This window comes from Chryseobacterium sp. S0630 (genome assembly GCF_024158915.1).
Classification (GTDB): domain Bacteria; phylum Bacteroidota; class Bacteroidia; order Flavobacteriales; family Weeksellaceae; genus Chryseobacterium.
The window spans coordinates 1-57,671 of the sequence record NZ_JAMZGF010000007.1 but is presented as its reverse complement, the minus strand read 5'-3'; the positions used below and the strand labels follow the sequence as shown (position 1 = coordinate 57,671).

General features: G+C 36.3%; 53 protein-coding genes (1 of these 53 running past the window's edge). 33 read left to right on the top strand and 20 right to left on the bottom strand.

Going from position 1 to position 57,671, the window contains the following annotated elements; genetic code table 11:
• The 9 genes from NK356_RS05045 to NK356_RS05005 form a co-directional block, all read left to right on the top strand.
• Nucleotides 1-2,166 carry the 3' portion of a T9SS type B sorting domain-containing protein gene (locus NK356_RS05045; RefSeq protein WP_051934161.1) on the top strand. The gene continues 93 nt to the left of window position 1, outside the view, so 2,166 of the gene's 2,259 nt are visible here — the last part of the coding sequence; the start codon falls outside the window, past its left edge; the stop codon is at nucleotides 2,164-2,166.
• Nucleotides 2,167-2,326: 160 nt separating this feature from the next.
• The gene (locus NK356_RS05040) at nucleotides 2,327-4,585 is read left to right on the top strand and encodes a T9SS type B sorting domain-containing protein (RefSeq protein ID WP_253316367.1); all 2,259 of its coding nucleotides are present in this window, start codon (nucleotides 2,327-2,329) and stop codon (nucleotides 4,583-4,585) included.
• A gap of 122 nt (nucleotides 4,586-4,707) precedes the next feature.
• On the top strand, nucleotides 4,708-5,334 hold the full coding sequence (locus NK356_RS05035) for an NAD(P)H-dependent oxidoreductase (protein WP_034691525.1): 627 nt from the start codon (nucleotides 4,708-4,710) through the stop codon (nucleotides 5,332-5,334).
• 29 nt (nucleotides 5,335-5,363) lie between these two features.
• On the top strand, nucleotides 5,364-6,935 hold the full coding sequence (nadB, locus tag NK356_RS05030; protein WP_034691526.1) for an L-aspartate oxidase: 1,572 nt from the start codon (nucleotides 5,364-5,366) through the stop codon (nucleotides 6,933-6,935).
• Nucleotides 6,936-6,947: 12 nt separating this feature from the next.
• Nucleotides 6,948-7,808 (top strand): carboxylating nicotinate-nucleotide diphosphorylase, encoded by an 861-nt coding sequence (nadC, locus tag NK356_RS05025; protein WP_034691528.1) that lies wholly within the window; start codon nucleotides 6,948-6,950, stop codon nucleotides 7,806-7,808.
• A gap of 208 nt (nucleotides 7,809-8,016) precedes the next feature.
• Nucleotides 8,017-10,602, top strand: coding sequence for a TonB-dependent receptor (locus NK356_RS05020; protein WP_034691530.1), 2,586 nt, complete (start codon nucleotides 8,017-8,019; stop codon nucleotides 10,600-10,602).
• Between the two features lie 86 nt (nucleotides 10,603-10,688).
• On the top strand, nucleotides 10,689-11,120 hold the full coding sequence (locus NK356_RS05015; RefSeq protein ID WP_034691532.1) for a hypothetical protein: 432 nt from the start codon (nucleotides 10,689-10,691) through the stop codon (nucleotides 11,118-11,120).
• Between the two features lie 67 nt (nucleotides 11,121-11,187).
• Nucleotides 11,188-12,180, top strand: coding sequence for an aspartate-semialdehyde dehydrogenase (locus NK356_RS05010; RefSeq protein ID WP_034691533.1), 993 nt, complete (start codon nucleotides 11,188-11,190; stop codon nucleotides 12,178-12,180).
• Nucleotides 12,181-12,237: 57 nt separating this feature from the next.
• A complete protein-coding gene (locus tag NK356_RS05005) occupies nucleotides 12,238-13,245 on the top strand; it encodes a cation diffusion facilitator family transporter (protein ID WP_034691536.1) in 1,008 nt (335 codons plus the stop codon).
• A 21-nt stretch (nucleotides 13,246-13,266) separates the two neighbouring features.
• On the opposite strand, the gene NK356_RS05000 is transcribed toward NK356_RS05005, so the two are convergent.
• Nucleotides 13,267-13,704: an exosortase F system-associated protein gene (locus NK356_RS05000; protein ID WP_034691537.1), complete on the bottom strand. Its 438-nt coding sequence runs from the start codon at nucleotides 13,702-13,704 to the stop codon at nucleotides 13,267-13,269.
• Nucleotides 13,691-14,221, bottom strand: a complete 531-nt coding sequence (gene xrtF, locus NK356_RS04995) for an exosortase family protein XrtF (protein WP_034691538.1) — start codon at nucleotides 14,219-14,221, stop codon at nucleotides 13,691-13,693. The genes NK356_RS05000 and xrtF overlap by 14 nt, the downstream gene beginning before the upstream one ends.
• A 229-nt stretch (nucleotides 14,222-14,450) precedes the next feature.
• Here xrtF and NK356_RS04990 point away from each other — a divergent pair, with 229 nt between their 5' ends.
• From NK356_RS04990 to NK356_RS04960, 7 genes are all read left to right on the top strand, one after another.
• A complete protein-coding gene (locus tag NK356_RS04990) occupies nucleotides 14,451-15,476 on the top strand; it encodes an aminoglycoside phosphotransferase family protein (RefSeq protein WP_253316366.1) in 1,026 nt (341 codons plus the stop codon).
• Nucleotides 15,477-15,508: 32 nt separating this feature from the next.
• On the top strand, nucleotides 15,509-15,913 hold the full coding sequence (locus tag NK356_RS04985) for a GxxExxY protein (protein ID WP_034691541.1): 405 nt from the start codon (nucleotides 15,509-15,511) through the stop codon (nucleotides 15,911-15,913).
• A 77-nt stretch (nucleotides 15,914-15,990) separates the two neighbouring features.
• Nucleotides 15,991-16,407 (top strand): RNase adapter RapZ, encoded by a 417-nt coding sequence (locus NK356_RS04980; protein WP_081906357.1) that lies wholly within the window; start codon nucleotides 15,991-15,993, stop codon nucleotides 16,405-16,407.
• Between the two features lie 70 nt (nucleotides 16,408-16,477).
• The gene (locus NK356_RS04975) at nucleotides 16,478-17,191 is read left to right on the top strand and encodes a nucleotidyltransferase family protein (protein ID WP_034691545.1); all 714 of its coding nucleotides are present in this window, start codon (nucleotides 16,478-16,480) and stop codon (nucleotides 17,189-17,191) included.
• Nucleotides 17,192-17,200: 9 nt separating this feature from the next.
• Complete coding sequence (locus tag NK356_RS04970; protein ID WP_051934163.1) at nucleotides 17,201-17,953, top strand: TIGR00730 family Rossman fold protein; 753 nt, start codon at nucleotides 17,201-17,203, stop codon at nucleotides 17,951-17,953.
• 58 nt (nucleotides 17,954-18,011) lie between these two features.
• Nucleotides 18,012-18,482 (top strand): DUF6702 family protein, encoded by a 471-nt coding sequence (locus NK356_RS04965; protein ID WP_226798727.1) that lies wholly within the window; start codon nucleotides 18,012-18,014, stop codon nucleotides 18,480-18,482.
• Nucleotides 18,483-18,757: 275 nt separating this feature from the next.
• Nucleotides 18,758-19,309, top strand: coding sequence for an inclusion body family protein (locus NK356_RS04960; RefSeq protein ID WP_034691547.1), 552 nt, complete (start codon nucleotides 18,758-18,760; stop codon nucleotides 19,307-19,309).
• A 76-nt stretch (nucleotides 19,310-19,385) separates the two neighbouring features.
• On the opposite strand, the gene NK356_RS04955 is transcribed toward NK356_RS04960, so the two are convergent.
• Together NK356_RS04955 and NK356_RS04950 are read right to left on the bottom strand one after the other, a co-directional pair.
• Nucleotides 19,386-20,810 (bottom strand): DUF5689 domain-containing protein, encoded by a 1,425-nt coding sequence (locus NK356_RS04955; RefSeq protein ID WP_034691549.1) that lies wholly within the window; start codon nucleotides 20,808-20,810, stop codon nucleotides 19,386-19,388.
• 26 nt (nucleotides 20,811-20,836) lie between these two features.
• Nucleotides 20,837-23,716, bottom strand: coding sequence for a carboxypeptidase-like regulatory domain-containing protein (locus tag NK356_RS04950; RefSeq protein WP_253316365.1), 2,880 nt, complete (start codon nucleotides 23,714-23,716; stop codon nucleotides 20,837-20,839).
• Nucleotides 23,717-23,962: 246 nt separating this feature from the next.
• Here NK356_RS04950 and NK356_RS04945 point away from each other — a divergent pair, with 246 nt between their 5' ends.
• Complete coding sequence (locus tag NK356_RS04945; protein WP_034691553.1) at nucleotides 23,963-25,153, top strand: endonuclease; 1,191 nt, start codon at nucleotides 23,963-23,965, stop codon at nucleotides 25,151-25,153.
• A 51-nt stretch (nucleotides 25,154-25,204) separates the two neighbouring features.
• On the top strand, nucleotides 25,205-25,624 hold the full coding sequence (locus tag NK356_RS04940) for a DUF6146 family protein (protein ID WP_034691555.1): 420 nt from the start codon (nucleotides 25,205-25,207) through the stop codon (nucleotides 25,622-25,624).
• 69 nt (nucleotides 25,625-25,693) lie between these two features.
• Here the strand turns inward: NK356_RS04940 and NK356_RS04935 are convergent, their stop codons facing one another.
• Both NK356_RS04935 and rho read right to left on the bottom strand, forming a co-directional pair.
• The gene (locus NK356_RS04935; RefSeq protein ID WP_034691558.1) at nucleotides 25,694-26,290 is read right to left on the bottom strand and encodes a superoxide dismutase; all 597 of its coding nucleotides are present in this window, start codon (nucleotides 26,288-26,290) and stop codon (nucleotides 25,694-25,696) included.
• Nucleotides 26,291-26,484: 194 nt separating this feature from the next.
• Entirely contained in the window at nucleotides 26,485-28,320 is a 1,836-nt protein-coding gene (gene rho, locus NK356_RS04930; RefSeq protein WP_034691561.1) for a transcription termination factor Rho, read from the bottom strand.
• A gap of 144 nt (nucleotides 28,321-28,464) precedes the next feature.
• On the opposite strand from rho, the gene NK356_RS04925 reads away from it, so the two are divergent.
• The 4 genes from NK356_RS04925 (at nucleotide 28,465) to NK356_RS04910 (ending at nucleotide 32,357) form a co-directional block, all read left to right on the top strand.
• A complete protein-coding gene (locus tag NK356_RS04925; RefSeq protein WP_034691563.1) occupies nucleotides 28,465-28,854 on the top strand; it encodes a DUF4293 family protein in 390 nt (129 codons plus the stop codon).
• A gap of 144 nt (nucleotides 28,855-28,998) precedes the next feature.
• Entirely contained in the window at nucleotides 28,999-29,919 is a 921-nt protein-coding gene (locus tag NK356_RS04920) for a M28 family peptidase (RefSeq protein ID WP_034691565.1), read from the top strand.
• A gap of 233 nt (nucleotides 29,920-30,152) precedes the next feature.
• A complete protein-coding gene (locus NK356_RS04915; protein WP_034691567.1) occupies nucleotides 30,153-31,991 on the top strand; it encodes an ABC transporter ATP-binding protein in 1,839 nt (612 codons plus the stop codon).
• An 18-nt stretch (nucleotides 31,992-32,009) separates the two neighbouring features.
• Complete coding sequence (locus NK356_RS04910) at nucleotides 32,010-32,357, top strand: DUF1801 domain-containing protein (protein ID WP_034691569.1); 348 nt, start codon at nucleotides 32,010-32,012, stop codon at nucleotides 32,355-32,357.
• 49 nt (nucleotides 32,358-32,406) lie between these two features.
• On the opposite strand, the gene NK356_RS04905 is transcribed toward NK356_RS04910, so the two are convergent.
• From NK356_RS04905 to rsfS, 9 genes are all read right to left on the bottom strand, one after another.
• On the bottom strand, nucleotides 32,407-34,218 hold the full coding sequence (locus NK356_RS04905; RefSeq protein ID WP_156106352.1) for a hypothetical protein: 1,812 nt from the start codon (nucleotides 34,216-34,218) through the stop codon (nucleotides 32,407-32,409).
• Between the two features lie 295 nt (nucleotides 34,219-34,513).
• Entirely contained in the window at nucleotides 34,514-34,834 is a 321-nt protein-coding gene (locus tag NK356_RS04900) for a hypothetical protein (protein ID WP_034691574.1), read from the bottom strand.
• 1 nt (nucleotide 34,835) lies between these two features.
• Nucleotides 34,836-35,249 (bottom strand): transposase, encoded by a 414-nt coding sequence (locus NK356_RS04895; protein ID WP_034691577.1) that lies wholly within the window; start codon nucleotides 35,247-35,249, stop codon nucleotides 34,836-34,838.
• A gap of 97 nt (nucleotides 35,250-35,346) precedes the next feature.
• A complete protein-coding gene (locus NK356_RS04890) occupies nucleotides 35,347-36,339 on the bottom strand; it encodes a hypothetical protein (protein ID WP_051934164.1) in 993 nt (330 codons plus the stop codon).
• A 423-nt stretch (nucleotides 36,340-36,762) separates the two neighbouring features.
• Complete coding sequence (locus NK356_RS04885) at nucleotides 36,763-37,419, bottom strand: phosphatidylserine decarboxylase family protein (protein ID WP_034691579.1); 657 nt, start codon at nucleotides 37,417-37,419, stop codon at nucleotides 36,763-36,765.
• Nucleotides 37,420-37,423: 4 nt separating this feature from the next.
• The gene (locus tag NK356_RS04880; RefSeq protein ID WP_034691581.1) at nucleotides 37,424-38,296 is read right to left on the bottom strand and encodes a phosphatidate cytidylyltransferase; all 873 of its coding nucleotides are present in this window, start codon (nucleotides 38,294-38,296) and stop codon (nucleotides 37,424-37,426) included.
• A 24-nt stretch (nucleotides 38,297-38,320) separates the two neighbouring features.
• On the bottom strand, nucleotides 38,321-38,902 hold the full coding sequence (locus NK356_RS04875; RefSeq protein WP_034691583.1) for an LUD domain-containing protein: 582 nt from the start codon (nucleotides 38,900-38,902) through the stop codon (nucleotides 38,321-38,323).
• Nucleotides 38,903-39,038: 136 nt separating this feature from the next.
• Nucleotides 39,039-41,060: an ATP-dependent zinc metalloprotease FtsH gene (gene ftsH, locus NK356_RS04870; protein ID WP_034691584.1), complete on the bottom strand. Its 2,022-nt coding sequence runs from the start codon at nucleotides 41,058-41,060 to the stop codon at nucleotides 39,039-39,041.
• 22 nt (nucleotides 41,061-41,082) lie between these two features.
• Nucleotides 41,083-41,448, bottom strand: coding sequence for a ribosome silencing factor (gene rsfS / locus NK356_RS04865; RefSeq protein ID WP_047376360.1), 366 nt, complete (start codon nucleotides 41,446-41,448; stop codon nucleotides 41,083-41,085).
• An 87-nt stretch (nucleotides 41,449-41,535) separates the two neighbouring features.
• Here rsfS and NK356_RS04860 point away from each other — a divergent pair, with 87 nt between their 5' ends.
• Complete coding sequence (locus NK356_RS04860) at nucleotides 41,536-42,249, top strand: biotin--[acetyl-CoA-carboxylase] ligase (RefSeq protein WP_034691586.1); 714 nt, start codon at nucleotides 41,536-41,538, stop codon at nucleotides 42,247-42,249.
• Here NK356_RS04860 and NK356_RS04855 read toward each other — a convergent pair.
• The 4 genes from NK356_RS04855 to NK356_RS04840 all read right to left on the bottom strand — a co-directional run bounded on the left by NK356_RS04855 (nucleotide 42,243) and on the right by NK356_RS04840 (nucleotide 45,649).
• On the bottom strand, nucleotides 42,243-43,355 hold the full coding sequence (locus NK356_RS04855) for an LptF/LptG family permease (protein ID WP_034691587.1): 1,113 nt from the start codon (nucleotides 43,353-43,355) through the stop codon (nucleotides 42,243-42,245). The genes NK356_RS04860 and NK356_RS04855 overlap by 7 nt on opposite strands.
• A 5-nt stretch (nucleotides 43,356-43,360) precedes the next feature.
• On the bottom strand, nucleotides 43,361-44,491 hold the full coding sequence (gene tgt / locus NK356_RS04850; protein WP_253316364.1) for a tRNA guanosine(34) transglycosylase Tgt: 1,131 nt from the start codon (nucleotides 44,489-44,491) through the stop codon (nucleotides 43,361-43,363).
• A 67-nt stretch (nucleotides 44,492-44,558) separates the two neighbouring features.
• Nucleotides 44,559-44,927 carry a DUF4296 domain-containing protein gene (locus NK356_RS04845; RefSeq protein ID WP_253316363.1) on the bottom strand — a complete coding sequence of 123 codons (369 nt, stop codon included), beginning with the start codon at nucleotides 44,925-44,927 and terminating at the stop codon, nucleotides 44,559-44,561.
• 5 nt (nucleotides 44,928-44,932) lie between these two features.
• Nucleotides 44,933-45,649 (bottom strand): polyprenol monophosphomannose synthase, encoded by a 717-nt coding sequence (locus tag NK356_RS04840; RefSeq protein ID WP_034691591.1) that lies wholly within the window; start codon nucleotides 45,647-45,649, stop codon nucleotides 44,933-44,935.
• A 242-nt stretch (nucleotides 45,650-45,891) separates the two neighbouring features.
• Here NK356_RS04840 and NK356_RS04835 point away from each other — a divergent pair, with 242 nt between their 5' ends.
• From NK356_RS04835 to NK356_RS04815, 5 genes are all read left to right on the top strand, one after another.
• Nucleotides 45,892-46,560, top strand: coding sequence for a DUF4271 domain-containing protein (locus tag NK356_RS04835; protein ID WP_051934165.1), 669 nt, complete (start codon nucleotides 45,892-45,894; stop codon nucleotides 46,558-46,560).
• A gap of 12 nt (nucleotides 46,561-46,572) precedes the next feature.
• Nucleotides 46,573-47,313, top strand: coding sequence for a uroporphyrinogen-III synthase (locus tag NK356_RS04830; RefSeq protein ID WP_034691594.1), 741 nt, complete (start codon nucleotides 46,573-46,575; stop codon nucleotides 47,311-47,313).
• Nucleotides 47,314-47,483: 170 nt separating this feature from the next.
• Complete coding sequence (locus NK356_RS04825) at nucleotides 47,484-49,529, top strand: S9 family peptidase (protein WP_253316362.1); 2,046 nt, start codon at nucleotides 47,484-47,486, stop codon at nucleotides 49,527-49,529.
• 10 nt (nucleotides 49,530-49,539) lie between these two features.
• A complete protein-coding gene (locus NK356_RS04820; RefSeq protein ID WP_156106353.1) occupies nucleotides 49,540-49,899 on the top strand; it encodes a four helix bundle protein in 360 nt (119 codons plus the stop codon).
• A gap of 41 nt (nucleotides 49,900-49,940) precedes the next feature.
• Entirely contained in the window at nucleotides 49,941-50,279 is a 339-nt protein-coding gene (locus NK356_RS04815) for a hypothetical protein (RefSeq protein WP_034691598.1), read from the top strand.
• A 113-nt stretch (nucleotides 50,280-50,392) separates the two neighbouring features.
• Here NK356_RS04815 and NK356_RS04810 read toward each other — a convergent pair whose 3' ends face one another.
• Nucleotides 50,393-50,884: an SRPBCC domain-containing protein gene (locus tag NK356_RS04810; protein WP_253316361.1), complete on the bottom strand. Its 492-nt coding sequence runs from the start codon at nucleotides 50,882-50,884 to the stop codon at nucleotides 50,393-50,395.
• Between the two features lie 201 nt (nucleotides 50,885-51,085).
• Here NK356_RS04810 and NK356_RS04805 point away from each other — a divergent pair, with 201 nt between their 5' ends.
• From NK356_RS04805 to NK356_RS04785, 5 genes are all read left to right on the top strand, one after another.
• Complete coding sequence (locus NK356_RS04805) at nucleotides 51,086-52,630, top strand: sensor histidine kinase KdpD (RefSeq protein WP_253316360.1); 1,545 nt, start codon at nucleotides 51,086-51,088, stop codon at nucleotides 52,628-52,630.
• Between the two features lie 160 nt (nucleotides 52,631-52,790).
• Nucleotides 52,791-53,477: a response regulator transcription factor gene (locus tag NK356_RS04800; RefSeq protein ID WP_002982671.1), complete on the top strand. Its 687-nt coding sequence runs from the start codon at nucleotides 52,791-52,793 to the stop codon at nucleotides 53,475-53,477.
• A gap of 78 nt (nucleotides 53,478-53,555) precedes the next feature.
• Nucleotides 53,556-54,200 (top strand): hypothetical protein, encoded by a 645-nt coding sequence (locus NK356_RS04795; protein WP_253316359.1) that lies wholly within the window; start codon nucleotides 53,556-53,558, stop codon nucleotides 54,198-54,200.
• A 19-nt stretch (nucleotides 54,201-54,219) separates the two neighbouring features.
• On the top strand, nucleotides 54,220-54,582 hold the full coding sequence (locus tag NK356_RS04790) for a hypothetical protein (RefSeq protein WP_051934167.1): 363 nt from the start codon (nucleotides 54,220-54,222) through the stop codon (nucleotides 54,580-54,582).
• Nucleotides 54,583-54,651: 69 nt separating this feature from the next.
• Nucleotides 54,652-57,357 (top strand): TonB-dependent receptor, encoded by a 2,706-nt coding sequence (locus NK356_RS04785; protein WP_253316358.1) that lies wholly within the window; start codon nucleotides 54,652-54,654, stop codon nucleotides 57,355-57,357.
• Nucleotides 57,358-57,671: the final 314 nt, after the last annotated feature.

The window sequence follows — 57,671 nt, the reverse complement described above, 5'->3', positions numbered from 1 at the left end:
GTGAACACTACCGGATGGACCATGGTTTCTCCTACTCAGGTAAACACAGATTTTATTCAGCTGACCCCGGATACCAATAACCAATCCGGTTCCATCAGGCTGAATGATCCTATTAATTTAAAATATTGTGATAAATGGAGAGTGGAATTTGATTTCAGAATGGATTCCAACCAAACCTCCAATGGAGATGGAATTGCCTTCTGGTATCTTGCCAATCCTCCGGTAGCCAGCGTATTAGGCTCAGGACTTGGAGTATCTCAAAATGCTGTAGGACTTGTTGTAGGACTTGACACATACAACAACACCACAACTGCTACCATGAGTAAGGTGCATGTTGGTTATGGACTGGTTCAAAACACCACTGACAGCAATAATGTCGAATTTTTTAATGTTCCCGGAAGTTCTTTCCACTCCCCGGATCTGAATACTACACAGCCTTTTCAGGGAACAACTTTTAAACACGTAGAAGTAACGGCGCAGGTAGATCCTGCAGCTCCTACCAGCTGGATTATAAAAATAACAATAGACGGTAATGTAATTTGCAATCAGTCTTTTGCACCTTCAGGTGCTGCTGCTTCAATGACTGTAGGATATTTTGGTTTTTCAGCTTCTACAGGAGGTGCAAGATCAAGACATTCCATTAAAAATGTAAAAATTTATACGGACAAAGTTCCTATTTTACAGAATTCAGCCACACAGTCATTCTGTCCTAATCCTACAACCGGATACGGATCTGTAAACCTGACTACTTTCAATTCACAATTTGTAAGCAACCCTTCCAATTATACATTTACCTATTATCCATTTGGAAGCTCTACACCTATTGCGAATCCTACCAATTATCAGTTCAATGCTAACTCAACAGTAACAGTTGTTATTAAAGATAATGCAGGATTACTGTGTGATAACCCGGATGGTAAAATTTTATTGGTTCTTGCTCCTTTCAAAGCGGAAGACAAAACCATTACGGTATGTAATAATAACAAAGCAGGAACAGCAGCTTTCAATCTGAATACAGCAGCGGTGACCAATGTTCCTGGAGTTATAAAAAAATATTATAAAACGCTGACAGATCTCAACGCCGATACGAATGAGATTCAAAATCCTGACAATTACCTATCTGCTCCCGGAGTTGTTTATGTAAAAGTAACAACCCCTCAGGGATGTACAGGTTCAGCAAAAATTACCCTTGCATTCTATCCGGACACTCCTGTGAAAGAAGCTACTCTAAGATCATGTTTCATTGAAAATAATATTACGAGCGCCATCTTTAATTTGACAACCGCAGATGTTACTACTTTAGGAGCAGGCGCTGCCAAAAAATACTACACATCCATCGCTAATGCTTTAGACGGAATCAACGAAATCATGAATCCACTTCAGTATTTATCTACAAGTACTGCGGTATATGCAAAAGTAACGGATGCCAACGGATGCTTTAATATTGCTAAAATCAATCTTATTGTATTACCGCCAGTAACCTCTTCTGTTCTGAAAGACAAAATCATTTGTATTGGTGAAAAAACAGATCTGGATGCAGGACCAGGATTTGACGGATATGAATGGAGCACCGGAGCAACTACCTCATCTATTAAAGATGTAGGCGTAGGTCCTTATTGGGTAAAATTGAAAACCGGTAACTGTATCACTACACAGACTGTCAATGTAAAAGCATCTGCAAATCCAGTGATTTCCAGCATTGATATTGACAACAACACCATCACAGTAAATGTAGCAGGGGGAACTCCTCCGTATCAGTTTTCTCTGGATGGAATGAACTGGCAGCCTAGTAATATATTCACAGGTTTAGCAAGAGGCGAAGTAAGAGTGTATGTAAAAGATTTTTACAATTGTACACCTGTTGAAGTTCAGATTACCGTTCCTAACCTGATTAATGCTATCACTCCAAACGGCGACAACGTAAATGATTTCATTGATTATTCAGCACTTGCTTACAAGAAAAACCTGATATTCATCGTCTACGACAGATATGGTAACAAACTGTACGAAGCCGGAAAAATGAGAAACTTCACATGGGACGGAACAGCTTCCGGTAAAAAAGTTCTTACAGGAACTTACTGGTACACCATTTCATGGAACGAAAACAACAAAGACAATACTGAAACCAAATACTCAGGCTGGGTATTGGTTAAAAACAGAGAATAAATTTTACTATCAGAAACTACCTCATTTGGGGTAGTTTCGGTATTAAAAGCAGAATCTGCTCCATCAGAGATTGGAACCAGGTATTGCTTTTTATCACCAATTTAAACATAAAAAACAATTTTATTTCTAAGATTAAGTATAACATCACAATCCATCCACTATGAAAAAAGATATACTCATTTTTTTACTGACTATCTTATTATGCTTGCCGGGAAGATTATTTTCACAAACGTATCAACTTACCGGAAACCCTGTTAATACAACGGGCTGGGATCTTGTCTCTGATGCTATAGTAAGCGGAGACTTTGTAAGGCTTACCACAGACCAGACCAGCAGATACGGGGCTGTAAAATTATCAACACCTATTACTTTGAGCTACTGTGATAAATGGAAAGTGGAATTCGATTTCAGAATTGACGGAAACGGAACCACACAATTTGGAAAGGGAGACGGCTTTACCTTCTGGTATCTTGCCAATCCGCCAACAGGATTTGTATCAGGAGGAGGTTTAGGTATTCCAGCTAATGCTTCGGGGCTAATGGTTGGTTTTGATATTTTCAACAATACCACTGAAGGCCAGATGAGTAAAGTACATATTCTTTATGGTACCAATAATACAGCAGGTAATAATATCGAATTCAACACCACTCCGGGAAGTACATTTCACTCTCCGGACCTTATTGCTACCCAACCGTTTGTAGGAGATACCTACAGACATGTTGAAGTAAACGGAGAAACAGACCTTACCAACCCTACAAACTGGATTATCAAAGTAAGAATAAATGGTGTTCTTATCGTAGATCAGCCTTTTGCTCCTTCCGGAGGTGCAGTAGGAATGTCACAGGGATATTTTGGCTTCTCTGCAGCAACCGGAGGTGCCAGTGCAAGACATTCTATTAAAGACGTTAAAGTATATGTAGATAAAGTTCCTATTTTAAGTAATACCATAACTCCATTTGTTTGTACAAATCCAGCTACCGGAAATGGTACAGTAGATCTTACTTCTTATAATTCTCAATTCGTAAATAATCCTGGAAATTATATTTTCACTTATTATGTATTGGGAAGTTCTACTCCTATCGCCAATCCTACAAGTTTCCAGTATTCCGGAAATACAACTATTAAGGTGGTGGTAAAAGATCCTACTTCTACTCTTTGTGATAATGGTGATGGTGTTATTCAGCTTAATCCTACTCCATTTGCAGCAACAGATGCTACTCTTAGCGGATGTAATAACAACAATGCCGGAACAGCAACCTTTGATCTCAATACTGCTGCTGTAACAACTGTTGCCGGAGTTACCAAAGAATTCTATCCTACTTTATATGATCTGAATAACGGTACGAATCAGATCACAAATCCTTCCGCATATGCCTCTGCAGCAGCAACAATATATGTAAAAGTAACCACACCTCAGGGATGTGTAAGTACTTCTAAAATCACACTGAATATTTACCCTGTGGTAGTTGTTAATGATGTGGAACTCAAATCATGTTTCATTGAAACCAATCCATCTATGGCTTCTTTTAACCTTACAGGAGCTGTTGTTTCCCAGGGTGGACTTACAAAAGAATATTACCCTTCATTGACAGATGCAATCAGTGGAACTAATGCCATCTCAACTCCGGCAGCATACATTGCTCCTAATGGAGTTGTTTATATTAAAGTTTTTAATGGAAATGGATGCTACTCTATTGCAAAAGTTACATTAACTGTAATACCTGCTGTTTACTCAAGGACTTTACTTGACAAGACAATTTGTATTGAAAACACCACAACATTAGATGCGGGAGCCGGATTCAAAAGCTATGAATGGAGCACAGGAGCAACCACACAATCCATCAAGAATGTAGGAGTAGGTACTTACTGGGTAAAACTGAAAACCGGAGATTGTATTGCAACACAAAAAGTAACAGTATATCCTTCTGACAATCCTGTTATTACCACGGTTGACATTTCAGGAAGCACAGTAACAGTATATGCTAACGGTGGAACTCCTCCTTATCAATACTCTATGGATAATATCAACTGGCAGGACTCCAATGTGTTCACCAATATTACAAGAGGAGAAGCTAAAGTATATGTAAGAGATGGTTATAATTGCGTTCCTGTTGAAGTCAATATTACAGTACCTAACCTGATTAATATAATCACTCCTAATGATGATGGTATTAATGATTTCGTTGATTACTCTGCATTAGCCAATAAACAAAATCTGGAAATTGCCATCTTCGACAGATATGGTTATAAAATGTTCCAGGCTGATAAGACCAATGGTTACAAATGGGCAGGAACTACCAATGGACATAAAAAAGTCCCTACAGGAAACTATTGGTATTCTGTTTCATGGAATGAAAATAATAAAAACAGTACTCCGATAAAATTCTCAGGCTGGATTGTTGTAAAAAACAGAGAATAATTACACTTTCCACCACATCAAAAGAATCACCCCGCCGGTCGGGGTGATTTTTTTGTATTAACAGGCAGGAGATATTTCATTTTAAAGACTCTTTATTCATATTCAATTCTTAAATTTGTCGTATGAATTATTTGGAAGCTTTAAGCAGAAGATATTCTGTAAAAAAATTCAATCATCAGATTATTCCTCAGGAAACTCTTCACAACATTCTTGAGTCAGGAAAGCTGTCTGCCAGTTCGCTGGGGCTTCAGCCTTATAAAATTGTGGTTGTTGAAAGTGAGGAGATGAAGCAGAAATTAATTCCTGCTTTTTATAATCCATCTCAGATTTCCACCTGTTCTCATCTTATTGTTATTATTTCAAAAAAAGTGATAGAAGAGAACTATATCCGAGGGTATTTTAATCATATTTCTGAAGTAAGAAATACTCCTATGGAAACACTGGATCCTTTCAGAAACAGTATTAATCAGCATATCAACCAGAAAACACATGATGAAATTTTCAACTGGGCAGAAAAACAGTCTTATATAGTATTGGCCAATCTTATGTATGCCGCCGCTATTGAAAATATAGATTCCTGCCCGATGGAAGGCTTCCGTCAGGATCTTATAGAAGAAATTCTGAATACCGATCCTGAAACAGAAAAAGTAACTGTTACCCTCGCTTTAGGTTACCGTTCTGAAGAAGATCACTTCCAGCACATGAAAAAAGTAAGAAAACCAAACGAAAAATTGTTTAAATTTATTTAATCTTAAACGATTGTACCTAAAGCCAGCATATGATAAAAGCGGATGTATTAGTAATTGGTTCCGGCATTTCCGGACTTTCCTATGCCATTAAAGTTTCTGAACAGCACCCTGATGCCAAAATCATTATTGTAACCAAGTCTGATGAAGACGAAAGCAATACCAAATATGCACAAGGCGGTCTCGCTGTCGTTACAGATTTTCAGAATGACAATTTTCAAAAACATATTGACGACACGATGCGTGCCGGTGACGGAGAAAATAAACGTGATGTCGTAGAGATGGTGGTAAGAGAAGCTCCTGCAAGATTCAATGAAATTGTAGAATGGGGAGCACAGTTCGATATGAAAAACGGCAAATTCGCTTTAGGAAGAGAAGGCGGTCACACTGAAAACAGAATCGTCCATCATAAAGATATCACAGGTTTTGAAATCGAAAGAGCTTTACTGGAAACAGCCAATAACAGCCCGAATATTGAAATTCTTGATCATCATTACGTCATTGATATCATCACACAGCACCACGTTCCGGGAAAAGAACTTAATGAAGGAGACATCCACTGCTACGGGGCTTATATTCTGGATGAGAAATCCAAAACCATCAAAAAAATTACTTCTAAAATAACATTGGTTGCCACAGGAGGCGCCGGACATGTTTATAAAAACACCACCAATCCTACAATTGCCACAGGAGACGGAATTGCTTTCGTTGCCCGTGCCAAAGGAAATGTTTCCAATATGCAATATTATCAGTTCCACCCTACAGCTTTGTACAGCAAAATGGATGGAATGTTGTTTTTAATTTCAGAAGCAGTTCGTGGAGATGGAGCAAAATTAAGAACCAAAAGAGGTGAAAAATTCATGCATAAATATGATGAACGTGAAGAATTAGCCTCAAGAGATATTGTTGCAAGAGCCATCGATGCCGAAATGAAAATTACCGGAGACGAATTTGTTGGCTTGGATTGCAAGGAAATGAATCATGAAAAATTCTTAGAACATTTCCCGAATATTTATAAAAAATGCAAAGACGAAGGAATTGATCCTTTCACTCAACTGATTCCTGTTGTACCTGCCTGCCACTATCTCATGGGTGGAATCGAAGTAGACAGAGACGGACAGTCTTCCATCAGAAATCTTTTTGCAGTAGGAGAATGTACCAACTCAGGACTTCACGGTGCCAACAGACTTGCTTCAAACTCACTTCTTGAAGGCTTGGTTTTCGGGCACAATGCAGCCATGAAAACGGTAAACCTTCTCAATGAAAACAATTTCAACTTTGATGATCTGAAAGCCGTTCCGGAATGGAATGAAGAGGGAATGAAAATCATGGACGAAATGGTTATCGTCAGTTATCTGAGAAAACAACTTCAGGAAATGATGAGCGATCTTGTAGGTATTGTAAGAAGCAACAGACGTCTGAATATGGCACTGCAAAAACATCAGGAAATTGCTGCCGCTGTTGATGAAATCTACCACTACTCCATTCTTTCACCACAACTTTCAGAATTAAGAAACTTAACAACCGTTGCACACCTCATCATTACCCAATCTATGGAAATGACAGAGAATAAGGGAGCGTTTTATAATAAAGATTTAGCTTAAAAGCATACTATAATGAAAAGACCAGCATACGTTACAGATAAAGCATTAAAAGCATTCATAAAAAGTGCGCTTGAAGAAGATATTCAGGATGGTGATCATTCTACTCTTTCTACTATTCCACAGGATCTTGTGCAAAGTGCCAGGCTTTTGGTAAAACAGGATTGTATTCTTGCAGGTGTGGAGCTGGCTGAAATCATTTTTAAAACATTTGACAAGAATTTAAAAGTAGAGGTTTTCATTAAAGATGGAACTCCATGTAAATTCGGAGATGTAGCTCTTATGGTTACAGGAAGTGCAAGATCTATCCTTTCCACAGAGAGATTTGTTCTTAACTGTATGCAGAGAATGAGCGGCATTGCAACCCTTACTCATGAGTGGGACTCAAGATTAGTAGGAACAAAAACTAAACTTTTAGATACGAGAAAAACGACTCCCAATTTCAGAATGTGTGAAAAATGGGCGGTAGCTATTGGCGGTGGAACCAATCACAGATATGGTCTTTATGACATGATCATGCTGAAGGATAATCATATTGATTACAACGGAAGCATTACCAATGCAGTAGCAATGGCAAAGGATTACGTTAAAAAGAATAAGAAAAAGTTGAAAATAGAGGTTGAAACCAGAAACCTTGAAGAAGTTCAGGAAGCCATCAATGCAAAAGTTGACAGGATCATGCTTGATAATATGGATGTAAAAACGATGAAGCAAGCTGTAAAAATGATTAATGGTTCTTGTGAATCTGAAGCTTCAGGTGGAATTACCCGCGATATGCTGAAAGAAATTGCCTCCACAGGCGTTACCTATATCTCTGCAGGAGCCCTTACACACTCTGCTGAGAATATAGATTTGAGTCTCAAAGCAGTGAAATAGCGTTGAATTTTTAACAAAAACACCACCACTTTGTTAAAAATTCAATAACATGACTTTTTTCATACTAAAATTCGATTTTTAGCCATAATATTGATTTTTAACACTTTAACATTATTAAGACTGATTAAAAATTAACATTGAGTTAATAATAGTTAAATTTTATTTTGCGAATTTTGCAGAAAATTAAATCTAATTATTACTAACGATTATGAAATTAATCAACAAATCGATACTAACTGCGGTTATTACATTATCTACAGCTAGTGTTTATTACGCTCAAGAAGTTCAGGATTCTACGAAAACTAAATCTAAGGACATTGAGGAGGTAATCTTAAGAGGTGTTACGGATATCGCTAAAGATAGAAAAACGCCTGTTGCAGTATCTACAATCAAAGCTGCTCAAATCCTTGAGAGACAAGGAAACCAGGAGTTGGTAGAATTGCTAAACACAACACCATCAGTATATGCTACAAAAGGTGGTGGTGGATTTGGAGATTCTCAGATCACTATGCGTGGTTTCGAATCAAGAAACATCGCTGTAATGGTAAACGGTATGCCTGTAAACGATATGGAAGGTGGTACTGTTTATTTCTCAAACTGGACTGGACTATCTGACGTAACAAGTACTATGCAGGTACAAAGAGGGCTTGGATCTTCTAAATTAGCAATTGCTTCTGTAGGAGGTACTATGAACTTCTTAACAAAGTCTGCAGACATGAAAAGAGGTGGAATTCTAAGATTCGGAGTTGGTAACAACGACTACCTTAAAACCTCTTTTGCATACAATACAGGTAAATCTGAAAATGGATGGTCTTCTTCTATCTTGATGAGCAGACAGGCTGGTAGCACTTATATTGAAAACACACAATATGAATCTTATGCTTATTATTTTGCATTAGGATGGGAGCCAAATAAAAAACATAACTTCCAATTTACACTAACTTCTGCACCTCAATGGCATAATCAGAGAACATTCTCTCCAACAATCCAAAATTATATAAAATACAATCCGGATCATGATGGAACACCATACAGACAATATAACTCTGATTATGGTTATTACACTGATGCAAATGGAAATAAAGTATCATTAGCTAACAGAGCAAATTATTACTCTAAGCCTGTTATGATGCTAAACTGGGACTGGACTATGAGTGAGAAATCTAAGTTAAGTACAGTTTTATATATGTCTAACGGTAGAGGTGGTGGAACCGGTGAAATTGGTAGAGTTGGTGGAAAAGGAATTACAGATGCCTCTTTCGTTGATGCAGAAGGTCACTTCAACTACGATGCTATTTTTGCTGCAAACAAAGCTGTTAACGTAAATACTGCAGGTGCTGGTAGTACTTTGATCCGTAGATCAAGTATCAACTCTCACAACTGGTATGGTATCTTGGCTAACTTCCAGCATAAAATCAACGACAACTGGAATTTCTCAGTAGGTACAGATGATAGATATTATTATGGATACCATTATCAAGTAGCTTCTGACTTGTATGGAGCATCAGGATATAAGGATAGTAATAACAAAAATATTGCACCTAATATTGTCAACAAAACTTATAATTATCAACAATTAGCTTGGAATCCTTTTGGAGGAAAAACAGCTCCTATCCAAGATCAAATTGGTTATAGTAATGATGGAGAGGTTATCTGGTACAGTGGTTTTGGTCAAGTTGAATTCACTAAAAATGATTTCTCTGCATTCCTACAAGGATCAGTTTCTAACCAAGGATACCAAAGAATTGATAACTTCATTCAAGATGGTGTAACTAAACAACAAGGACAAGTTGTCAATACAAAAACAGGATTCAAAAACCTTTTTGGATATAACATTAAAGGGGGAGCTAACTATAACATCAATGCAAATCACAATGTTTTCGCAAATGTTGGATACTATAGCAAGCAACCATTCTTTAACTCTGTATACCCAAGTAACTTCCAGGTAGTTAACCCAACTTTAACTAACGAAAAAATCTTCTCAGCAGAAGTTGGATATGGTTTCAGATCTCCAAAACTTAGTGCAAATGTAAATGTTTACAGAACACAGTGGGGAGACAGATGGTTAAGAAGAACTAACCAGACATTTACACTACCTGACAATACTACAACTACAGGATATGCAGAAATTAGTGGTATTACTGAAGTTCACCAGGGAGTAGAATTTGACGCTGTTTACAGACCAACTAATTATCTTGAATTCCAAGGTATGTTCTCTTGGGGTGATTATTATTATAAAGGAAATGCTACAGGTGCTGCTTTTGATGATAACAACAACCCACTTACCTTAGCTGGATCTTCTACATCAACAACTCTTTACTTAGATAAAGTAAAAGTAGGAGGAACAAGTAATAACAGTATTCCTCAGATGACTGCTTCATTAGGAGCGACTGTAAAACCAGTAAAAGATCTTAGTATCTTTGGAACTTGGAGATACGTAGGTAAACTTTACTCATCAATTGATATTGCAACATTCTCTAACCAAGCAGCTCAAGATAAAGGAGTAATGAAATTACCAGATTTCAACCTATTTGATGTAGGATTCTCTTACAAAATCAGACTAAGAGACAGTTCTCAGTATTTCACTATTGGTGCAAATGTTTATAACTTGTTTGATACTACTTATATTTCTGATGCATCAACAAATGTCTTCACAAAAACTAGTGATCAGTTTGCTACAGCAGCACAGTATGAGGCTTATCAATCTACTCTATACAAAGGAATTGACCCAACTAACCGTGTACTTTTCGGATTCGGAAGAACATGGGCAGCTAACTTATCATTCAACTTCTAATAATATCACAATATTAGATTTTATAAATATCAATCCCGGCTTTGAGCCGGGATTTTTGTTATCTTTGTGTACAAAAAAATAGGATTATGGATTTTTACAACATTTTACTTAATGCCCATAAAGGTTTCGGGTATCTTGAAATTCTTTTGGTAACATTATTTGTCATTGCACTTTTAGCTACCATGTTCGGTTTCAGTGGAAAAGTGAACAAATTTTTGAAGAAAACAACTCTTTTCACAATGATTTTCTTCCACGTTCAGTTTTTATTAGGGATCATTATGCTGATCACCACTTTCAGCAAAGGTTTAAACATGGGAGAAGTAATGAAAAATGCAGCATTAAGATTCCAATATGTTGAACATCCATTCTCTATGCTTATTGCAGCAGTTTTGATGACAATCGTCAACAAAAAAGTAAAATCAAATGATACTATTTCTTTAGGAGTAGTAATTATGGGATTAATTGCAGTAGGTTTATTTGCATTTGCATTCCCTTGGACAAGAGTCTTCGGGGCTTAAAACAGACAAAGAAATTATATGCGTTATAATTTATAAATAGTTTAATCTTAAATTTTTAATTAAATCAATGAAAGTAGCTGTAGTAGGTTCAACAGGAATGGTTGGACAAGTTATGCTTAAAGTTTTGGAGGAGAGAAACTTCCCTGTAACAGAATTAATCCCGGTAGCATCCGAAAGATCTGTAGGCAAGAAGGTGAAGTATAAACAGAAGGAATTTACCATCGTAAGCATGAAGAACGCTATAGCTGCCAAACCGGATATTGCAATCTTCTCTGCGGGTGGTTCTACTTCTCTTGAATTTGCTCCTTTATTTGCAGAGGCAGGAACAACAGTCATTGACAATTCTTCTGCATGGAGAATGGATCCTGACAAAAAATTAGTCGTTCCTGAGATCAATGCTGATGTTTTAACAAAAGAAGATAAAATCATCGCAAATCCGAATTGTTCTACCATTCAGTTGGTCATGGTTCTTGGACCTTTGAACAAAAAATATGATTTAAAAAGAGTAATTGTTTCTACCTATCAGTCTGTAACAGGAACAGGTAAAGCTGCTGTAGACCAGTTAAACGGTGAAATCAGCGGAGATGATTCTACTGAAAAAGTGTATCCTTATCAAATCTTCAAAAATGCATTGCCACACTGTGATGTATTTGCTGATGATGACTATACAAAAGAAGAAATCAAACTGATGAAGGAGCCTAAGAAAATCTTAGGAGATGATACCTTTAACTTAACAGCAACCGCTGTAAGAGTTCCGGTTCAGGGAGGACATTCTGAAAGTGTAAACATCGAATTCGAAAATGAATTTGAACTGGACGAAGTAAGAAAAATTTTATCTGAAACTCCTGGAGTAATCGTAATGGATGATGTAAAAAACAACCACTACCCGATGCCTCTTTATTCAGAAGGAAAAGACGAAGTTTTCGTTGGAAGGATCAGAAGGGATCTGTCACAGCCTAAAACGCTCAACCTCTGGATCGTTGCAGACAATCTGAGGAAAGGAGCAGCAACAAACGCTGTACAAATTGCAGAATACCTTGTAGCAAACAACTTAGTATAAACTAACAAAATAAAAAGAGTCTCAGAATTGAGATTCTTTTTTTTATCAAACACAATTATGAACACCCAGAAAAATGCCCATAAAGAGAAAATAGGATTTCAGAAGCTTATTGCAACGTTCGGAATCATCCTTTTTGTCGGAAAAATTATTGCATGGAAGCTTACCAATTCTGATGCAGTATTTTCTGATGCTATGGAAAGTATCGTCAATGTCATCAGTGCATTCATGGGACTCTATTCTCTCCATCTTGCAGCCAAACCTAAAGATGATGATCACCCGTATGGCCATGGGAAAGTAGAATTCGTGACTTCCGGAATTGAAGGAGCCTTAATTGCCATAGCCGGTGTTATGATCATCTACGAAGGAATTCACAGTCTTATTGTAGGAAAAACACTGAGTAAAATTGATCTTGGGATATGGATTATTGCTGCCACTGCAGTTATTAATTATCTGCTGGGATATATTTCTATTAAAAAAGGAGAAAGAGAAAACTCTCTTGTTCTTATTTCATCCGGTAAACATCTACAGTCGGATACCATTACAACCCTTGGTGTGGTTGCCAGTTTAATTATTGTTTACTTCACCAAAATCTATTGGCTGGATTCAGTAGTAGCATTAAGCTTTGGACTTTACATCATATTTGTAGGCTATAAAATCGTTCGAAAATCTCTGAGCGGTATTATGGACGAGCAGGATCCTGAAATACTAAATCAGGTGATTAAAATCCTTGAAGAAAACAGACAAATAGAATGGATTGATGTCCACAACATGAAAATCCAGCAATTTGGTTCGTCCTTACATATTGATGCCCACATTACCCTTCCCTGGTATTATGACCTTCGTGATGCCCATGGAGAAATGGAAAAGGTAATCATCCTTCTTGCTAAAAATATTAAACGTACTATTGAGTTCAATTTTCATATGGACGATTGTAAACCGATTTCATGCTCAATCTGTCAGATCAAAGAATGTCCTGTCCGTGAAAAAGACTTTGTAAAGCGTGTAGAATGGACCCCGGAAAATGTCACAAGTGTAGATAAACATACCATCTCTGAAGAGGAGTAAGGAAATTCAGTTTGGGCTTTATCAATTTGATTTAAGAGCCACCTGTTTTCGATAATAGAACATCGGAACAATCAAAAGGATTATCAACGGCTGAATTACGAATCTTCTCATATAAAAAGAAAAAAGATATCCTATCTCAAATTTGCTGTGAATACAGTACAGGTAAATCGGAAATGTAATGGAAAAAACTACAATCATCATTACAGCTCCCTGTAAAGTCCATTCTTTATTTTTAAATAAACCATAAATAATCAGGCAGGAAAAAAGAAGGTTTAAAATAAACCTGAACACATGTCCTGCAATCAGTTTTCCCCATTCAAAGACAGGGAACTCAATATGTTTATTGGCTTCGTGAAAGTAGTCTAAAAAAGGGTCATAAAAAAGACTTCCTTCCAAAGCTCTTATCCCAATCAATCCGCAGACACCTGCGATAACCATAAACCAGCTAAGAATTTTCATGTTTTAAAGCAAAAAATTTAATCCAGATCAGCCAAAGGACAACCACACTTCCATAAATAATGGCAGGAAAAATAAAATCGTGAAACATCTTTCCATATTCTTTATGATCTGACATGACAATATTCAATCCTACAATTCTTAAAAGATTGATAACGTACAATAATACTAACCCCGCTCCCACAAAAACAAAAGTTTTCGTTCCTTTATAAAAAGCAAAAACAAAAGACACAAATAAAATGATAACAGAAATCGCATTACAGCCCTCTACCATTCTCGTCACATAATTCTGCTTAACATAAAACCAAACCTGTTCATTCTTTACATCATCATAAAGTTCTGTAGGGTAACCTATCGCATTCTGAAGAGCTGTTACCTGATTGGCAATCATTCTTGAAAAAGAATCCAATCCGGAGTCTTTCCCACTATTCAGATAGAACTGATAGGCAAAAAGCAGCACCAGATAAATAATAATAAAACGCAATAAAATACCCAAAACAGGTTTAAAGTCTTTCAGCATAATACAAAGATAAAAATTAGCGTGTAATATCCTGAATTTGAATGAAGAAAGTTAAAAACAAGAGTTCAAACGGTATAATTGCTAGGCTTACACTGAAAATTTTTCACAAAAACATTCAATAAAATCAAAATTCTACAGCTCCATGATAATAACTCTTTGACCTTCATCCATCACTTCTTAAATCTATCATTTCCAACTCATGTTAATTTAGTATATTTGTTTCCATATTATGACTTCTGATAACGCAAAACGATTTTTTGAAAACCATATAGGTAAAAAATCTTCTGAATTCGTCACATTAGCTCAAAGCGGCTCTGCGAGGGTCAATTTTCTGGCCACTACAGGCACTGAAAAATACATCATCACGTACAATGAAAATCTTCCGGAAAATGAAAGTTTTCTTTACTATTCCGAAGTATTCTCTGACCTGAGTCTTAATACCCCTTCCATCTTTGCTGTTTCTGATGACAGGAAGATGTACATTCAGGAATTTTTAGGACAACAAACACTTTCCGAGGTGATTACAAAAGAACAATTATCTCCTACGGTGAAATCTTTGGTTAAGCAGACCTTAGAAAAGCTTTTCCAGATGCAGGTACAAACTCAGGGGAAAATTGATTTTTCAAAAACCTTTGAATATGAAAGTTATGATGAGCTTCCCGTGATTCATGATCTTTATTACTTCAAAAATTTTGCCGCTGATTTTCTGGAACTTGAATACAACAAGTCTACTCTTCTGAAAGAGTTTAAAAAAATTGCTGTACTTATTGAAAATCTTGAACCTAAAGGAATTATGATCCGAGATTTTCAGGCAAGAAATATTATGGTGAATGAAAAGAATGAAGTTTCTTTCATCGATTATCAATCGGCAATGAAAGGTCCGTTAATGTATGATGTCATCTCTTTTCTTTTTCAGGCTAAAGCTAATTTCCCGGAAGATTTCAAACAGGAAATGCTGGAATATTATATTCAACAGTTTGAAAATCCTGAAACTAGAATGCAGTTGAAAAATGCAGTAATGCCTATTCAGATGATGAGATTTTTACAGGTTTTGGGAGCATACGGATTCCGAGGATTGATTCAGAGGAAGCAACATTTCATGGCCAGCCTTGAAAAAGGGATACAGAATATTACCCAGTTTGCAGACTCATGGGAACAGATGAATAATTATCCGGAATTGCAGAAAGTAATTCAGCAACTGACATCAGAGAAGGCAAAGCAAAAAATTGAAGAAATAATAAATTTAAACCATTAAGAATGCTTTAAGCTATTAAGAACATTAAGGTTATGACCAAAAAAGAAATTACTCAATTGTCATATGAAATTACTGGCTTTGCTATCAAAGTCCATAAGACTCTGGGTCCTGGTCTACTTGAAAGTGTTTATGAAGAGTGCTTAAAAATTGAGCTTGTTAAAAATGGTTACGATGTTAAACAACAATTATATTTTCCCATCAATTATGACGGGGTAGAAATTGAGACAAAACTTGTTGTAGATCTCCTAGTAAATGATGCAATTATTATAGAGCTAAAAGCTGTGGAAGATGTATTACCAATCCATGAAGCACAATTACTCACTTACATGAAAGTTCTTAAAAAGCCACAAGGTCTTCTTATTAATTTTTTCACTAACAATATTACAAAGTCAATGAAACCCTTTATTAATGAATTTTTCAAAGAGCTTCCTGACTAAATTTTGATTTATCAAAATCTTAACTTACCTTAAAAACTAAATAAACCTTAATGGTTTAAAAAAAGATAAAAAAGAATATGCTAAACATCGAGATACACAGTTTTTCTTACAAGAAAGGAGGAATTCCTAAAGACAATTCAGGAAATGGCGGAGGTTTCGCTTTTGACTGCCGTGGAATCTTAAATCCAGGAAGAATTGAAGAATATAAAATCCAGACCGGAAATGACATCGGAGTTCAGGAATATCTGGAAACAAAAACAGAAATGCCAAAGTTTTTAGAACTTATAAAATCTCTGGTTTCTATCAATATCGACGATTACCTTGCAAGAGGCTTCGAACATCTTCAAATCAACTTCGGATGTACAGGCGGACAGCACAGATCAGTATATTCCGCTATAAAAATTGCAGAATTTATCAGAGAAAAATATCCTGAAGGAACTCAGGTAACCCTTCATCATGATGAACAACCGCAACTGAATATTAGTAATCAGTAATGAGCAATAAGTAATTTTCTAATTACACTTATATATTACTCATTACCAATCACTCATTACTTATAAAATTATGAAAGCTTTAATTTTCGCAGCAGGAAAAGGTACCAGGCTTAAGCCATTTACAGATCATCACCCAAAAGCACTCGCCAAGGTAAATGAAATTCCGCTTCTGGAAAGAAATATTAATTACCTGAAAAGTTTCGGAATAAAGGATTTTGTTATCAACATTCATCATTTTGGAGAACAGATTGTTGATTTTCTGAATAAAAACAATAATTTCGGTTGCAAGATTGAAATCTCTGATGAAACCAATGAGCTTCTGGAAACTGGTGGCGGCTTGATATTTGCAAGAAAATTCCTGGATCACGGAGAAGATTTTTTAATCATGAACGCTGATATTCTAACCGATCTGAACATCAATGCATTGGTAGAATACCACAAAAAGATAAAAGATTTTGCTACTTTAGCGGTTTCGGACAGAGAAAGTTCGAGAAAACTCCTTTTCAATGATGATATGGTTTTGAGAGGATGGCTGAATGTACAGACTGGTGAACAAAGGTTGGCAGAATTCAATAAAGGCTTTAGACCCCTTGCATTCAGCGGAATTCATTGTATCAATCCTGTCATCTTCGAAAAAATAAAAAGAACAGGCAAATTCTCTGTTATGGAAGAATATCTGGATCTGATGCAGACCGAGCATATACATGGTTTTGTACACGACAGTATTCTTATTGATGTCGGAAGACCATCATCCGTAATAGAAGCCGAAAAACATTTTAAATAAATTTTTGCAATGGAAATTGATGGAACCAGGGATGAAAGTTTAGTAAATCCAGAACTTGACATTAACGAAACAAAACTGCATAACAGTTTCAGACAGAAAACCTGGGACGAAACAATCACCAAAGACAGCTGGATGGTCTTCAAGGTCATGGCTGAATTTGTAGACGGCTATGAAAAACTGGCTAAAATTGGCCCATGCGTTTCTATATTTGGCTCTGCCCGACTGAAGCCGGAGAACAAATATTATGAAATGGCAGTAGATATCGCTGAAAAGATCACCAAACTAGGTTTCGGAATTATTACCGGAGGCGGTCCGGGGATTATGGAAGCAGGAAATAAAGGTGCTTTTAATGCCAAAGGGAAATCTATAGGACTTAATATTGATCTTCCTTTTGAACAGCATTTCAATCCATACATCAACAAATCCTATTCGATGAACTTTGATTACTTTTTCGTGAGAAAAGTAATGTTTGTAAAATACTCTCAAGGTTTCGTAGTAATGCCTGGAGGATTCGGAACACTGGATGAGCTGACTGAAGCGATGACCTTGATTCAGACCAACAAAATTGGAAAATTCCCAATTGTTTTGGTAGGAAGTGAATTCTGGGGTGGATTACTGGATTGGTTTAAAGCAACTCTGTTAAAAGAAGGAATGATTGCGGAAGATGATCTTGATCTTTATCGTGTGGTAGATACGGCTGATGAGGCTGTAGCGCATATTAAAGCCTTTTATGATAAATATTCTGTAAATGTAAATTTCTAATTGGCATATTATTTGTGACTTATAACTAGCAAGTATGATTGTAAATCTATTAATTAAGATGAAAAAACTTTTATATATATCAGGAATTTTAACATTTTTTGTGTTAATGAGTTTTATGTATGTAGACTTTTTCTCTTCAATGACCAAAGTTGACTATATTGATGGAAGCAAGACATTGAAGTTTACCACAAAAATGAATACAAGCCATATCTCTGATGCTATTAAAATCAACCCTAACACGGCAGGATTTGAAGCAGAGGTAAAAAAATATGTGAACAATAATTTTGATGTATTTGTCAATGGGTCTCCTAAAACGATTACCTTCACAGGAAGTCAGGTCAGTGGAGAAACTGTATGGGTGTATTTTGAGACCGGAGGCGTTTCAGACATCAACACCTTAAAGATTAAAAATACGATCCTTTTAAGCGCTTTTCCTAAGCAGATCAATCTGGTAAATATAGCATACAAAGGCAGCCAGAAAACAATGAACTTCCAAAGAGGAAAAGAAGTGAACGAGGTTTCTTTTTAAACGAAAATTAGATTTAACCATTATAAAATGGGTACCCTGGAAAGTTGAACTTTTCAGGGTATTTTTTTGGAACTTCAAAAAATCACTAAAAAGAGATTAATTAAGTACAAATACCTAATCCAAAATTTCCGCATTTTTACTCTAATATTTTCATTTTCAGCAATGTACATTTGTATTGTAATTACAACCCAATCAGTGAAGCCGTATCACTTTAATAACGGGGCGGAATCTGAAAAGCCCAATGAGTAAGAAAACACCAAGTAAAACTAAATATCATGGAAGATATAGAACTAAAATCATCCAGTCAGGAAATTGATGTCCTGATCGTTATTGACACGGATTATGTAAGAGGTACTTATAAAAACCCAAGTACAGACCCTAATAATCCTACCGGGATTGATCATAACAGCCAACATATGATCGTTTCCAATGCCAACGCTATTTCCGGGCAAGGTACAGCTGATTTGAATTTCAGTGCAAGAGCCGGAGATACTGTTTCTTTCAGAGGAACATCAATATACCAAAACTCCGATGATGCAGTAATCATCTATAATATTAAGTACTGGTCAGGCGATCAGGTTTTTAACAGCTTTATATACAATTCTGTGGAAAGAAAAAAGGCTGCTGTACCTAATTTGAATTCTCAAAATGGTCTTCCTGCTGCCAGCGCAGATATCACATTTGCGAGTATTGACTCTAAAGTAAAAGCTACGGGAACAGAGAATTTCTATGTACAGTTTGGACTTTATATTTTAGATCCGAATGACAGTAACAAACAGATTCTGTACGGTTACTTTTACTGGGATCCAACGATTACAGTTAAATAAAAGAAAATAAAAAACCACTGCTTCAACAGTGGTTTTTTTATTATTAAATGAATTAAAATATATTCTATTCTAATTATTACTCAATTTTGATGTTATCAATCTGAAGATCATATATACCGTCTTTTCCTGTTTTAAGGGCAAACATAGTTTTTCCAGCGGTAGTATTAAGATCAGTAAGACCTGTAAGCGTAAGCTCAATCAGTCTCCATTGTCCGTTCGTATTGATAGAACCGTTATATGAATTCGTACTTTCCGGACTTAAAGTAGCACCTGTAGAGAATGTTGCTAAATTGAATGTATAGAAAGCAGACGTATTAGGAGCCAATGGTGTTGCTCTGTATACATTGAAAGAAAGTGATTTTCCTGATGCAGTACCTTTGATATACATTGTAATTCTCTTTGGAGCTGCTGGTATTCCTGACCCTGCATTCGCTGTAAATACATAGTCATTATTGGCAGGTGTCCCTTTAATCTGAAGGGAGTTTGTCCCGTTATACCCCAAACCAATACCCTGAGATGCATAAGACATAAGTCCAAAGCTGTTTAAACTTGACAGGAAAGATGGCCAGTTTTCAAAATCAGAACTAGGGAAAAGATTGACAGCATTCGCTGATGGAAGTTCCGGCTCACCTGGAGTGAATCTGGCATTCGGGAAGTTAATATCATCAAGATTTCTGATATAAGCCTGATCTGTGAAAATCGTTGCATTACTTGAACTTGTAAAACGGCTTAGAAGAAGAACGATATCACCGCTTTTTTCATATTTAGGAGAGATCGGAGATTTCGCAAACGTTGCATAGTTGCTGAAACGAAGGTCTAATCTTCCTGCTTTTTTATCTGTAATATAACGGTCACCCGTAGCTGATTCATCAGCAAAAGTTTTTGTCAGTTCAGGCTCTTCAAACTGAACGTTTTTAATTTTTACAAGTTGGTTGATGTGAGCACCGTTTTTCAAAGCATCAGAGATAGAATTGAACTCCAATGGTTTCATTGCAGCTACTACAGGTTTTTGCCCATCACAAACTCTTGCCAGGTAATTGGATACTTTATTAGGATTAATTCTACCGATAGGATAGTTTGGATCATAAGTACCTACTTTGATATTTCCGTTAACACCTTGAACGATCAATCCTTTCAGGTTAATTCTTACTAAAGCTCCTGTAGGATAATCAAGATATTGGTTTCCACCATCGATATCAATTTCAATACCTTGTGTAGGGTTTTCAGGTTTATCCTGAAGGAACATCATTTTGTAAATGTTTCCGGACTCATCGCTTGAAGAAACATAAGCTTCAACGATATAATCTTCTTTAATAATATCAGCTTCACCCGGTTTTGCTTTTGCAATGGTAGCAAGGTCAGTTAGTGGGTGATTTGCAGCTGCAAATCTGTTGGTACACTTGATTTCCGGCACATCATAATCATCAGTTTTTACACAAGACGAGAAAGACAGCATTGAAATGGCACTGAAGATCGCCGCTTTAAAATATATATTTTTCATTGTTTTCGATTTTTAATTTTAGTTTTTTAGAATCTGAATTGAAGATTAACAAAATAAGATCTACCCTGATTGTACCAATATTTAGGAGCGAATACCATGTTTCCGCTGTCATAATCATTAGCATAATCAGTATAGTTAACATTTCTGGTCTGCTCAAATCCTCCTGTAATATAGTTTCTGTTATTAAGGATGTTATTGACAGATCCGGATACCATTACATAATACTTACCAATCATCCAGGATTTCCCTGCATTCACATTGAAGAAGAATGCTGAAGGTAATTTTGTAGGCGTAAGAACTCTTGCCAGTTCCTCTTCAGTGACATTATCAGAAGGTACTCCAGGTGTATTTGGATTGGTGTAGAATCTTTCTGTTCTGGTTACAGGAGATGGATCCAGGAACGAATGCCCAAAGTAGTTCCAAGTTGCTCCTACCCACCAGTAGTTTTTAGGGCTGTTGTAACGAAGACCTAGCGTATATGCCTCCTGAGGAGTACCACCTTGTCTGTAATTTTTAAGAGTAGCCTCACCCATGTTGGTATAAGATCTTGATACGATATTTCCATTTCCGTCAAGCTCTCTGAAAGTTCCAACGGCATCAGATGCAAAATACACTGTAGGGTTATTGGTATAAGTGTATTGTCCTAAACTTAATAACCCACTGGCAGTTAAGGTTGGAGTTACTTTCACTTGTGCACCAAGCTCAATTCCCATATTTCTCTTATTCGCACCTGCCAATACCTGCGTAATGAAAGCCCCATCCTGAATTGGAGCCTGTTCTCCACTTTCAGTTAAGGTAGTTAATTTAACACCTTGTGCAAAATATCTTTGTACGCTTGTTTCGTTTTGAGTATTAACAAGGTAACCTGTCAATCTAAGTTTAACAATTGGGGTAGAGATTACGTAGCTCAAATCGTTAGCATCAACAACAACATTTTTGATCCCCGGAGTAGTAACACCACTTACTCTTGTATTAAAGTAAATATCATTTAAGAAAGGAGATTGTGAAAAGTAAGCTCCATTATAAACCAGGAAGTTTCTCCCATTGATTTTATAGGTAACCTGACCTTTAACCCCTGCATTCCAGAAGTTTTGATCTGCTCCTTTTCCGTAAGAAGACTCATACAGATAGTGTTGGAACAATCCTTCTCTGCTGTTTGTAGTATAACCGAATAATCCGGAAATAAAAACATCAAATTTTCCTGTGGAGAATTTGAAAGCAGGATTTATTTTGAATTCCTGTCTTCTGAAGATATAGCTGTATCCGATTTTATCACCTTCTCTTTTGGCAACATCTGTATCGCTTTCTCTCGTATTGAATTTCCCCCAAGCATTTCCTGCTGTTGTATTAGATGCAAATGGATCCATATTCAATGCAAAATCAGCACCTAATAGGTCATTCACTTCTCTGTACTGCTCAGATCTGTAGTTCTGGTAAGATAAGTTTAAGATAAAACGGGAAGTATCGGTGAAGTTATACGTATAGTGAGTAGATACATTCCATACTTTATCATCTTTTACGTCATCCACAAGATAATAAGCAGCTCTTCTTCCGCCAAGTAACGCATTGTACTCTACGTTTCTGTTCGCATTGTAAAGATTATCCCAGTTGATCTGTGTGTGTGACTGGTCATCATTCGTCCACCAGTCTCTTGTGATTCCGATGTTGGCAGCCTGCTCCGGAGATGGATTTGTATAATTTAACCAATAGCTTGGCAGATTACGGTAATAAGTTGGAGAAGGGTTATTAGCTCTGTACCAGTCTAATCTTGAACTGTACTCTTTCCCAAACTGGTAAGAAACAGACGTCCATAGCTGAGAGTTTTTATTGATTTTCCAGAAATCCTGTAATTGAATCATCGGCTGGAAACCTCTTTTCACTCTTTCATTTCTTTTATCTCCGTTTTGCCATCCCCAATAAGAGTTATAATGAACTCCTCTGAAGTCATATACTTCCTGAGTACTTGGACTTGAAGAGCTTCTCGCATATTTAGAACCTATGGCATTCAAAGTCATAGTATGGCTATCACTGAATTTCTTCTCAATACCGACATATCCGCTGTATGCATCATAAGCAGTACCATCCTGAATCCCTTCCTGTGCCCATCTTCTCGCAATCATTCCTGTAAATGCCCATCCGTTCTTATTCATTCCGGATGAAAATCTGTAGGATAATCTGTTGGTATAATTTCTATTGGTCAGAGAGTACGTCAACTGACTTCCTTTTCTGTACTCGCTGGCTTTTGTATTTTTATAAAAAACTCCGGTAGTTCCTCCGAAAGCATACTCTGAAGGGGCATGGTTAGCTGCAATTTCCGGGTAACGGGTAATTTCGTTCAATCCTCCCCAGGTACTGAAGTCTACATCTCCATTATCTGCCGCGGCCATAGAAACCCCATTGATCATATTCTCACCTGTTCTGCTATCAATTCCTCTTGGACGGAACCAGTAAGGTCCTAAATCAAAACTTGCAATTCTGCTGAAAACATCCTGAGAAGACTGTAATAATCCTACCGTTGCTGTTTGCTGTGCACCACCGCCATCACTTTCTCCAGAATCTTCTATGATAGCTAACCCTTGATCAGCACCATTCAGTGCAGAATAAAGAGTAATTACTCCAAGATCTTTTCTTTTCTCATCACTGGTTACATCAAATTCAAAAATTTTAGTTTCAAAATTGGGTTTTGTAACCATAATCTGATAATGTCCAGGCATCAAATCCTTAAATTGGAAATATCCGATTTTGTCTGCCTTTGCATCATTTCCTGCTCCTTTTAAATCTACACTTGCTTGCTCCACAGGTTTACCGTCCGCATCCTTAAGATACGCAAACACAGTGGTCTGCGCATAATAATATGACGCAGGCAGCAAAGTAAATAAAGAGATCAATGATAATTTTTTAATCATGAGTATATTTATTTTTTAATACTTTTATTGTTAATTTTCAACAGTTTAAAAGTTGGGGGCACAAATTTAATCAAATTTTGCAATTCAGAACTTTTTTAACGTTATTTTTCCTTAACATTGCAATCTTTTAAGAATCATTATAAAAGAGAGGTTCGAATTACTGCTTTTAAATTTACAAATATTTAAAACGCAGCAAGTTAAAAAAAAGTAAATTTGTAATTAATAGTATAATAAAACTCCAAAGAGATGAAGAGATTTTCGAGTCTGTTTGCCCTGTTTATTTCGATCGTGGCATTCTCCCAACAACAAGGAAAACTGAGAAAAGTAGCAACCGTAGGTTTCTTAAATGTAGAAAACCTTTGGGACACTATTCGCTCAGCAGATTATATTGACGGAACCAAAGACATTAAAAACCCTGCTTTCCACAGAAGTATCCCGATGGATTCTATTCAGTTTCTGGAAGCAGAAAAATATGACGGACCATGGAGCGATGGAGCTTTAAAAGGGAAAAAAGCAGTAAGAATACAAAGTGGCTCTGAAGAATTCACTCCTAAAAGCGCTAAGAACTACGGAGCTAAAATTTATAAGGCAAAACTGGCTAACGAAGCTAAGGTAATTTCTGAAATGGGAGCACAATATACCAAAACAGCTCCTGCAGTAGTAGGTTTAATTGAGGTTGAAAACAGACAGGTCATTCAGGATCTTGTGAACGAACCTGCTTTAAAGAAATATGACTACGGAATTATTCATTACAACTCTTATGACTACAGAGGAATTGACGTTGCATTGATCTATCAGAAAAGAAGGTTTACCCCAACCAATTCATTAAAAAAAGAACTGGTAATTTACGGTGACAACGGAAAAAGAGAATACACAAGAGACATCCTTGTAGTAACAGGATTTTTAGATAATGAAAAAGTAGCGTTTTTTATGAACCACTGGCCTTCAAGAAGAGGTGGTGAAGCAATTTCTCTACCTAAAAGAAATGCTGCTGCTGCTTTATTAAAACAACAGATGGACAGCATAAGAGCTGCAGATCCAACAACAAAGCTTTTTGCTATGGGTGACTTTAACGACGATCCTGTAAGCCCAAGTTTAAAAAACCATTTGAAAGCTCAGGCCAATCCAAAAGATTTAAGCGAGGAAACTCCTTATCTTAACTTGATGTATCCTTTATATAAGAAAGGAGTTGCTTCTTTAGCTTATCAGGATGCTCCCAACCTGTTTGACCAGATTATCGTTTCTAAAAACGTAATTTCAGATCAGGTAACTAAAGAATATTCTGTGTACAAAGCAGAAATTTTCGCTCCGGCTTATCTTGTCAATAAAGAAGGAAATTACAAAGGATATCCTTTCAGATCCTGGAATGGAGATCAGTTTACAGGAGGCTACAGTGACCACTTCCCGGCATTTGTAGTTCTTCAGAAAGAACCATAAAAAAGTTAGGCACTCTTATTGGAGTGCTTTTTTTATATAAATACCTATATCATGAAAAATATTATTTTATTAGTAATGATTGCATTGATACCTTTCAGCTGTTTTTCTCAGGAAACACCAAAGAAAGATAAAGAGCAACATGAAATGAAGCCTTCTAAAAATGAAGACGGAGAATGGGAACTTACGGTCATTGATACCCAATTTGATTATTTTCTGAGTGCTGTCGCCAAACCTATCAGCCAGTATACAGAATCTTATCTGAAGACAAAAAACACATTCTTGGTCAACGAGTGGAACAGCTATTATAATTCCGGCAGGTACAGAAATATTATTGAATCCGGGATAGATTATGATCCTAAGGAAAATTACGGGATCAAGTTTGAATATAAATTATACCAGGTTTTCGCCTATGTAAACTGGAAATACAAGCTAAGATTGAATGGATTATCCGGAAGCGATGCAATAAGGTAAATTTAAATTTATGCAATAAAAAAGGTTCAGAATAATTCTGAACCTTTTCATTTTTATAATAGCTGAAAATTATTTATTGAATAATTCTTCTACTTTATCCCAGTTTACTACATCGAAGAATGCAGAAACATAGTCAGGTCTTCTGTTTTGGTAGTTTAAATAATAAGCGTGCTCCCAAACGTCTAATCCTAAAACCGGAGTTCCTTTAACGTCTGCCACAGGCATTAATGGGTTGTCCTGGTTTGGTGTAGAAGAAACAGATACAGAACCGTCAGCATTTTTTACTAACCAAGCCCATCCTGAACCGAATCTTGTTTTAGCAGCATCAGAAAAATCAGTTTTGAATTTATCAAGACCTCCGTAATTTTCGATAGCAGCCTTTACATTTCCTACAGGCTCTTTGCTTCCTCCAGGAGTTAAAATTTCCCAGAATAGAGAGTGGTTGAAGTGACCTCCTCCGTTATTTCTTACTGCTGGCTTGTCAGTTCCTGTCTGGCAGATTTCTTCAATAGTTTTTCCTGCTAGTTCAGTTCCTTCAATTGCTTTATTTAAATTGTCAATGTATGCCTGGTGGTGTTTTGTATGGTGGATTTCCATAGTTCTTGCATCGATCGTTGGCTCTAATGCATCGTATGCATATCCTAGTTTTGGTAATTCAAATGACATAATCTTTATTTTTAATGTTATATTTCAAAATTAGCCAATATTTAAGGTATTATCAAGGATTGTGGATTACTTTAATAAATCTTTAACATTGATATATTGATTTAGAATGAATTAAGTTTTAATTTTTTTATCCTATTAATAAAAAGCACGAACCCAATGATCCGTGCTTTCTATTTAACAATATTAAATTAAATTTATTTATTCATAGACATCAGGAATTCTTCATTATTCAGAGTTCCTTTGATGTTTTTATTAACAAATTCCATAGCTTCTACAGGATTCATTTCAGAAAGATATTTTCTGAAGATCCACATTCTCTGAGAAGTTACTTCATCCAGAAGCAGATCATCTCTACGGGTGCTGGAAGAAATAAGGTCAATAGCAGGATAAATTCTTCTGTTGGCAATTTTTCTGTCCAGCTGAAGTTCCATGTTACCTGTACCTTTGAATTCTTCAAAGATAACTTCATCCATTTTAGATCCTGTATCAATTAATGCTGTAGCAATAATGGTAAGAGAACCTCCGCCTTCAATTTTTCTTGCCGCTCCGAAGAATCTTTTTGGCTTGTGAAGAGCATTGGCATCTACCCCACCGGAAAGCACTTTACCAGATGCAGGCGTTACGGTGTTGTAAGCTCTTGCTAATCTTGTAATAGAATCCAGTAAAATAACCACATCATGTCCGCATTCTACCATTCTTTGTGCTTTTGCAAGAACAAGGTTGGCTACTTTCACATGTTTTTCTGCTGCTTCATCAAATGTAGAAGCAATTACTTCTGCATTTACGCTTCTTTCCATATCAGTAACCTCTTCCGGACGTTCGTCAATCAGAAGAACCATCATGTATACTTCCGGGTGGTTGGCTGCAATAGAATTAGCAATATCTTTCAGCAACATCGTCTTACCTGTTTTAGGCTGTGCAACGATCATTGCTCTCTGACCTTTTCCGATAGGTGCAAATAAATCTACAATTCTTGTAGAAATGGTAGAATTGCTTCCTGCCAAATTGAATTTTTCTTCCGGGAAAAGCGGAGTAAGATATTCAAAAGCAACACGGTCTTTGATGAATGCAAGATCACGTCCGTTTACTTCTGTTGGTTTTAACAATGAAAAGTATTTCTCTCCTTCTTTTGGAAGTCTTACAATTCCTTTCACTGTATCTCCGGTTTTTAACCCATAATTCCTGATCTGTGCTGTAGATACATACACATCATCCGGAGAAGAGATATAGCTGAAATCTGAGGAACGTAAAAATCCATAGTTATCCGGTAAGATTTCCAAAACACCTTCAATACTTACCAATCCATCGAAATTGAATTCTTTTTTATGGTCGTTCTGCTCCTCTGCCTTTTCAGAATGTCTGTTTTGATTCTGATTTTGGTTTTGGTGCTGCTGATGCTGATGTTGTTGGTTTTGATTTTTATGTTGGTTTCCACTGTTCTGTGGATGGTTGTGCCCTTTTTGGGGTCTGTTAGCCTGTGGTTGTTGAGGATTGTTAGGCTTTTCTTCAGCCTGAGCAGGCTCTTGAGGTTCTGTGTTTTTTGGAGTTTCAGTTCTTTCCTGAGATACTTCTGCATTCCCTGCATTGGTAGAAACTCTTTTTCTTTTCTTTTTTGCCTGAGCAGTTGCTGCTGATTCTTCTGTTACTGTTGCTACAGTGGGTTCAGCTTTTGGTTCTTCCGGTTTTATTTCTTCAGAAGCAGCTACCTTTTCTTCTACTATTTCCTCTGTTTTAGTTTCTACCGGAGCTTTTGCTGGTGCTTTTGGCTTGGCTGCTGTTTTTTTCGGGGCAGCTTTTTTTGCCGGGGCTTTGGCAGGTTTTTCTGCTGGAGCCTCTTCAGTATTTACACTGGCGGTTTCTGTGGCGTTGAAATAATCTTTTGCAACTTTAGGGTTAGAAGCCTGAAAGTCAAGAATAGCAAAGATCTTGTCATTTTCATTGCTGGTTCTTGCAACTTTAACGCCCAAATCTTTTAAGATTTTAGTCAGTTCCGTTACGGATTTTGACCTTAACGTTTCTATGTTAAACATATTTAATGTAAAAATGTAATTAATTGTGAGTAAGAAAAGTAAGTCCGGTGACTTTTGTTTTCAAGTACATTGTATAATGCAAATCTACACTTATTTTTGAATTGTGCAAAATTTATATTATTTTTGCCAAGAATTTAATATTCAATGCTACAGAGAATACAAACAATATGGACTTTATTAGCAGTTTTAGCTGCTGTTTTCCTTTTTATAACAGGACAGGATGTTGTCATTTCAGACAGTATTCCTTTACTTAATATAAGCTGTATAGTACTTGTTATTATCGGAGCATTAAGTATTTTTAGTTTCAAAAACAGAAAAAGACAAATTTTGCTGAATACCATCAGCATCATTATAAACGTTTTGTTGATTGGTGTATTGGCGTACTGGTTACTAAACTTATCCGGAGGAATTCAAATTCCTGAGAAGGGTATTGAGCCGATTTTCCCATTGATTGCGGTAATCTGTCTGCTTATAGCAAACATTTACATCCGTAAAGATGAGAGGCTCGTAAAATCTGTAGACAGACTTCGATAGCCTTACAACGATTTTTTGAGTGAGAACAGCTTCTTTTAAGGAGCTGTTTTTTTATTTGTCACCCATTCTTAATTTAAATTATGTAAATTCATTGCAACTTTTTGATTAAAAGCACGACAGATCATATAATTTTAACAAAAGACAATGAAAAAGCTAACGTATCTTACTTTATCACTATTCTCCATATTTACTTTTGGACAGGAAGTTTCCAAGGAAAGAGTAAAAACAGTTCTTTCCACTCTCGCTTCAGATGAAATGAAAGGCCGTGAGATCGGAACTCAGGAAAATGAAAATGCTGCCAATTATATTGCAAAACTTTTCAAAGAAAATAATCTGGAATATTGTACCGGAAAATCTTATCTGGTACCTTTTGACTACAACGGAAAGACCGTATACAATGTTTGCGGAATCAAAAAAGGAAAATCAGATCAGTATCTGGGTTTTTCAGGTCATTTTGACCATATCGGAACCAGTGATAAAAGCGGAGACAATATTTATAACGGAGCAGATGATGACGCCAGCGGAATTACTACTCTGGTAGGCATTGCCGATTATTTTAAAAATAAAAAACCGGAATTCTCTATGGTATTCATGGCATTCAATGGAGAAGAAAAAGGAATGTTGGGCTCAAGAGCGATTTCCACCGATAAAAATCTGGATCATATTTATAATAAAATGACTGCTCTTTTCAATTTTGAAATGGTTGCTACAGAATCTCAATGGGGAAAAAATGCATTATATATGACAGGAGACGGATTCTCAGATCTTGATGAACTTTTCAATCAAAATGCAGTGAATGGATTAAAAATCAATGCAGATCCCTATGCAAAACAGCAGCTATTCTACCGTTCAGACAATGTAAGCTTTGTCAAAAAGAAAATCATTGCCCATTCATTTTCTACTGTTGATATGACCAAAGCGTCTCATTATCACCATGAAAATGATGACATCAACGTTGTAGATTTTGATAATATGACTCAGATCATCAATAATTTGGGAAAAACACTGGACAAACTGAGTCCTAAAAATTTTGCTCCTAAATACAATGATCAGGTAAAATTTTAATTGAAATAATATAAAAACTGCTGTTTCAGCAGTTTTTTTTATTAAACAGCAATACCTTACGATCTCCTGTTCTTAAGCCCTGTTCAGGTTTATTTATTCAAAAAAATAATGCTTAATAGCGCTGAGTTGTAACAAAAAGACACTTTTTGAAACTTATCCAGTAAAGTAAAACAGGATTAAGAACGTCTTATCTTTTAATTTTACGTAATTTTGCTATCCAATTTTTTCATTGAATGAACCAATATATTAAAATACTAAAGTTCGCAAGACCTCACCAAAAATACATCTACGGAAGTTTGTTTTTCAATCTTATGTATTCTGTATTCCAGATTGCTTCCTTAGGGACAATCCTACCTGTTTTGGGAATGCTTTTCGGAACCATTGAGGCTAAAAAATACAGCCATCCACCTGTGTATTCGGGAGAAATTTTAGATTTTTTCTCCTATGCAAAAGAATATGCCAATTATTATGTTCAGAGTTTAGTAACCCAATATGGAGCACTTAACGTTTTGGCGTGGCTTTGTGTGATCACAGCTTTTATGTTTTTGCTGAGAAACCTTTTCAGATATTTAGGTTCATTTTTACTGATCAATTACCGTGTAGGGGTTACCAAAGACCTTCGTGGAGCGATGTACAGAAAGATTCTTGCTTTACCTGTTTCCTTTTTTACAGAAAGCCGAAAGGGAGATCTGATGTCCCGTATGTCCAATGACGTGGGTGAAGTTGAAGGTAATATTTTAGGAAGTTTAGTGGAATTAATCAACGCCCCTTTCATGCTGATCAGTACGTTGGTGACGCTTTTCTTTTTAAGTACAGAGATGACTCTTTTCTCTCTTTTAGTATTGCCTGTAATGGGAACAATGATTGCTTTAATAGGAAAAAGTCTGAAAAAAGATTCTCACCAGGCTCAAAATGAGATGGGAAATATTTTCTCGATTGTAGATGAAACACTAAAATCTACGAAGGTTATTAAAATTTTCAGCGCAGAAAAAATAATGGACAACCGTTTTATGCAGTCTATGCAGAAATGGATCAACAGTTCAATAAATTTAGGAAGAAAAAAGGAACTGGCTTCTCCTATGAGCGAATTTTTAGGATCGGTTACGTTCCTGATTATCGCATGGTACGGTGGAAAGCAAATCATTGTAGAACAAAGTATTTCTCCTGCAGATTTCTTAGTTTTTCTGGGTATTTTCTTCCAGATTTTACCTCCTGTGAAAAGTTTATCTCAATCTATTTCGAATGTTCAAAAGGGTGAAGCTTCTCTTGAAAGAGTTTTAGCTATTCTGGATGCGGATGTGAAAATTGACGAAGTACCAAATCCTGTTTCTATCTCAACATTAAATAGTTCAATCGAATTTAATAATATTGGTTTTTACTATGATAAAGACCATACGATTCTTAAAAACTTCTCACTTTCTATTCCAAAAGGAAAAACCGTTGCTCTTGTTGGGCAAAGTGGAAGTGGTAAAACAACTATTGCCAATCTTTTAGCAAGATTTTATGATGTTTCGGAAGGAGAAATTCTGATTGATGGAACAGATATCAAACATTTAAAGCTACAGGAATACCGTAAGCTATTGGGAATGGTAACTCAGGAATCTGTATTATTCAATGATTCCGTTTACAATAATATTCTGATGGGTAAACCTGATGCCACCAGAGAAGAAGTGATTGCAGCCGCTAAAATTGCCAATGCAGACGCATTTATCACCACACTTCCTGAGGGATATGATTCCAATATCGGAGATGACGGAGGTAAACTTTCCGGAGGTCAGAAACAAAGGGTTTCTATTGCCAGAGCGGTATTGAAAAACCCACCTATCATGATTCTGGATGAAGCCACCTCTGCACTGGATACAGAATCCGAAAGATTTGTACAGGATGCACTGGAGAAAATGATGGAAAACAGAACTTCTCTAGTTATTGCTCACCGTCTTTCAACCATTCAGAAAGCAGACTGGATTGTAGTGATGGAAAAAGGTGATATTGTGGAACAGGGAACTCACCACGATCTGATCGCAAAAAGAGGAATGTATCACAAACTTGTCGAACTTCAAAACTTCGACTAATCTTTTAATTGAATTAAAATGAACCCTATACAAGAGTATTTCTACAGAATCGAAGAGCCTGAAAGAAGTACTCTTTTATTTTTACGTGATACGATCTTAGCTTCAGATCCGGAAAACATTACAGAAACATTCAGTTTCGGTCTTCCCTTTATCAAATACAAAAAGAAAATGCTGTGCTATTTCTACTACAGCAAAAAATACAAAAAGCATTACCTGAGCTTTTATCATGGTGACAGACTTGATTATCCTGAGCTCATCCAGGACGGCAGAAAGAAGTTTAAAATCCTTCTTATTGATATGGAAGAGGATATTCCTGTAGAATTTATAATAAGCCTGACAGAAGAGATTAAAAAGTATATAAAATAAAAAACTCCGGCACGAATAATCGTGCCGGAGTCATCTTTAAAAAACTTTATCATTTTGTGTTTATTCCGTTGAACTCTGCCTTTTTAATTGCCCAGGCAAGAGCATTCGCATAGAATATTGAGTTATATACATTCATTTCGTAGGCAGCTGCTCCATTTCCATAATTAGGCTTAGCAATAGGCTTATAGTTCGTATCTGCATAGAATGGACATATCGTATCAGAAGTATTGGGAGAAGTAACTGTTCCACATTGAGAGTTGAATCCGCCATCTCCTACCCAGATGAAGTTCAGTGTATTATGCTTAAACGCAGTTACACGGCCTACAGTTCCCGATGGTGAAGCTGTAGAAATATTTGTATCTCCTGAATAGACTGTAATTTCACTTGATGGCAACCCGGTTGCATACGTTGTGGAAGAAGCATCTTCTCCCCATTGCAATCCTCTGATGTCACCGAAAGGACCGTTCAGTATTTCATCATTGGTCATTGGCAGTTTATAAATTGCTCCTGCACTGTTTACACTTCCTGTATTTACTGATCCGTCAAAAACATTTCTGAAAAGATTCTGCATTCCGGCATTACTTTCAGAATAAGCTACGATTACACCACCTTTTGCCAGATAATTTTTTAAAACCTGTGCTTCCGCAGCATTCATACCCCACGCATATCCTATGACGATTATATCTACAGGATTAGATCCGGTGGTCCAGGTCGTTAACTGTGCAGCACTCGGGCTGTCTGTACCATCTATGATCTGATCCCATCCTTCGTACTTTACGATGCTGTTGGCCAATGTTCCAAAATTAGCAGCCGCTTTCGTTACCATTCCTGACGGAGAAGTTCCTGAAACATTATATCCACAACCATTTGGCGCCGTTCCGATTGTTAAAAGTTTTTTCTTTGGAACTACCACAATCACATTGACAGAACACGTTGTAGATACACCTCCCTGGCTGTCTGAAGTAATAGTTATTGTTTTTACTGTCGTAGAAGAAGGTGTTCCCGCTCCTCCTAATGTTATATTCTGATTTCCTGTAGCCGTAAAGGTTCCTGACCCGCTGAAAGAAATTCCGTCAACCGTGTTGGTTGTAATAGTGTAGCTTCCCAATGTGGAAACATTCACTGGTAAAGTAATGGTATTGGAAGCGGTAAGAGCTGTTCCTACTTTATAAATACCGTTTACCGTGGCACTACCACAGCTCATTGTATACGTTCCTGCAGGACTTAACACAGCAATAGAAATGGCAGGAGTACAGGTAACAGTTGTTCCGTTGGCTTCCAGCGACACATTATCTGTCTGAATATTCTGAGGAACACCCTGTCCCGGAATCTGTATGGTTTGCGTTCCGGCATTTAGAAATACGCCGGTTCCATAAAAATTATATCCGTTTGTGGTAGTTCCTGAAATGGTATAATTACCGGGCTTTGTCACATTCACGGCAATGCTCAGGTAATTCGAGTTGGTAAGCTCTTTTCCTTTTACATAGCTACCCATGGCTTTGGATGTGGAACAGTCTATGGTAAAAACAGCTTTCCCCATCTGTCCGCAGACACTTTTCCATTCGTTATCCGCAAGACTCCAGTAATTGAAACAGTCTTCTGTGGTGTTGTAAATCGTCAAACCATCATCATTGGATTGATTAATTACAATTGCATTTCGCTGGGCTTCAGTTAAGCGAGGAATAAGAACTCCTTTATTATTATTTCCTGAAACAACATCCAAAACGGAATTAGCGTTCGGGGTTGTAGTATTAATCCCTACTGCACCATTGTTGGTCTGAGAGAAAGATTTTCCAAAAACAAAGAGCATTGCGATGAACAAGACTTTGGTTGAAGGCATTGTAAATTTTGTTTCCATCATTGTATAAGTTATAATTGTTTGATAATTAAATTTTAACCTGAACATTTAATTTCCACAAAATTATCAACCACAAGCGATTACAAATTAATTCCCGCTACGCAATACTACTCACGCGTAGTAAAACTCACAAAACGTCAATAACTTATCATAACATTCGATACAAATAAAAAAGTTGAGTTATTTAACAAAACCCAACCATAAATTCAAAAAACAAAATCAAAACAGCATAAAATCAATTATCTCTTATGCAATAGAAAAAAATAAAGCAATTAGATTAAACAGAATACAACACTTTTTATGATTTGAAAATGGTTTTCCATTTGGCAATTGTATTTCGGCTTATCTTAAAATGATGGCTCACCTGAAGATTAGTCAGTCCGTTTCTTTTTTGGTAACTGAGAATTTTCAAAATAGATTCTTCGTCATAAGAACGGAGTCTCTGATTATCACATCCAACTGTATAGTTGGCATCTCCAAAAATCAATTGATTAAATTTCAGAATATCAAAAGCTGAATGCAATGTTTCCAGCTTAAGCCTTATGGCCGCATCCAGTAATTTTTCAGGAAACTTTTCTTCAAGAATATCGGTATAAATCTGCTTGTAATCAGGAATCATATTATATTTTTTTCATCCATTTATATAAAGTGGTCTTGGGTATTTTATACCTTTTAACAGCATCATTAGCAGTCATTTTACCCGTTTTTATTTTATCAAGAATAAAATCTTTAACCTCCTGTGTGTAGATGCTCTTTCTGAAAACCAGAGTGTCATTCTTTTGAGTGAATTCATTATCAATTCTTGCCTGAGGAGCATACAAAATCAGATGGCCTGTATAGAACCTGAAAAAATCGAATTTTAAAAGTTTACACCATTTCAACAGAACATCAGTATCCATACTTTTGGCATGAAACATCATCTCTACTTCATCTTCCGTCCTGTTTAAAAATCGGGAAATTCTTTCTATTGAAATCTGATATTCTTCTACTTTAGATCTGATCAGGTTTCCAATATGAATGTCTTTAATATTCATCACAATATTTTTAAGTAAAAATATCGACAACAAACTCAAAAATTACCATCAGAAGCTACTCAACACTACGTATGAGTAACAAAAATCAGAATTTTGTTTAAATTTTTATAAGAAAGCTATTGATATTAATCTCTGAGGAAATATTGAGTTTCTTCCGGATTCTGTACTTTTTACTTTCCACAGCACGAATACTGTTGTTGGTACACTGTGCAATCTTTTTCGTATCAAAATCCAGCTTCATCAATGCGCAGAAGTAGAGCTCAGAATGGATCAGATTAGGATTTATTTTTAAAATATCAGGAATAAAATGCGGGAAAAACACCTGAAATTTTTCAAAAAACATAGGCGAATTACTTTCCGCCAAATTCAAAATTTCCTGAATGTTCTCTTCTGAAAGATGATTGATCAGCATCTGGTGTTTCATCAGTTCCGCATTCGTTTTTACCAGATCTTTGATGGTAGAATCTTTTTCTTTTTTATCGGAAATCAAACCATGAATCAGTGCGTCTTTCTGGGTAATAAAAACGATATCCATCAGGAAAGAGGCAACTGAAAATAAAATGTTCAGCAATTTTATTGTTTTAAAATCCTCTTTTTCTATAAATCTGCTTTTAGGAAGAAAATCAAAATCAAAGTAAAGGCAGGCAATAAAATTAATACTGATCATAAAAGCAATGAAAAAGATAGCAAAAGAATCTTTTTTATAGTTCAGAAAAAATGGAACTGCAAACAAGAGACAAAAGTAGAAATACTCTACTCCCGCATTTTTGTAAGTATAAATATGAAAAAAGCTTACAATAAAAGTCAACAGGGCAAGTATAAAGATAACAGCTCCTTTCAACACCTTCCTGAACCGTTTCATTTTTCCCTTGATAGCCATTAAAAACAACCAGAAAAAGGTAATAACGGTAAGAAATATGGAGATCAGCATATCCCCGAAAAAAGTAATTATGAAAATGGAATAAAACAGGAATATGAAGAACAATAAAAGCAGATACCGGTTAATAAGATGAAGATAACTACTTTCAAAATCATCATCCATATTCTCCGCTTCGTCGTTGATCACCTTAAAGAAAAACTTATAAATCATCTTGTTGTTGTTTTTATGCTTTCACAAGCTTAAGTTGGCATTCGTACTCCTGAAAGCATAAATTTCCCAATATTAACAGCCTTTCTTGCAAAAGAAAAAATCTACAAAACGAAATGTATAGTCTTTTTCAGCATTAAAAAGGATATGATTAAGGTGTTTTCTAGCTACAATTTATTAAAATTTTCAAATGAAATACCATTTTTGACAATAAATTAATAAGCATTTACCTCAGATCACTTAAAAGCATGAGCTTGTGTTTTTAAGCATGCAAAATTATTGATCTCCACGTAAAAGCATTCATCTTCCGATACGCAATATTACTCATGCGTAATTTAATCTTAAAACACTCAAACGAGGGTAATGTTTACAAAATAAAAAAGAGAGCCTTTATAGCTCTCTTTTGATTTATATACGATAAGAATATTAATTTTCTTTCAGTTTGGCGATAACATGCTCTCCTCCTTTTGTAATATCTCCGATTTTACAGATAATCTCAGTATCCAAAGGAAGGAATACATCCATTCTGGAACCGAATTTAATAAATCCGAACTCATGCCCGGCTTTTGCTTTATCTCCTTCATTACAGTAGAAAACGATTCTTCTTGCAACATATCCGGCAATCTGTCTGAAGACTACTTTATGATTAGTCATCGTCTGAACAGCTACCGTAGTTCTTTCGTTCTCTGTAGAAGACTTTTCATGCCATGCTACCAGATATTTTCCCGGGTGATATTTTTTGTAAATCACTTCTCCCGAAACCGGATATCTACAGATGTGAACATTGAGTGGAGACATAAAAATAGAAACCTGGATAGCTTTTCCTTTTATGAATTCATCCTCTTCCACTTCTTTGATCATTACCACTTTTCCGTCCACCGGAGCAATAACATTTTCTCTGTGATCAAGAATATTACGATCCGGAACTCTGAAGAACCAGAATACTAAACCGTAAATAACCAACAAAGGCATAATGATCACCAGTGACCATATTTCAAGGAAATAAATTGCTAGAGCGCCCAGAATAATAAAAAGCAGGGTCGCAACGGTAATCGTTCCTTTTGATTCTCTATGTAATTTCATGAGACTAAATAAATTTTTCTAAAATAAAGTACAAATATACGACAGGAACGCAGATAATAAAACTATCCAGTCTGTCTAAAACTCCTCCATGCCCAGGAATGATGTTTCCACTGTCCTTTACACCGAAGTTTCTCTTCAATTGACTCTCCACCAAATCTCCTAAAGGAGCAAAGGCAGCAATCAAAAATCCTACTACCATCCAGTTGCCTCTCAGCTCAGGCTGATAATGTTCAATAAAGTAGGATAAAACCAATGTTAAAATAACACCTCCGGCATACCCTTCCCATGTTTTTTTAGGGGATATTTTAGGAGCCATTTTATGTTTACCGAAGAATTTCCCTACCAAATATGCAAAGGTATCGCTACTCCAGATCAGGATAAACAGAAACAGAACCTCCAAAGAGAAACTATCGCTATAGCTTGAGAACTTTGGCAGCCCCAATGCAAAACTAAATGGCAGAGCTACGTAGATTACGGTAAAAATAAGTTTCCCACTGTCGAAGTATAATTCGTTGGGATATTTGAATAAAGTAACCACAGCAATCCCAATAAGTGCCAGTGCCAGTATTTCACTAAGCCTGAAATCAAAAAAGAAATCGTGATTAAAATATCTTTTGGAAAACATGTAAAATATAAAAATGACCAATGGATATACGACCCATTTTTCATAGCCGTTTCCAAACTTCATGATTTTGACACATTCCCATGTTCCTACAATCAGCAGCAGGCTCATTAATCCATGATAAAGATACTGTTGCTTGATAAGACCAGGTGCAATATTGTTCAGCAGCTGTGCTCCCAGCGGAGTAGAACAAAGAATAATGATAGCTACATAAACGATACCTGATACGGTTCTTTGAATGAGATTTTTGTCCAAAATTTAAAATTTAGAAGTGGTTGCTTAATCTTCAAGCAGCAATAAAAACAGTTTTGTATTGGAATTGGAAGAACTGTCCATTTTCGATTGGCTTCCGCTTATGGAAGTAAGGTTCTTGATATTTCCGTTCCTTTTTATTTTCCCCATAGCATCATTCAGGTTGTTTACAATCTGAGAAACATTGGCAATGATGATAATTCTATCGGGAAGCCTTGAAGAATGATAATGAAGAATATTATTATGTGAAAGCATGATTCTGCCGTCATAAGCGATCAGATATTCACAGGTGATGAATGCGGCGTCATTAGACGGCTGTAGTTCTGAAGTATATGAAGACTTCACAACGTTCAAAAAATTCTGAAGTTCTTTATCCCAACAAAAAAGATTGTGGATCCCTTCTATTTTGATAATTTGATTTAAAGTTTGTAGAGCTTCCGCTTCATCTGCACAATAATTAAAAAATCCCCCCGAATGCGTAAATAATTGCGCAAACTTATAGTCAAGATCCGCATTTTTCAGCGAATCCCCAAGCTTCTCCAGGCTCTGTTTGTCCTCTTCTTCAGGCTGGTTGGTAAGTTTGCTTACAATCCTCTTGAATAAATTCAACTTAATCTATTTTTAGTCAACTTTATACAAAAATAGAAAATAAATTACAATAGTGTCCAAAATATCTCCTTAAATATGAAAAAACCTGACAATTTTGCAGTTGTCAGGTTTTTATGAATTCTATTTTTTAAGAGTCTTAAAGCTGTGTCGGGCTTTCTGGAGCCTGTATTTCGCTTTCTTCTTCTTTTTCTTTAATCTGAGGTGTTTCCACTACTACCGGCTGATCTTTTTCAGGAATAGTATTGGTTACAGGCTTCTCTGTCAATTCAGGATCCCATGCTCTTTTTCCGAATATTTCTTCTAAGTCTTCACGGAAGATCACTTCTTTTTCTAGCAGCTTATTAGCTAAAGCATCCAGTTTATCTTTATTATCAGCAAGGATTCTTATTGCTCTCTCATATTGGTTTTCAATGATAGATTTAATCTCTGCATCAATCTTAGTAGCCGTTTCTTCAGAATATGGTTTTCCGAAATTGTACTCAGACTGGCCTGAACTGTCATAATAAGAAATATTACCAATGTTCGGGCTTAATCCGTAGATTGTTACCATTGCCTGAGCTCTTTTCGTCACTGTCTCCAGGTCAGAAAGTGCTCCTGTAGAAATGTTATTGAAAATAACCTGCTCTGCTGCTCTACCTCCTAATGTTGCACACATTTCGTCCAACATCTGTTCAGTAGTGGTAAGCTGTCTTTCTTCAGGAAGGTACCATGCTGCTCCCAGTGAACGTCCTCTAGGAACGATCGTCACTTTTAAAAGTGGAGATGCGTGTTCTACCAACCATGAGATCGTAGCGTGCCCTGCTTCGTGGTAAGCCACCCTTCTTTTTTCAGAAGGCTTGATTGCTTTATTTTTCTTTTCAAGACCACCAATGATTCTGTCTACAGCATCAAGGAAATCCTGTTTTGTTACTGAAGTATGGTTATTTCTTGCTGCGATAAGCGCTGCTTCGTTACAAACATTTGCAATATCTGCTCCACTGAATCCTGGAGTCTGTTTTGCAAGAAACTCTCTGTCTACATTATCATCAAGTTTGATCTTTTTCAAGTGAACATCAAAGATCTGTCTTCTTTCGTGAAGCTCCGGAAGATCTACATAGATAGAACGGTCAAAACGTCCTGCTCTCATCAAAGCTTTATCAAGGATATCCGCTCTGTTGGTTGCTGCCATTACGATAACGTTGGTATCTGTTCCGAAACCATCCATTTCAGTAAGAAGCTGGTTCAAAGTGTTCTCTCTTTCATCGTTTCCGCCGGAGAAATTATTTTTTCCTCTTGCACGTCCGATAGCATCAATCTCATCAATGAAGATAATGGCCGGAGATTTTGCTTTAGCCTGAGCAAAAAGGTCTCTTACTCTGGAAGCTCCTACTCCTACAAACATTTCAACGAAATCAGAACCTGAAAGTGAGAAAAACGGAACTTTAGCTTCACCTGCAACAGCTTTCGCCAATAAGGTTTTACCTGTTCCCGGAGGCCCTACTAAAAGAACTCCTTTAGGAATTTTACCTCCCAGTTTTGTATATTTTTCAGAGTTTTTCAAGAAATCTACTACTTCCTGAACTTCTTCTTTAGCACCTTCCAATCCTGCAACATCTTTAAATGTTACCTGAATTCTTTCTTTTTCGTCGAAAAGCTTCGCTTTAGATTTTCCGATAGAGAAAATTTGTCCGCCAGGACCTCCACCACCGCCCATCTTTCTGAAAAGAAGGAAGTAGAATAATCCAAGAATAGAAATCCAAACCAATGCAGGAACCAAGATGTCCATTAATGCACTCTTACCTGTTCCGTAATCTTTTGTTGTTTTAATAACCGGATTGCTGGCTTTGACCTGTTCAAATTTCTGAAGGAAAAGTTGAAGGTCTCCGTATTTCACAGAAAAATCTGCTTTAGGAGCCATTTCGAAGGCAGAAAGAGGGTTGTTTTCTTTTCCGGCTTTGGAAACCATTGCCGATTTTGCTTCTTTTGTTAGGAAAACATCAGCTTTCTCTATGTCTTTGTATATAATTATATTCTGGACTTTGCCCGCCTGCATTTCTCTAAAGAAACCATCTTCATCAATAGATTTTGCTGCATCACCTCCAAGGAAATTGGAGCCAAAGAATAGCAAAAGAGCTACGATTGCAATAGGAAAGAACCAGTTGAATCCTTTATTATTCATTTAGACTTTTTAAATTTTTTTATTATTCATTTTCAATTTTGGTAATGACTGCGTCACCCCAAAGCTCTTCTATATCGTAGTACTCACGTACCTGTTTTTGGAATATATGAACCACCACTGAAACGTAATCCACCAATACCCACATCGCATTTTCAGTACCTTCTACGTGCCAAGGTCTGTCTTGTAGTTCGTTTCTTACTTTCTTCTCTACACTTCCTGCCAATGCAGCTACCTGTGTATTTGAGTTTCCACTACATATCACGAACGTTTCTGCTACGGAGTTTTCGATGTTTGAAAGATCGAAGATCATAATGTCTTCCCCTTTTACATCCTGGATAGCTTCAACGATTTTATCTATTAACGCTTGTTTTTCTGCTGTTTTATTCATTAAAAAAATACTATAATCTGCAAATTTATTGTTTTTTCTTTACTTTAACCTTACTTTTACCCTCTTAATCTCTTAAAGTTTTCTTAAATGAGCCAACTCTTCTATCTGAAAGAATGTTCTTCTACTAATGACGAAATATCAAAGTTTTTACTTTACGGAGATTCAAATTTTATAGGGCTTCATACTTTTAATCAAACTAAAGGCCGTGGTCAGTATGGAAATACCTGGACTCAGACTGCCGGAAAAAATCTGGCTTATACGCTGGCAGTGAATACTCAGAACATCCTGTGCTCCGACTTTATGTTCAATTATTATACCGCAATGGTGATCCGGGATTTCCTTGCCAAATTGTCTGACTCTGAGGTAAAAATCAAATGGCCGAATGATATTATCCTTAAAGGTAAAAAAATCGTTGGGATTTTAATAGAAAAGAAAAAAATTAATCAAAATAATTATTTCATCATCGGAGCCGGGATCAATATTCTTCAGGAAAATTTTGATAAAATATCCAATGCAGGATCACTTCTGACGCAGACAGAGATCCAATTTGATCTGGAAGATCTTGCATTCAACCTTCATGAATATCTGTCTGAAAGGCTCAAAAACATACCTTCAGATCAGGAAATTCTGGATGGATTTAATAAAAACCTTTTCAGAAAGGATCAGATATCAGTCTTTGAAATTGAAAAAGAGCGACAAAATGGCATCATCCGACATGCAGACGAAAAGGGTGAACTCTGGATCGAACTGGAAGACGGAATGCATTCCTTTTATCACAAAGAAGTAAAATTACTTTACTGATTGGCTCTCTTGATATAAAGATAAAGAGTAAGTGGTAAAAACACCATATTAGGCAGCCACATCGCTACAGCCGGAGACAAACTTTTATTTTCCGAAACCACTTTTAAGGCTTCGAATGAAAACACAAAAATAAAGGCCAATGAGATCCCTATTGCAAGGTTAACTCCTAATCCTCCCCTTTTCTTTTGTGATGACAGAGAAAGTGCCAGGAAGGTCAGAATAATGATTGAAACAGGCATTGACGTTCTTTGATGAAGTTCATTCAGGTAAGAGTTCAGGTTGCTGTTTCCTCTTTCTTTTTCTCTTTCAATAAATTTTAAAAGTTCCGGAGTGGTTTTATTTTGTCCTAAGAGCTCGTTAGGGAAAAGTTCTTCCGGTGAGTGACCGTAGTTTTTCCTTAATTCTATTCCGTTTCCGAGCTTTTCGGTATTGTCTTTATTGATCGTTTTTTCCAGATAGTTATTTAAGACAAACTGTTTTTTGGCTTTATCCCAATATACTTCACTTGCTTTCAGCTCATAGGTCATTTTTCTGTCTTTATCGTATTTCTGATAGACAAAACTCGACCCTCTTTTTTCTCTTTTATTCCATGAGTCAACGAAAATATATTCCGTTTTACTCAGCTGTGAAGAAGCAGGAGCTGTTCCTAAAATCTTTTCTTTATTGGCCGCATTATAAGTATAGGCCTCCAGTTCATTTTTCTTGATATTGGCCCACGGCAGCACCATATGATAGACTACAAGAGCAATTAATCCGATAAAAATAGAGGTTACCAGATAGGGCTTGGAAAACCTGTGAAAACTGGCTCCACTACTGATAATAGCAACAATTTCAGTGTTATTTGCCATTCTGGAGGTAAAATAAATCACCGAAATAAATACCAGAATGGAAAGGAAGGTCACCACAAGATTGATAATCCAGAAAGGATAAAAATGAATAAGAAAATAGGTCAGATCCAGTTTTGGATCAATAGCCTTAGCATTCTCAATTCTTGGGATCTTCTGCTGAACATCGATTACCAATACGACTATAGACAATAGCACCAACATGAAACTGAAAGTTCCAAGGTATTTTTTAATGATATATCTGTCTACAATTTTAAGCATATCTCTTACAGTCTTTGTCTAAGAACCGGTACTACAGAGTTTTTCCACTCATAGAAATCACCTGCCACAATATGTTCTCTGGCTACTTTTACCAAATCAAGATAGAAGGCAAGATTATGAATCGAAGCAATCTGTTTTGCAAGATATTCTTTAGACACAAACAGGTGACGAAGATACGCTTTTGAATATTCACGATCTACAAAACTGGTCCCAAATTCATCTAAAGGCGAAAAATCGCGCTTCCATTTTTCATTTTTAAGGTTCATCACCCCTTGCCACGTGAAAAGCATTGCATTTCTTGCATTTCTTGTTGGCATTACACAATCCATCATGTCAATTCCCAGTCCGATAGATTCCAGGATATTCCATGGAGTTCCTACTCCCATCAGGTATCTAGGTTTTTCTTTTGGAAGGATATCTGTTACTTCATCAGTGATTCTGTACATTTCTTCTTCAGGCTCTCCTACCGAAAGTCCTCCGATAGCATTTCCTTCTGCTCCTGCTTCAGAAATCACTTCTGCAGAAATCTTTCTAAGATCAGAATAGGTAGATCCCTGAACAATAGGGAAAAGCCTTTGCTTATGTCCGTATAATTCAGGATTATCATTCGTCCATTCAATACATCTTTTCAGCCAACGGTGAGTAAGCTCCATAGATGATTTCGCCTGGTTGTAATCACAAGGATAAGGAGTACATTCGTCAAAAGCCATGAAAATATCGGCTCCGATTTGTCTTTGGATCTCCATTGATCTTTCCGGAAAGAACATATGATAACTTCCGTCGATGTGAGATTTGAATCTCGCCCCTTCTTCTGTCATCTTTCTGTTACTAGCCAGTGAAAATACCTGAAAACCTCCTGAATCGGTAAGAATAGGAAGATCCCAGTTCATGAATTTGTGTAAACCACCTGCATCCTGCATCGTTTCCATGCCCGGACGAAGGTATAAGTGATAAGTATTTCCCAGAATAATCTGAGCTTTAATGTCTTCTTTTAATTCTCTCTGATGAACTGTTTTCACACTTGCTACAGTTCCCACAGGCATAAAAATAGGAGTTTGAATCTTCCCGTGATCTGTGGTAATTTCCCCTGCTCTTGCTTTTCCTTCAGAGGTTTTTTCTATATTAAAAAATTTCATCTCTATACTTTTTTAAATGCACTGTTTTGGCCAGTGATTTTTGTAAAACAGAAACTATTATGGTAATTTACCTCACTAAGGGGATTACAGTACCATTCTGTTTCAGTTTTTCCTTTACATATTTATCTGCTTTGGGATCTTTTTTCAGCAATATTTCCTGAGCATCATTGGTGATCCCATCCATTTCTTCTTTAATTACATAGTATTTGAAACTATCTACAAAATCATCAGGCTTTACCTTATGTGATTTCAAAACAGCTCTTGTTCCTGCTTCCATATTTTTGTCAGGATATACAAAAATAGCCTGATCGTTGATTGCAAGATCGGCAATAATTTCCGCCATCATATCTTTATCGATCAGATTTTTAGGCTTATCAATATAATCGCCGCACGAAAGCAAGCCCAACAAAACGAAAATAAAGATTAACTTTTTCATCAGTTTCATAATCTGTTGATGATTGATTTCCATTTTAAGTTCAGCACTCCAAAAACAGCTTCATGGATAATTCCACCATTCATTTTGCTTTCTCCTAAAATTCTGTTGGTAAATATAATAGGAACTTCTACAATTCTGAAGCCTTTTTTAAAAGCTCTGAATTTCATTTCAATCTGAAATCCATATCCCTTCAGTTTCACATTATCCAATCCTATTTCTTCCAATACTTTTCTTGAAAAGCATACAAATCCTGCTGTAGTATCATGAATTGGAAGTCCTAATACAAACCTTACATATTTGGATGCAAAATAAGAAAGCAGCACTCTTCCCATAGGCCAGTTCACTACATTCACTCCCTTTGAGTAACGGGAACCGATCGCCATATCTGCATTTTTACATGCTTCAAAAAGTTTCGGCAGATCGTTAGGATTGTGTGAAAAATCAGCATCCATTTCAAAAATATAATCGTATTTATTTTCGATGGCCCATTTAAAACCATGGATATATGCCTTTCCCAATCCGTCTTTTACATGTCTTATGGATAAGTGTAAATAATGCGGATGTTTCTTCTGTAGTTCTTTTACAATTTCTGCAGTTCCATCCGGAGAAGAATCATCTACTACTAAAATATGAAAGTCGTCCTCCAATGCAAAAACCGCGGAAATAATATTTTCAATATTTTCCTTTTCGTTATATGTTGGGATGATGACGAGTTTTTTCATTTCAGTTTGCAAAGATAGTTTATTTAACCTTTTTATTTTATACAAAATAATCTATAATTTTGCAAAAATATTTCTCGGGGATTAAGCGGATGAAACAGAAACTTTTATTCAACAGATCTGAACAATACGTAAAATCGGTGGGAGCAAATATTATAACTGCAGATTCATGGATCTGGTGACAGGAAAATCTGTGCCGGGCTGTGTTATCTGAAGTTAAATAATAAATAAAAAAAACTTAAATTTTGCCATCATCACAACACTTCATCAATCACGTAAGAATACCTGAGAACAATGATTGGGTAATCTTTATCCTTGTGGGCTGTATATTTTTATATGTTTTTATGATGAACGTCATAGAAAGAGATGCCAGCCTCAAAGATTTTCTGCTTCAGAAATATTTTGATGCAAGCAATAACCTTCCCAGCTGGATTATCACGTCTTGTGTAACGACACTTACCCTGTCTGTATTAATTTCACAGTACGTTCCTATCGTACCGAAATATATTGCAGATCTTCAGCTTCTGGGATATCAGCTTAATAAATTTGGATATACATTGCTGGCAGTGCTTCTTTTTTATTTAACAAAGTCAACATTAGGATTTCTATTTTACCAAAGCATAGGGGATGGAAAAAAATGGACTATTTTTTATTTTACCTCCACAAAATTTTATTTCATTCTTTCATTTTTGCTAATAATTCTTTGTGTAGCCCATTATTACTTCCCGATAGACAGAAATAAAATGTTTTTATATTATTTCTGCTTCTTTGCTTTTGTATTCATTTTCAAAGTCTTTTTCTATTTATTTCACAAGAACAAGATTCTTCCCGAGAAATGGTATTATAAATTTTTGTATATTTGCACCCTCCAAATCGCACCATTATTATTGCTTTGGAAGTTGTTATTTTTTTAATAAAAGTCAATGATGAGAATAAAGTCTATATTGGTTTCTCAACCAGCGCCTAGTGAGTCTTCTCCATATTTGGATATAGCGAAGAAGGAAAAAATAAAGATTGATTTCCGTCCATTTATCCACGTCGAAGGGGTTGACAATAAAGAGCTCAGAACACAGAAAATAGATCTGACGCAGTATACCGGTATTATTTTTACCAGTAAAAATGCGATTGACCATTACTTCAGACTAGCAGAGGAATTGCGTTTTGCCGTTCCGGATACAATGAGATATATCTGCCAGTCGGAAGCAATTGCCAACTACCTTCAAAAGCATATTGTGTACAGAAAAAGAAAAATCAGCTTTGGGGAGAAAAACTTCTCAGATCTGCTTCCTCTTTTCAAAAAATTCCCAACTGAAAAATATCTGTTGCCATCTTCAGATGTTTTGAGTCCGGATATTGTAAAAACCATGGATGCATCTAATGTAGACTGGACAAGAGCAATTATGTACCGTACCGTATGCAGCGACCTTACAGATATCAATGTTAAAGATTATGACATGCTGATTTTCTTCAGTCCGCAGGGAATAAAATCACTACAACAAAATTTCCCTGACTTCAAGCAGGATGAAACAAAGATCGGAGTTTTTGGAAACACGACTTTGGCAGCTGCAGAAGAAGCAGGATTAAAAGTAGATTTAATGGCACCTACGAAGGAAACTCCTTCTATGACAATGGCCCTTGAAAAGTATATTAAAGCACTTCACAAATAGTCTTTAATTATAAAAATACAATGAACCATCTTTTCAATAAAGGAAAGATGGTTTTTTTTTACCTAAATTTGAACAAAAATTAATATTGAAAGGATTTCTGCTTAAATTACTTACTTTCAGAAGAAAAAGTATAAGAACATTCTATTCAATGAAAAAATAAAATACCCCGGATGAAAGCTCCACAGGCAAAAAAAATAGAAAAAATACTGGAAACCCACGGCGATATAAGAACCGATAATTACTTTTGGTTGAATGAAAGGGAAAACCCTGAAGTAATCAAATATATTGAGGAAGAAAATGCCTACGAAGAATTCATCATGAAAGATACGGAAGCCCTTCAGGAAGAGCTTTTCGAAGAGATGAAAGCCCGTTATAAAAAGGATGATGAGTCTCTTCCTTATTTCTTTAATGAATACTGGTATATTGTACGTTATGAAGAAGGTAAGGAATATCCTATTTTCTGCAGAAAGCACAAAAGCCTCGACAATGAAGAGGAAATTGTACTCGACGTTAATATTCTGGCAGAAGGCAAAGAGTTTTTCGAAGTAGGAAGTGTTGCCGTAAGCCCCAGCAACGAACTGGCTTCTTTTTCTTCTGATGATGTAGGAAGAAGAATTTATACGCTTAATTTTAAAAACTTAAAAACCGGAAAAATCCTGCCAGACACTATTCCTAATACGACAGGAAAAGCTGTTTGGGCGAATGATAACCAGCATATTTTTTACATCAGAAAAGATAAAAGTCTTCGTGCATTTCAGGTGTACAGACACAAGCTGGGAACAGATTCTGCAGAGGATGTACTGATCTTCCATGAAGAAGATGATACTTTCGATGTTAATGTATTTAAAACAAAATCGTTACAATATATTTTCATTGCAAGCTCAAGCACTATTTCTGATGAACATCGCTTTATCCCTTCTGATAATGTATTTGCAGAATGGATAGTGATCCAGCCAAGAATAGATGACCTTGAATATTCTGTAGAGCATTATGAAGATGAGTTTTACATCATTACCAATGCGGACGATGCCATCAATTTCAAGATTGTAAAGGCAAAGATTGATAACTGCGGTATGGAAAACTGGATTGATGTTATTCCGCACCGTGCAGAAGTTTTACTGGAAGGTTTTGAAATTTTCAAAGATTATCTGGTGTTGGAAGAAAGAGAAAGAGGACTGCTTCAGATCAAAATTATTGATGAAAAGACACAGGAATCTTATTACTTACCTTTCTCCGATCCTACTTATACAACATATATCGGGATCAATCTGGAATTTGATACGGAGATTTTACGTTACGGGTACACATCCCTTACACAGCCTAGCTCCACTTATGAGTATAATATGAAGGACAAGACTACAAAATTACTGAAGCAACAGGAAGTTTTGGGTGGAAAGTTTGTTCCTGAAAATTATATTTCAGAAAGAATCTGGGCCGACTCCAGAGATGGAAAAACTAAAGTTCCTATTTCTCTAGTATATCATAAAAATACCAAAAAGTCTGCTGACACTCCGCTTCTTCTGTATGGATATGGAAGTTACGGACATACCGTTGATGCCAGTTTTTCAAATGTAAGATTATCTTTACTGGACAGAGGTTTCATCTATGCTATTGCGCATATCCGTGGTGGAGAATATTTGGGTAGAGAATGGTATGAAGACGGAAAAATGCTGTTTAAGAAAAATACATTCTTTGATTTTATTGATGCAGGAAAATATTTAATTAAGGAAAATTATACTTCATCAAAACACATGTATGCGATGGGAGGAAGTGCCGGAGGACTGTTGGTAGGTGCTGTGGTGAATTATGAGCCTCAGTTATTCAACGGAATTGTAGCACAGGTGCCATTCGTAGATGTTGTTTCTACGATGCTTGATGATACAATCCCTTTGACAACCGGGGAATATGATGAATGGGGAAATCCAAATGACGAAGAATATTATCATTATATGAAAGATTATTCTCCTTATGATAATGTAGAAGCTAAAGATTACCCTCACATGCTGATCACTACAGGATTCCATGACTCTCAGGTGCAGTATTGGGAACCGGCAAAATGGACGGCAAAACTGAGAGAGCTAAAAACAAACGATAATATGTTAGTATTTAAAACTGACATGAGCTCCGGACACGGAGGAGCAAGCGGAAGATTTGAATCTCTGAAGGAAGATGCGTTGGAATATGCATTCCTGTTGAAAATAAATGATAATTCATAAATGATAAATGATGGATAGTCCAGATTATAACACAATTTTTGCTTTTAAAACAAAGCAGCTAGCCATTATGATTATTAAAGAATTTTCTAAACTTCCACATAATGAAGCCTTTTCTGTGATCAGAAAACAAATATTTCGGTCTTCTACTTCTATGGCTGCTAATTATAGAGCTATGTGCAGAGCAAGATCAAAAGCTGAGCGGTTTTCTAAAATATCTATCGTGATTGAAGAAACTGATGAAACTTTGTTTTGGCTTGAAATGTTAGAGGAACTGGAATATGTTCAAAAAGAAATTATAGCAGATATAAAAATAAAGACTGAAGAAATACTGAAAGTAACTTCTTCCTATAGAAAAATGCTAAAGAACTAACTTTATCATTGATCAACTATCATTTATCATTTAAATATATTATGAACGAAGCTGAATACTGGAAAAAAATAGAACAGTTCTTCGAAGATAATTTTCAGACTGAGAAGAATCCGCCCATTGAAACCCTTTTATTTCTGATAGGGTTACAGGAGTTGGGAAGCGGCCAGCAAAAATACACAAAAGAAGACAAGGTAAACCTGATTCACATTGCGGTTTGCAGACTGCTAGAACCTTTTGGATATTATAAATTTACCCACTATGAAGACGGATGGCCACAATTTGAAAGCCTGGAAGAACTTCCGGAATTAAAACCTAATGAGCAGACTTTGCTTATGAAAAAGGCAATTATCCAGTACTTTCAGGAAGAAGAGCTTTTATAAAGGCTGGAGTCTTGAAGAATGAAGGAAGTTAATCCCTGTCAATAAATAAAAAGAGGGTTTTCCAATGGAAAACCCTCTTTTTTATAAATAGCTGTATTTCTATACACTCAAATTCATCCAATCAATTTTTCAAGTTGATTCAGTCCTATTTTAAATCCTTCTTCAAATCCCATGTCCATGAGCTTTTTCATGACTTCAGGAGAATGGTAATGGATATTGATGGTTACTTTCGTTCCCTCTTCCACTCCAGTAAAACCGATTAACCATTTTGACCTTGGAAAATCTTCATTAATATTTCCTTTCTCATCACAGAAAGCACTCATCCAGTCAAGACTTCTGTGTTCTGTAATTTCTCCGTATTGAGTTTGAGAATACATCGGTCCTTTTTCACCATTTGGTCCTACCATGGTATACATCCAGATCCCACCTTCTTTGAAATCCTGACTTACCGTTTCACATTTCCACGGCTTAGGTCCCCACCATTGATCCAATAATTCGGCTTCTGTAAAATACTTCCACACTGTTGAAACATCAGCCTTATAAATCTTCATCACATAAGTGCTGGACGCATCAAAATCTTTTTTGAAAATGATATTAGATTCCATAAATATTTATTTTTAATAAAGTTAGCACTTTATTTATTGAAAGGGACTTTTCATATGACAACTAAAAGAAAATTCATAAATAATTGTTAAAAAACACTCTTTTAAGAAAAAAAAAACAATTTTTTGGCTCGTTTTTTGTTTAGGTACTCTTAAAACAATTAATTTTAACATTCATTTTTTCAAAACCTATATAATTAAATAATGAATAATAAATTCATCCCAATAATTTCAGTGTTTATGACAATCTCACTGATTGTCTTCGTAACGCTCCAATTTTATTGGTTGAAAGGCTATTACGGAGTACTGGAACAGGATTTTTCAAATAAAGTGTATGCGGTTTTGGAAAGTACTTCAAAAAGTATTGAAGAGATAGAAGCGGACAAATACCTGAATCAGGATTATAAAGATTTCAGAAAAAATATTCTGGCAAACAGCAAACAGCCGTCTTTAACTACAATCCAACAAGTGGAAGACTCTGGTACACAAAGACAGATTATTTACTCCAAAAATATTATTGAAAAAACACAACTTCCGATTTCTCAAAAAGGAGATTCCATTAAGCTGACAACATTATATACAGACGAAGCTGCATATAAAATAAAAAGAGATACCACCAATCGCGAACTTCTTACCACAGACATCAATCAGGAGATTGAAACAGGAGATTACTCCATGAAAGAATTTGTGAAAGTGTATGGAAATAACCTTCCTATTACCAAAAGAGTGGATCCGAAAACACTTGACTCTGTTATTGCCAAAGAGCTTAAAATAAGAGGTATTACGGCCAAGTTTGGATATGGAGTTCTGGATCGTAATAATAAGCTTACCAGCATTGCCAATAAGGCTTACAAAGAAAAAAAGGACAGCAATACCTATAGCTTTCCTCTTTTTGCTGATAAGAAAAACACGTTATACAGTCTTGCATTGGTATTCCCTAAAAAAGAATATTCACTGGCGATGAATAACTGGCCGATGTTGTTAGGAACATTCCTTTCTCTCCTTACCATTCTTGGGATTTATATTATATCCATTAATTATATGATGAGGCAGAAGAAGCTTGCTGAAGTGAAAACAGACTTCATCAACAATATGTCTCATGAATTTAAAACACCATTGGCAACCATTTCTGTAGCCACGGATTCTTTGGCCAATGATAAAATTGCCACCAATCCGGATAAGGTAAAATACTATTCCGAACTGATCAAGCAGGAGAACTTAAGAATGAAAAAGCAGGTGGAAAATGTGCTTAACATGTCCAAGCTTGAAAGAAATGAAGTGGAATTATTCTTAAAAGAAACCAATGTAAGAGAATTGATCAAAAGAACTACAGAATCTTTCAATCTGATTGTACAGCAAAGAAACGGAACGCTTACGCAGAAGTTCAATGCTACTCATTATAATTTTAAGATAGATGAATTCCACATCTCAAATATGCTGGTGAATTTACTTGATAATGCCAACAAATATTCTCCTGAAGCACCGGAAATACATGTGGAAACCAGAAATGAAGGAAACTGGTATGTGATTGAAATTTCCGATAAAGGAATGGGAATGGACACCCAGAATAAAACCAAAATTTTCGAAAAATTCTTTAGAGAAGAAACCGGAAATATACACAATGTAAAAGGACAGGGATTAGGTCTTTCATACGTGAAGAAAATTGTAGAACTGCACAAAGGACAGATTATCGTAGATTCTCATAAAGGAAATGGAAGTACATTCACGATAAAACTGCCAATGAGCTAGAAAAATAAATGATAGATGATAGGCGATCAATGATAAGACTTCTCCATCACATCAATTATCAATGATCATTTATCAATTATAAAGTATAACCAAATATCAAAATATAGAAGATAGAGTGAGGAAGTTCATTCTTAATTGTTAATTTTTAATTATTAAAATTATGAGCAACAGAATATTATTAGTAGAGGACGATCAGAGTTTCGGGGCGGTGCTTAAAGATTATTTGACCATCAATAATTTTGAAGTAACTCTTGCCACTGATGGGGAGCAGGGACTAAAAGAATTTACAGAAAATGAATTCGATATCTGCATATTTGACGTAATGATGCCTAAAAAAGACGGATTTTCATTAGCGGAAGACGTAAAAAAGATTGATAAAAATACACCTATCATTTTCCTTACTGCAAGAAACATGAGAGAAGATATCTTGAAAGGATATCAGCTGGGCGCAGATGATTATATCACAAAACCATTTGACACTGAACTTCTTTTATACAAAATAAAGGCTATTCTTCAGAGAAGTTCTACTTTGGAAAATGAAGAGCAGGAGCAGTTTAAAATCAGCAATATTTTCTTTGACTCTATGCTAAGACAGCTGAAAGTAGGTGATAAAGAATACAAACTTTCTCCTAAAGAAAATGAATTATTAAAACTTCTTTGCATCCACAGAAATGATTTTATGCCGAGAGATCTTGCTTTAAGAAAGATCTGGAAAAAAGAAAATTACTTTACTGCAAGAAGTATGGACGTATATATCGCAAAGCTTCGTAAACTATTAAAAGACGACGAAGGATTGGAAATTATCAACGTTCACGGAGAAGGATTTAGACTTTTGGTAAAAAATTAATCCAAAAATCAAATTATAAGTATAAAATTAGCAAAACAATTGGAAATGTTTTGCTAATTTTGTTTCATACCCATGGATATGAAGAATACATTTATAGGTTTGATCGCCGTATCACTATTAGCTGCATCTTGTAAAAAGGATGAAAGAGCTACTTATTTAAAAGAAGAAGCCAACGCTGGCCAGCCCAACGTAGCTCTAAATACCACCTCAAAAACTGCTCTGATGGATCAGGCAGGCATCCAATCCAACTCTACTCCTGCTCCTATGGCAACAGCTCCAGGAATGAATCCTCCACACGGGCAACCTGGGCATCGATGCGATATTCCGGTAGGACAACCTCTGAATGGTGCTCCGGCAGCAGCTACTCCAGCTACGCAAAATGTAAACGTGAATGGAGGGAATACAATCCAAATTGATCCCAATGCTGTATCACCAGGAAAAATCACCCTTGATAACAACGGAAAACAGGTAAAAACCGCTCCGGGAATGAATCCTCCCCACGGACAGCCCGGACACCGATGTGATATTCCCGTAGGCCAACCCTTAAACAGTAAACCAGCTCCTGCACCACAGCCGGCACAAAATGTAGTCCAGCCTTCTCCAAGTCCGGCCCCTGCACCTGCTGCTCAGAATCTGGCGATGGGTGAAAAGCCCAAACTGAATCCGGCACATGGAGAACCTTGGCATAGCTGCTCTCTAAAAGTTGGTGATCCTTTGCCATAAATTTTGTATTTTTGCAGAGATGAAGCTGTTTCACATACTTGCAATAGTTTTTTGCCTGGGAGTCTTTCTGATTCCCAAGGATAATTTCTATGCGCAAGGTGCACAGGAAACATGCTGTAAAGCAGAGTCTTCCAAGAAAATGGACTGCTGTAAAAATCATTCTTCAAAAAAGGACAGCAATCATGATAAAACAAAATCATGTAAAGATGACTGCTGCTCATCATGTATTGCCTGCTACACTTTTATTGAAACTCCTTTCTCAAAGAATCTACGTCTGGAACTGTCTTATTACAAAGCGAATAAGAATTCTCAGTTTCACTATTCAGATCCTTATCTTTCAGATCGTTTAAAGGAAATCTGGCAGCCGCCCAAGATAGGTTAATTAAAACATCAAGGGTTCATTATGTCTTATAATGAACTGTTTTTTAATTAATTTAAACTTTTAAACAAAATGAAATTACCTATTTCCAGGTTGATACTTGGTGCATTATTCCTATTTACACAATTTATATCTGCTCAAACACTTTCAAAAAATCAGTTCAAGGTAAAAGGGAACTGTGAAATGTGCAAAACAAGAATTGAAAGTGCCGCTAAAAAAGCAGGTGCCAAAACAGCTGTTTACTCTATTGATCTTCAAACATTAACCTTTGAAACAGACAAAGCATCTGCCGATGACATTCTAAAAAAGGTAGCAGAAGCAGGTCATGATAATGAGAAATTCAAAGCGTCTGATACAACCTATGAAGGACTTCCGGGATGTTGCCATTACGAAAGAGATGCAAAGCCTTCCCAAGCAGAAACAAGCCATGAGCATCATGTAAGTGCCGCTATTTCCACTAAAAAAGAGAATGAATTCTATGTTAGAGGAAACTGCGCTTCTTGTAAAGCCAGAATTGAAAAAGCGTCCAAAGATGCCGGAGCCAATACCGCAGAATGGAATGCAGAAAAACAAACGGTTACTTTAAATTTTGATCCTTCAAAAACCTCATCAGATAAGATTTTAAAGGCTATTGCTGATGCCGGTCATGATAATGAAAAATACAAAGCTTCTGATGCAGTTTACAACGGACTTCCGGGATGCTGCCTGTATGACAGAGAGTTTACTTTTGGACAGCCTAATCCAAAAGTTCATTACGAAGAAGAAGCAAAGCATGAAGATCATAAAGAAGGTGAAACCTCATCAACTAAAGAGGATCATTCTCAGCATGAAAAAAATATCGACGGAGTTGTTGTAACGGGTTCAAAGGCAGCTACAGCTTTAAGCAAGAAAGAAGCCGGACTTGTTTTTAATATTGATAAAAAAGAGTTGTTAAAGGCTGCTTGCTGTAATCTTTCCGAGAGCTTCGAAACCAATGCAACGGTAGATGTTTCTTTCAGCAATGCGGTTACGGGAACAAAACAGTTAAAAATGCTGGGTCTGGATCAAAAATATACCAGCTTAACGAAGGAACAGCTGCCTGAAATCAGAGGGTTGGCTTCTGCCTATGGATTAAATTTTATTCCGGGAAGATGGATTGAAAGTATTCAGCTTACTAAAGGAGGAAGTACGGTGACCAACGGCTACGAAAGTATCACAGGACAGATCAACACTGAACTTCTGAAGAATGCAAAGACTCCAGAGACTTCTCTGAACCTTTTTTCTGACTTTAATGGAAGAGCAGAAATCAATATTACCAATGTTTCTCCTATCAACGAGAAATGGTCACAGACTTTCCTTCTTCATGGAAACGGAACATTTGGAAATACCGATATGAACCATGACGGTTTTCTGGACAGACCGAAAGGAACGCAGATCAACGCAGCGTATTTATTGAATTATAATGATCTTGAAAAGTCTGGATTCGGGTCTCACTTCGGAATTAATTTTATCCGGGATGAAAGAACTGCAGGACAGATTGGATTTGATAAAAAATTGGGTCAGGACAAGCAACCTTTTTATGGGGTAGGAATCGATATTTCAAGATTCCAGGTCTGGAATAAGACAGGGTATGTTTTTAAAGGAAAACCTTACCAGAGTATCGGATGGATGAACCAATATGTTTACCATCAGCAGGACAGCTTCTTCGGATTGAGAAATTATGCAGGGCAGCAGCACACGTATTATTCCAATTTAATTTTTGAAAGCATCATCGGGAATACCAACCACAAGTATAAGGCTGGAGCAAGTTTCTTATATGATGGCTATAAAGAAACGTATTTGCTGAATGATATGAGAAGAAATGAAATTGTTCCGGGGATTTTTGCTGAATATACTTTAACTGGTTTAAAATATACTTTAGTAGCAGGTTCAAGAGTAGATTTTCACAATCTGGCAGGGACTCAGTTTACGCCAAGACTTAATTTCAAGTATGATTTCACTCCTCAGACTATTTTAAGACTTTCTGCGGGAAGAGGATTCAGAACAGCGAATGTATTTGCGGAAAGCCAGCAGTATTTTGCATCGAACAGAGCTATCAATATTTTATCTAATGGAGGAAATATTTATGGATTAAGACCTGAAATTGCATGGAATTATGGGGCGAGCTTACAACAGGAATTTAAATTATTCGGAAGAAAATCAAGCATTGTTGCTGACTTCTTCAGAACAGATTTCCAGGATCAGGTATTGGTAGATTTGGATAAGTCTCCTCAACAGCTGACATTCTATAATCTGGATGGAAAATCATTTGCGAATTCATTCCAGACCCAATGGGATTTCATGCCTGTAAAAAATCTTGAAGTAAGACTTGCTTATAAATATTATGATGTGCAGGCTGATTATATCGGTGGAAGAAGAGAAGTTCCTTTTATGGCGAAGCACAGAGGATTTGTAAACCTGGCCTATTCAACCAATAAGAACGATAATGGTGGATTCTGGAGCTTTGATACGACTTTAAACTGGGTAGGAAAACAAAGACTTCCTGATACTTCAAGCAATCCTTCAGAGTTTCAGCTACCTGCTTATTCAGAATCTTATGCGGTACTTAATGCTCAGATCTCAAGAAATTTCAATAAAAAGATCAGAGCTTATTTAGGAGGAGAAAACCTTACTTCTTACTATCAGAAAAATGCGATTGTAGATTTTAAAAATCCTTTCGGAAGTTATTTTGATGGCGGAATGGTATATGCTCCGATTATGAAGGCGAACTTCTATGTAGGACTGGATGTGACTTTTTAAAGGCTGAAAGCGGGAAGAATGAAGCGGGAAGTATTTACAACCGAGTAAAGTTTTTATCCTATTGAGGATAAAATCTGAATACACAAAAACCTTATAGGTTTCAGAAACCTATAAGGTTTGATTTTTACCATAAGCAGGTAAAATTCAACACTCATAACGAAGGAAATCCAAAAGTTTTGAAAACTACCGGTAACTCCCATCTTCCAGCCTCAAGCTTCCTTACCAATAAAAAAGGATGAAGCCGTCTCATTTTCCTTGAGGCGGTTTTTGTTTATAAACTACCCATATTATTTTTTTAGGATGATTTTTTTGAT

Excerpts from the sequence above, each read along its gene's own strand:
- NK356_RS05040 (WP_253316367.1), top strand. The coding sequence starts at position 2,327 with ATGAAAAAAGATATACTCATTTTTTTACTGACTATCTTATTATGCTTG.
- NK356_RS05035 (WP_034691525.1), top strand. The coding sequence starts at position 4,708 with ATGAATTATTTGGAAGCTTTAAGCAGAAGATATTCTGTAAAAAAATTC.
- nadB (WP_034691526.1), top strand. The coding sequence starts at position 5,364 with ATGATAAAAGCGGATGTATTAGTAATTGGTTCCGGCATTTCCGGACTT.
- nadC (WP_034691528.1), top strand. The coding sequence starts at position 6,948 with ATGAAAAGACCAGCATACGTTACAGATAAAGCATTAAAAGCATTCATA.
- NK356_RS05020 (WP_034691530.1), top strand. The coding sequence starts at position 8,017 with ATGAAATTAATCAACAAATCGATACTAACTGCGGTTATTACATTATCT.
- NK356_RS05015 (WP_034691532.1), top strand. The coding sequence starts at position 10,689 with ATGGATTTTTACAACATTTTACTTAATGCCCATAAAGGTTTCGGGTAT.
- NK356_RS05010 (WP_034691533.1), top strand. The coding sequence starts at position 11,188 with ATGAAAGTAGCTGTAGTAGGTTCAACAGGAATGGTTGGACAAGTTATG.
- NK356_RS05005 (WP_034691536.1), top strand. The coding sequence starts at position 12,238 with ATGAACACCCAGAAAAATGCCCATAAAGAGAAAATAGGATTTCAGAAG.
- NK356_RS05000 (WP_034691537.1), bottom strand. The coding sequence starts at position 13,704 with ATGAAAATTCTTAGCTGGTTTATGGTTATCGCAGGTGTCTGCGGATTG.
- xrtF (WP_034691538.1), bottom strand. The coding sequence starts at position 14,221 with ATGCTGAAAGACTTTAAACCTGTTTTGGGTATTTTATTGCGTTTTATT.
- NK356_RS04990 (WP_253316366.1), top strand. The coding sequence starts at position 14,451 with ATGACTTCTGATAACGCAAAACGATTTTTTGAAAACCATATAGGTAAA.
- NK356_RS04985 (WP_034691541.1), top strand. The coding sequence starts at position 15,509 with ATGACCAAAAAAGAAATTACTCAATTGTCATATGAAATTACTGGCTTT.
- NK356_RS04980 (WP_081906357.1), top strand. The coding sequence starts at position 15,991 with ATGCTAAACATCGAGATACACAGTTTTTCTTACAAGAAAGGAGGAATT.
- NK356_RS04975 (WP_034691545.1), top strand. The coding sequence starts at position 16,478 with ATGAAAGCTTTAATTTTCGCAGCAGGAAAAGGTACCAGGCTTAAGCCA.
- NK356_RS04970 (WP_051934163.1), top strand. The coding sequence starts at position 17,201 with ATGGAAATTGATGGAACCAGGGATGAAAGTTTAGTAAATCCAGAACTT.
- NK356_RS04965 (WP_226798727.1), top strand. The coding sequence starts at position 18,012 with ATGAAAAAACTTTTATATATATCAGGAATTTTAACATTTTTTGTGTTA.
- NK356_RS04960 (WP_034691547.1), top strand. The coding sequence starts at position 18,758 with ATGGAAGATATAGAACTAAAATCATCCAGTCAGGAAATTGATGTCCTG.
- NK356_RS04955 (WP_034691549.1), bottom strand. The coding sequence starts at position 20,810 with ATGAAAAATATATATTTTAAAGCGGCGATCTTCAGTGCCATTTCAATG.
- NK356_RS04950 (WP_253316365.1), bottom strand. The coding sequence starts at position 23,716 with ATGATTAAAAAATTATCATTGATCTCTTTATTTACTTTGCTGCCTGCG.
- NK356_RS04945 (WP_034691553.1), top strand. The coding sequence starts at position 23,963 with ATGAAGAGATTTTCGAGTCTGTTTGCCCTGTTTATTTCGATCGTGGCA.
- NK356_RS04940 (WP_034691555.1), top strand. The coding sequence starts at position 25,205 with ATGAAAAATATTATTTTATTAGTAATGATTGCATTGATACCTTTCAGC.
- NK356_RS04935 (WP_034691558.1), bottom strand. The coding sequence starts at position 26,290 with ATGTCATTTGAATTACCAAAACTAGGATATGCATACGATGCATTAGAG.
- rho (WP_034691561.1), bottom strand. The coding sequence starts at position 28,320 with ATGTTTAACATAGAAACGTTAAGGTCAAAATCCGTAACGGAACTGACT.
- NK356_RS04925 (WP_034691563.1), top strand. The coding sequence starts at position 28,465 with ATGCTACAGAGAATACAAACAATATGGACTTTATTAGCAGTTTTAGCT.
- NK356_RS04920 (WP_034691565.1), top strand. The coding sequence starts at position 28,999 with ATGAAAAAGCTAACGTATCTTACTTTATCACTATTCTCCATATTTACT.
- NK356_RS04915 (WP_034691567.1), top strand. The coding sequence starts at position 30,153 with ATGAACCAATATATTAAAATACTAAAGTTCGCAAGACCTCACCAAAAA.
- NK356_RS04910 (WP_034691569.1), top strand. The coding sequence starts at position 32,010 with ATGAACCCTATACAAGAGTATTTCTACAGAATCGAAGAGCCTGAAAGA.
- NK356_RS04905 (WP_156106352.1), bottom strand. The coding sequence starts at position 34,218 with ATGATGGAAACAAAATTTACAATGCCTTCAACCAAAGTCTTGTTCATC.
- NK356_RS04900 (WP_034691574.1), bottom strand. The coding sequence starts at position 34,834 with ATGATTCCTGATTACAAGCAGATTTATACCGATATTCTTGAAGAAAAG.
- NK356_RS04895 (WP_034691577.1), bottom strand. The coding sequence starts at position 35,249 with ATGAATATTAAAGACATTCATATTGGAAACCTGATCAGATCTAAAGTA.
- NK356_RS04890 (WP_051934164.1), bottom strand. The coding sequence starts at position 36,339 with ATGATTTATAAGTTTTTCTTTAAGGTGATCAACGACGAAGCGGAGAAT.
- NK356_RS04885 (WP_034691579.1), bottom strand. The coding sequence starts at position 37,419 with ATGAAATTACATAGAGAATCAAAAGGAACGATTACCGTTGCGACCCTG.
- ftsH (WP_034691584.1), bottom strand. The coding sequence starts at position 41,060 with ATGAATAATAAAGGATTCAACTGGTTCTTTCCTATTGCAATCGTAGCT.
- rsfS (WP_047376360.1), bottom strand. The coding sequence starts at position 41,448 with ATGAATAAAACAGCAGAAAAACAAGCGTTAATAGATAAAATCGTTGAA.
- NK356_RS04860 (WP_034691586.1), top strand. The coding sequence starts at position 41,536 with ATGAGCCAACTCTTCTATCTGAAAGAATGTTCTTCTACTAATGACGAA.
- NK356_RS04855 (WP_034691587.1), bottom strand. The coding sequence starts at position 43,355 with ATGCTTAAAATTGTAGACAGATATATCATTAAAAAATACCTTGGAACT.
- tgt (WP_253316364.1), bottom strand. The coding sequence starts at position 44,491 with ATGAAATTTTTTAATATAGAAAAAACCTCTGAAGGAAAAGCAAGAGCA.
- NK356_RS04845 (WP_253316363.1), bottom strand. The coding sequence starts at position 44,927 with ATGAAAAAGTTAATCTTTATTTTCGTTTTGTTGGGCTTGCTTTCGTGC.
- NK356_RS04840 (WP_034691591.1), bottom strand. The coding sequence starts at position 45,649 with ATGAAAAAACTCGTCATCATCCCAACATATAACGAAAAGGAAAATATT.
- NK356_RS04830 (WP_034691594.1), top strand. The coding sequence starts at position 46,573 with ATGAGAATAAAGTCTATATTGGTTTCTCAACCAGCGCCTAGTGAGTCT.
- NK356_RS04825 (WP_253316362.1), top strand. The coding sequence starts at position 47,484 with ATGAAAGCTCCACAGGCAAAAAAAATAGAAAAAATACTGGAAACCCAC.
- NK356_RS04820 (WP_156106353.1), top strand. The coding sequence starts at position 49,540 with ATGGATAGTCCAGATTATAACACAATTTTTGCTTTTAAAACAAAGCAG.
- NK356_RS04815 (WP_034691598.1), top strand. The coding sequence starts at position 49,941 with ATGAACGAAGCTGAATACTGGAAAAAAATAGAACAGTTCTTCGAAGAT.
- NK356_RS04810 (WP_253316361.1), bottom strand. The coding sequence starts at position 50,884 with ATGGAATCTAATATCATTTTCAAAAAAGATTTTGATGCGTCCAGCACT.
- NK356_RS04805 (WP_253316360.1), top strand. The coding sequence starts at position 51,086 with ATGAATAATAAATTCATCCCAATAATTTCAGTGTTTATGACAATCTCA.
- NK356_RS04800 (WP_002982671.1), top strand. The coding sequence starts at position 52,791 with ATGAGCAACAGAATATTATTAGTAGAGGACGATCAGAGTTTCGGGGCG.
- NK356_RS04795 (WP_253316359.1), top strand. The coding sequence starts at position 53,556 with ATGAAGAATACATTTATAGGTTTGATCGCCGTATCACTATTAGCTGCA.
- NK356_RS04790 (WP_051934167.1), top strand. The coding sequence starts at position 54,220 with ATGAAGCTGTTTCACATACTTGCAATAGTTTTTTGCCTGGGAGTCTTT.
- NK356_RS04785 (WP_253316358.1), top strand. The coding sequence starts at position 54,652 with ATGAAATTACCTATTTCCAGGTTGATACTTGGTGCATTATTCCTATTT.